The organism is Caenispirillum bisanense (assembly GCF_039523075.1).
Classification (GTDB): Bacteria; Pseudomonadota; Alphaproteobacteria; order Rhodospirillales; family Rhodospirillaceae; genus Caenispirillum; species Caenispirillum bisanense.
The window spans coordinates 1-54,156 of record NZ_BAAAEP010000011.1 but is presented as its reverse complement, the minus strand read 5'-3'; the positions used below and the strand labels follow the sequence as shown (position 1 = coordinate 54,156).

The 54,156-nt window shown below is 67.0% G+C and carries 63 protein-coding genes, 3 tRNA genes, 1 pseudogene and 1 riboswitch; of the genes and pseudogenes, 58 read left to right on the top strand and 9 right to left on the bottom strand.

Going from position 1 to position 54,156, the window contains the following annotated elements; translation table 11 throughout:
* The first annotated feature begins 100 nt into the window (after positions 1 to 100).
* Both ABD056_RS07320 and ade read left to right on the top strand, forming a co-directional pair.
* The gene (locus ABD056_RS07320) at positions 101 to 358 is read left to right on the top strand and encodes a hypothetical protein (RefSeq protein WP_343865851.1); all 258 of its coding nucleotides are present in this window, start codon (positions 101 to 103) and stop codon (positions 356 to 358) included.
* 78 nt (positions 359 to 436) lie between these two features.
* Positions 437 to 2,194 (top strand): adenine deaminase, encoded by a 1,758-nt coding sequence (gene ade / locus ABD056_RS07315; RefSeq protein ID WP_343865849.1) that lies wholly within the window; start codon positions 437 to 439, stop codon positions 2,192 to 2,194.
* A gap of 18 nt (positions 2,195 to 2,212) precedes the next feature.
* Here the strand turns inward: ade and rlmB are convergent, their stop codons facing one another.
* Positions 2,213 to 3,049, bottom strand: a complete 837-nt coding sequence (gene rlmB, locus ABD056_RS07310) for a 23S rRNA (guanosine(2251)-2'-O)-methyltransferase RlmB (RefSeq protein WP_343865847.1) — start codon at positions 3,047 to 3,049, stop codon at positions 2,213 to 2,215.
* Positions 3,050 to 3,201: 152 nt separating this feature from the next.
* Here rlmB and ABD056_RS07305 point away from each other — a divergent pair.
* The 47 genes from ABD056_RS07305 (at position 3,202) to ABD056_RS07075 (ending at position 40,923) form a co-directional block, all read left to right on the top strand.
* Positions 3,202 to 3,287 (top strand) — tRNA-Tyr (locus ABD056_RS07305).
* A gap of 40 nt (positions 3,288 to 3,327) precedes the next feature.
* Positions 3,328 to 3,401 (top strand) — tRNA-Gly (locus tag ABD056_RS07300).
* Positions 3,402 to 3,467: 66 nt separating this feature from the next.
* Positions 3,468 to 4,658 carry an elongation factor Tu gene (gene tuf, locus ABD056_RS07295; protein ID WP_343865824.1) on the top strand — a complete coding sequence of 397 codons (1,191 nt, stop codon included), beginning with the start codon at positions 3,468 to 3,470 and terminating at the stop codon, positions 4,656 to 4,658.
* Between the two features lie 143 nt (positions 4,659 to 4,801).
* A tRNA-Trp gene (locus ABD056_RS07290) sits at positions 4,802 to 4,877 on the top strand.
* Between the two features lie 121 nt (positions 4,878 to 4,998).
* On the top strand, positions 4,999 to 5,196 hold the full coding sequence (secE, locus tag ABD056_RS07285) for a preprotein translocase subunit SecE (protein ID WP_343865846.1): 198 nt from the start codon (positions 4,999 to 5,001) through the stop codon (positions 5,194 to 5,196).
* A gap of 6 nt (positions 5,197 to 5,202) precedes the next feature.
* Positions 5,203 to 5,733, top strand: coding sequence for a transcription termination/antitermination protein NusG (gene nusG, locus ABD056_RS07280; RefSeq protein WP_343865845.1), 531 nt, complete (start codon positions 5,203 to 5,205; stop codon positions 5,731 to 5,733).
* Positions 5,734 to 5,881: 148 nt separating this feature from the next.
* Positions 5,882 to 6,310 carry a 50S ribosomal protein L11 gene (gene rplK, locus ABD056_RS07275; RefSeq protein ID WP_343865843.1) on the top strand — a complete coding sequence of 143 codons (429 nt, stop codon included), beginning with the start codon at positions 5,882 to 5,884 and terminating at the stop codon, positions 6,308 to 6,310.
* Between the two features lie 5 nt (positions 6,311 to 6,315).
* Entirely contained in the window at positions 6,316 to 7,014 is a 699-nt protein-coding gene (gene rplA, locus ABD056_RS07270) for a 50S ribosomal protein L1 (protein WP_343865841.1), read from the top strand.
* 292 nt (positions 7,015 to 7,306) lie between these two features.
* Positions 7,307 to 7,828 (top strand): 50S ribosomal protein L10, encoded by a 522-nt coding sequence (gene rplJ / locus ABD056_RS07265; protein ID WP_343865839.1) that lies wholly within the window; start codon positions 7,307 to 7,309, stop codon positions 7,826 to 7,828.
* An 85-nt stretch (positions 7,829 to 7,913) separates the two neighbouring features.
* Entirely contained in the window at positions 7,914 to 8,291 is a 378-nt protein-coding gene (gene rplL / locus ABD056_RS07260; protein WP_343865837.1) for a 50S ribosomal protein L7/L12, read from the top strand.
* Positions 8,292 to 8,693: 402 nt separating this feature from the next.
* The gene (gene rpoB, locus ABD056_RS07255; RefSeq protein WP_343865835.1) at positions 8,694 to 12,866 is read left to right on the top strand and encodes a DNA-directed RNA polymerase subunit beta; all 4,173 of its coding nucleotides are present in this window, start codon (positions 8,694 to 8,696) and stop codon (positions 12,864 to 12,866) included.
* A gap of 157 nt (positions 12,867 to 13,023) precedes the next feature.
* On the top strand, positions 13,024 to 17,514 hold the full coding sequence (gene rpoC, locus ABD056_RS07250) for a DNA-directed RNA polymerase subunit beta' (RefSeq protein WP_343865833.1): 4,491 nt from the start codon (positions 13,024 to 13,026) through the stop codon (positions 17,512 to 17,514).
* Between the two features lie 396 nt (positions 17,515 to 17,910).
* The gene (gene rpsL / locus ABD056_RS07245; RefSeq protein ID WP_097281809.1) at positions 17,911 to 18,282 is read left to right on the top strand and encodes a 30S ribosomal protein S12; all 372 of its coding nucleotides are present in this window, start codon (positions 17,911 to 17,913) and stop codon (positions 18,280 to 18,282) included.
* Positions 18,283 to 18,297: 15 nt separating this feature from the next.
* Positions 18,298 to 18,765, top strand: coding sequence for a 30S ribosomal protein S7 (gene rpsG, locus ABD056_RS07240; RefSeq protein ID WP_343865828.1), 468 nt, complete (start codon positions 18,298 to 18,300; stop codon positions 18,763 to 18,765).
* Positions 18,766 to 18,807: 42 nt separating this feature from the next.
* A complete protein-coding gene (gene fusA / locus ABD056_RS07235) occupies positions 18,808 to 20,889 on the top strand; it encodes an elongation factor G (protein WP_343865826.1) in 2,082 nt (693 codons plus the stop codon).
* A 40-nt stretch (positions 20,890 to 20,929) separates the two neighbouring features.
* On the top strand, positions 20,930 to 22,120 hold the full coding sequence (gene tuf, locus ABD056_RS07230; protein WP_343865824.1) for an elongation factor Tu: 1,191 nt from the start codon (positions 20,930 to 20,932) through the stop codon (positions 22,118 to 22,120).
* A gap of 81 nt (positions 22,121 to 22,201) precedes the next feature.
* On the top strand, positions 22,202 to 22,510 hold the full coding sequence (rpsJ, locus tag ABD056_RS07225) for a 30S ribosomal protein S10 (protein ID WP_043645655.1): 309 nt from the start codon (positions 22,202 to 22,204) through the stop codon (positions 22,508 to 22,510).
* A gap of 12 nt (positions 22,511 to 22,522) precedes the next feature.
* The gene (gene rplC / locus ABD056_RS07220) at positions 22,523 to 23,269 is read left to right on the top strand and encodes a 50S ribosomal protein L3 (RefSeq protein ID WP_343865820.1); all 747 of its coding nucleotides are present in this window, start codon (positions 22,523 to 22,525) and stop codon (positions 23,267 to 23,269) included.
* Positions 23,270 to 23,275: 6 nt separating this feature from the next.
* Positions 23,276 to 23,893, top strand: coding sequence for a 50S ribosomal protein L4 (gene rplD / locus ABD056_RS07215; RefSeq protein ID WP_343865818.1), 618 nt, complete (start codon positions 23,276 to 23,278; stop codon positions 23,891 to 23,893).
* Entirely contained in the window at positions 23,890 to 24,201 is a 312-nt protein-coding gene (locus ABD056_RS07210) for a 50S ribosomal protein L23 (RefSeq protein ID WP_343865816.1), read from the top strand. Before rplD ends, ABD056_RS07210 begins: the two co-directional genes overlap by 4 nt.
* 4 nt (positions 24,202 to 24,205) lie before the next feature.
* Entirely contained in the window at positions 24,206 to 25,042 is an 837-nt protein-coding gene (rplB, locus tag ABD056_RS07205) for a 50S ribosomal protein L2 (protein WP_343865814.1), read from the top strand.
* A 12-nt stretch (positions 25,043 to 25,054) separates the two neighbouring features.
* Entirely contained in the window at positions 25,055 to 25,333 is a 279-nt protein-coding gene (gene rpsS / locus ABD056_RS07200; protein ID WP_097276935.1) for a 30S ribosomal protein S19, read from the top strand.
* A 3-nt stretch (positions 25,334 to 25,336) separates the two neighbouring features.
* A complete protein-coding gene (gene rplV / locus ABD056_RS07195; protein WP_343865811.1) occupies positions 25,337 to 25,717 on the top strand; it encodes a 50S ribosomal protein L22 in 381 nt (126 codons plus the stop codon).
* Complete coding sequence (gene rpsC, locus ABD056_RS07190) at positions 25,717 to 26,388, top strand: 30S ribosomal protein S3 (RefSeq protein WP_343865809.1); 672 nt, start codon at positions 25,717 to 25,719, stop codon at positions 26,386 to 26,388. Before rplV ends, rpsC begins: the two co-directional genes overlap by 1 nt.
* Positions 26,389 to 26,426: 38 nt before the next feature.
* Positions 26,427 to 26,846, top strand: coding sequence for a 50S ribosomal protein L16 (rplP, locus tag ABD056_RS07185; RefSeq protein WP_343865807.1), 420 nt, complete (start codon positions 26,427 to 26,429; stop codon positions 26,844 to 26,846).
* A gap of 3 nt (positions 26,847 to 26,849) precedes the next feature.
* Complete coding sequence (gene rpmC, locus ABD056_RS07180; protein WP_343865805.1) at positions 26,850 to 27,053, top strand: 50S ribosomal protein L29; 204 nt, start codon at positions 26,850 to 26,852, stop codon at positions 27,051 to 27,053.
* 22 nt (positions 27,054 to 27,075) lie between these two features.
* Positions 27,076 to 27,315 carry a 30S ribosomal protein S17 gene (rpsQ, locus tag ABD056_RS07175; RefSeq protein WP_343865803.1) on the top strand — a complete coding sequence of 80 codons (240 nt, stop codon included), beginning with the start codon at positions 27,076 to 27,078 and terminating at the stop codon, positions 27,313 to 27,315.
* A gap of 36 nt (positions 27,316 to 27,351) precedes the next feature.
* Positions 27,352 to 27,720, top strand: a complete 369-nt coding sequence (gene rplN, locus ABD056_RS07170) for a 50S ribosomal protein L14 (RefSeq protein WP_097276941.1) — start codon at positions 27,352 to 27,354, stop codon at positions 27,718 to 27,720.
* Positions 27,720 to 28,037: a 50S ribosomal protein L24 gene (rplX, locus tag ABD056_RS07165; RefSeq protein ID WP_343865800.1), complete on the top strand. Its 318-nt coding sequence runs from the start codon at positions 27,720 to 27,722 to the stop codon at positions 28,035 to 28,037. Before rplN ends, rplX begins: the two co-directional genes overlap by 1 nt.
* An 11-nt stretch (positions 28,038 to 28,048) precedes the next feature.
* On the top strand, positions 28,049 to 28,591 hold the full coding sequence (gene rplE, locus ABD056_RS07160) for a 50S ribosomal protein L5 (RefSeq protein ID WP_343865798.1): 543 nt from the start codon (positions 28,049 to 28,051) through the stop codon (positions 28,589 to 28,591).
* 19 nt (positions 28,592 to 28,610) lie between these two features.
* Entirely contained in the window at positions 28,611 to 28,916 is a 306-nt protein-coding gene (rpsN, locus tag ABD056_RS07155) for a 30S ribosomal protein S14 (protein ID WP_343865797.1), read from the top strand.
* 15 nt (positions 28,917 to 28,931) lie between these two features.
* A complete protein-coding gene (rpsH, locus tag ABD056_RS07150) occupies positions 28,932 to 29,330 on the top strand; it encodes a 30S ribosomal protein S8 (RefSeq protein WP_343865795.1) in 399 nt (132 codons plus the stop codon).
* Between the two features lie 11 nt (positions 29,331 to 29,341).
* Complete coding sequence (gene rplF, locus ABD056_RS07145; RefSeq protein WP_343865793.1) at positions 29,342 to 29,878, top strand: 50S ribosomal protein L6; 537 nt, start codon at positions 29,342 to 29,344, stop codon at positions 29,876 to 29,878.
* Positions 29,879 to 29,889: 11 nt separating this feature from the next.
* Positions 29,890 to 30,249, top strand: coding sequence for a 50S ribosomal protein L18 (gene rplR, locus ABD056_RS07140; protein WP_343865791.1), 360 nt, complete (start codon positions 29,890 to 29,892; stop codon positions 30,247 to 30,249).
* A 12-nt stretch (positions 30,250 to 30,261) separates the two neighbouring features.
* Positions 30,262 to 30,876 (top strand): 30S ribosomal protein S5, encoded by a 615-nt coding sequence (gene rpsE / locus ABD056_RS07135; protein WP_343865789.1) that lies wholly within the window; start codon positions 30,262 to 30,264, stop codon positions 30,874 to 30,876.
* A 5-nt stretch (positions 30,877 to 30,881) separates the two neighbouring features.
* Positions 30,882 to 31,070, top strand: coding sequence for a 50S ribosomal protein L30 (rpmD, locus tag ABD056_RS07130; protein WP_343865787.1), 189 nt, complete (start codon positions 30,882 to 30,884; stop codon positions 31,068 to 31,070).
* A gap of 45 nt (positions 31,071 to 31,115) precedes the next feature.
* The gene (gene rplO / locus ABD056_RS07125; protein ID WP_343865785.1) at positions 31,116 to 31,601 is read left to right on the top strand and encodes a 50S ribosomal protein L15; all 486 of its coding nucleotides are present in this window, start codon (positions 31,116 to 31,118) and stop codon (positions 31,599 to 31,601) included.
* Positions 31,602 to 31,660: 59 nt separating this feature from the next.
* A complete protein-coding gene (secY, locus tag ABD056_RS07120; RefSeq protein WP_343865783.1) occupies positions 31,661 to 33,004 on the top strand; it encodes a preprotein translocase subunit SecY in 1,344 nt (447 codons plus the stop codon).
* Complete coding sequence (locus ABD056_RS07115; RefSeq protein WP_343865781.1) at positions 33,004 to 33,675, top strand: adenylate kinase; 672 nt, start codon at positions 33,004 to 33,006, stop codon at positions 33,673 to 33,675. The genes secY and ABD056_RS07115 overlap by 1 nt, the downstream gene beginning before the upstream one ends.
* Before the next feature lie 97 nt (positions 33,676 to 33,772).
* Positions 33,773 to 34,141: a 30S ribosomal protein S13 gene (gene rpsM / locus ABD056_RS07110; RefSeq protein ID WP_343865779.1), complete on the top strand. Its 369-nt coding sequence runs from the start codon at positions 33,773 to 33,775 to the stop codon at positions 34,139 to 34,141.
* A 22-nt stretch (positions 34,142 to 34,163) separates the two neighbouring features.
* On the top strand, positions 34,164 to 34,559 hold the full coding sequence (gene rpsK / locus ABD056_RS07105) for a 30S ribosomal protein S11 (protein WP_343865777.1): 396 nt from the start codon (positions 34,164 to 34,166) through the stop codon (positions 34,557 to 34,559).
* A 192-nt stretch (positions 34,560 to 34,751) separates the two neighbouring features.
* Positions 34,752 to 35,768, top strand: a complete 1,017-nt coding sequence (locus tag ABD056_RS07100; RefSeq protein WP_343865775.1) for a DNA-directed RNA polymerase subunit alpha — start codon at positions 34,752 to 34,754, stop codon at positions 35,766 to 35,768.
* 402 nt (positions 35,769 to 36,170) lie between these two features.
* Positions 36,171 to 36,602: a 50S ribosomal protein L17 gene (gene rplQ, locus ABD056_RS07095; protein ID WP_343865773.1), complete on the top strand. Its 432-nt coding sequence runs from the start codon at positions 36,171 to 36,173 to the stop codon at positions 36,600 to 36,602.
* Positions 36,603 to 36,746: 144 nt separating this feature from the next.
* Entirely contained in the window at positions 36,747 to 38,216 is a 1,470-nt protein-coding gene (locus ABD056_RS07090) for a DegQ family serine endoprotease (RefSeq protein WP_343865771.1), read from the top strand.
* Between the two features lie 30 nt (positions 38,217 to 38,246).
* On the top strand, positions 38,247 to 39,581 hold the full coding sequence (locus ABD056_RS07085) for a replication-associated recombination protein A (protein ID WP_343865769.1): 1,335 nt from the start codon (positions 38,247 to 38,249) through the stop codon (positions 39,579 to 39,581).
* Positions 39,578 to 39,964: a fluoride efflux transporter CrcB gene (crcB, locus tag ABD056_RS07080; RefSeq protein ID WP_343865767.1), complete on the top strand. Its 387-nt coding sequence runs from the start codon at positions 39,578 to 39,580 to the stop codon at positions 39,962 to 39,964. Before ABD056_RS07085 ends, crcB begins: the two co-directional genes overlap by 4 nt.
* Positions 39,961 to 40,923: an RluA family pseudouridine synthase gene (locus ABD056_RS07075; RefSeq protein WP_343865766.1), complete on the top strand. Its 963-nt coding sequence runs from the start codon at positions 39,961 to 39,963 to the stop codon at positions 40,921 to 40,923. Before crcB ends, ABD056_RS07075 begins: the two co-directional genes overlap by 4 nt.
* A gap of 958 nt (positions 40,924 to 41,881) precedes the next feature.
* Here ABD056_RS07075 and ABD056_RS22910 read toward each other — a convergent pair.
* Positions 41,882 to 42,286, bottom strand: a complete 405-nt coding sequence (locus tag ABD056_RS22910; protein ID WP_425545016.1) for an SDR family oxidoreductase — start codon at positions 42,284 to 42,286, stop codon at positions 41,882 to 41,884.
* A 103-nt stretch (positions 42,287 to 42,389) separates the two neighbouring features.
* Positions 42,390 to 42,599: pseudogene (locus tag ABD056_RS22905) on the bottom strand (SDR family oxidoreductase); the annotation flags it as partial.
* Between the two features lie 110 nt (positions 42,600 to 42,709).
* Here ABD056_RS22905 and ABD056_RS07065 point away from each other — a divergent pair.
* Both ABD056_RS07065 and ABD056_RS07060 read left to right on the top strand, forming a co-directional pair.
* Entirely contained in the window at positions 42,710 to 43,606 is an 897-nt protein-coding gene (locus ABD056_RS07065) for a LysR family transcriptional regulator (RefSeq protein WP_343865764.1), read from the top strand.
* Between the two features lie 79 nt (positions 43,607 to 43,685).
* Entirely contained in the window at positions 43,686 to 44,108 is a 423-nt protein-coding gene (locus ABD056_RS07060; protein WP_343865762.1) for a VOC family protein, read from the top strand.
* Positions 44,109 to 44,171: 63 nt separating this feature from the next.
* Here the strand turns inward: ABD056_RS07060 and thiC are convergent, their stop codons facing one another.
* The 6 genes from thiC to ABD056_RS07030 form a co-directional block, all read right to left on the bottom strand.
* Entirely contained in the window at positions 44,172 to 46,007 is a 1,836-nt protein-coding gene (thiC, locus tag ABD056_RS07055; protein WP_343865760.1) for a phosphomethylpyrimidine synthase ThiC, read from the bottom strand.
* Between the two features lie 126 nt (positions 46,008 to 46,133).
* Positions 46,134 to 46,251, bottom strand: a riboswitch (TPP riboswitch).
* 28 nt (positions 46,252 to 46,279) lie between these two features.
* Entirely contained in the window at positions 46,280 to 46,621 is a 342-nt protein-coding gene (locus ABD056_RS07050; protein ID WP_343865758.1) for a hypothetical protein, read from the bottom strand.
* 4 nt (positions 46,622 to 46,625) lie between these two features.
* Positions 46,626 to 47,387, bottom strand: a complete 762-nt coding sequence (fliP, locus tag ABD056_RS07045; RefSeq protein WP_343865756.1) for a flagellar type III secretion system pore protein FliP — start codon at positions 47,385 to 47,387, stop codon at positions 46,626 to 46,628.
* A complete protein-coding gene (locus ABD056_RS07040) occupies positions 47,384 to 47,764 on the bottom strand; it encodes a flagellar biosynthetic protein FliO (protein WP_343865754.1) in 381 nt (126 codons plus the stop codon). Before ABD056_RS07040 ends, fliP begins: the two co-directional genes overlap by 4 nt.
* A 19-nt stretch (positions 47,765 to 47,783) precedes the next feature.
* A complete protein-coding gene (locus tag ABD056_RS07035) occupies positions 47,784 to 48,113 on the bottom strand; it encodes a hypothetical protein (RefSeq protein WP_343865752.1) in 330 nt (109 codons plus the stop codon).
* A complete protein-coding gene (locus ABD056_RS07030; RefSeq protein ID WP_343865750.1) occupies positions 48,110 to 48,442 on the bottom strand; it encodes an EscU/YscU/HrcU family type III secretion system export apparatus switch protein in 333 nt (110 codons plus the stop codon). The genes ABD056_RS07035 and ABD056_RS07030 overlap by 4 nt, the downstream gene beginning before the upstream one ends.
* A 212-nt stretch (positions 48,443 to 48,654) precedes the next feature.
* On the opposite strand from ABD056_RS07030, the gene flgB reads away from it, so the two are divergent.
* From flgB to ABD056_RS06995, 7 genes are all read left to right on the top strand, one after another.
* Positions 48,655 to 49,068, top strand: coding sequence for a flagellar basal body rod protein FlgB (gene flgB / locus ABD056_RS07025; protein ID WP_343865749.1), 414 nt, complete (start codon positions 48,655 to 48,657; stop codon positions 49,066 to 49,068).
* A 19-nt stretch (positions 49,069 to 49,087) separates the two neighbouring features.
* Positions 49,088 to 49,498: a flagellar basal body rod protein FlgC gene (gene flgC, locus ABD056_RS07020; RefSeq protein ID WP_343865747.1), complete on the top strand. Its 411-nt coding sequence runs from the start codon at positions 49,088 to 49,090 to the stop codon at positions 49,496 to 49,498.
* Between the two features lie 46 nt (positions 49,499 to 49,544).
* A complete protein-coding gene (gene fliE / locus ABD056_RS07015; RefSeq protein ID WP_343865745.1) occupies positions 49,545 to 49,859 on the top strand; it encodes a flagellar hook-basal body complex protein FliE in 315 nt (104 codons plus the stop codon).
* A gap of 60 nt (positions 49,860 to 49,919) precedes the next feature.
* A complete protein-coding gene (gene fliQ / locus ABD056_RS07010) occupies positions 49,920 to 50,186 on the top strand; it encodes a flagellar biosynthesis protein FliQ (protein WP_343865742.1) in 267 nt (88 codons plus the stop codon).
* 72 nt (positions 50,187 to 50,258) lie between these two features.
* Positions 50,259 to 51,035: a flagellar biosynthetic protein FliR gene (fliR, locus tag ABD056_RS07005; RefSeq protein WP_343865740.1), complete on the top strand. Its 777-nt coding sequence runs from the start codon at positions 50,259 to 50,261 to the stop codon at positions 51,033 to 51,035.
* Positions 51,036 to 51,038: 3 nt separating this feature from the next.
* The gene (gene flhB, locus ABD056_RS07000) at positions 51,039 to 52,121 is read left to right on the top strand and encodes a flagellar biosynthesis protein FlhB (RefSeq protein ID WP_343865738.1); all 1,083 of its coding nucleotides are present in this window, start codon (positions 51,039 to 51,041) and stop codon (positions 52,119 to 52,121) included.
* Between the two features lie 28 nt (positions 52,122 to 52,149).
* The coding region (locus ABD056_RS06995; protein ID WP_425545017.1) for an ATP-binding protein at positions 52,150 to 54,156 on the top strand (2,007 nt) is incomplete at its 3' end.

Below are 54,156 nucleotides of genomic sequence, written 5' to 3'. Positions count from 1 at the left end.
GGGTGGTTGTCCGTTCGGCGGCGGCACCGGGGCACCTCCTCCGGTCGCGGTGCGTTGGAACGGGCAGAGACCCTGTTCAACCGCATCGGGAGAAGCCGCCATGGCCGACCGCCCCCACGACCCCGCCGCCGGCGATCCGCAGGCGCTGCGCGACGCCCCTATCGCCGCCAAGGAAACCAAGCCGCACCCCGACATGGGCCGGCCCTCCACCACCACCGGCAACACCACCCGCGCCACCGATGCCGCCACCGGCCTCGGCGCCCCTGGCGGCGGGCAGAAGAGCGGCCCGCTGCGCATGGTCATGATGGCCGTGCTGGCGGTGGTGGCGGTGCTGGTGATCGTCGGCCTGTTCGCCTGAGCCGCCGCGCGGGGTTTCGCGGCGCCCGCAGGCACCTCATGTTAGGCGGATCCGATCACCGCCCGGAGACCGCACCGCATGGCGCCGCGCCCCGATCCCGCCCCTGCCGCCGCGACCGCGACCGCCGCCGCTGACGCCGCCGCCGTCCTCGGCCGCTGCATCGACCAGGCCCTGGGCCGGCAGGACGCCGACCTGGTCATCCGCGACACCCGCTTCCTCAACGTGGTGACGGGGGAGGTGGCGCGCGGCGACATCGCCGTCTGCGGTGACCGCATCGTCGGCACCTACGACTCCTATCGTGGCCGGCAGGAGATCGACGGCCGCGATCTGGTCTGCGTGCCGGGCTTCATCGACACCCACGTCCATTGCGAATCGACGCTGGTGTCGCCGCTGGAGTTCGACCGCTGCGTCCTGCCGCGCGGCACCACCACCGCCATCTGCGACCCGCACGAGATGTGCAACGTGCTCGGCCGCACCGGGCTCGATTATTTCACCGCGGCGGCGGAGGCGACGGCCCTGGACCTGCGGGTGCAGTTGTCGTCCTGCGTGCCGGCCACCGACCTGGAAACGGCGGCGGCCCGGCTGACGGCGGCCGACCTGCTGCCTTACCGTCCTCACCCCAAGGTCATCGGGCTGGCCGAGTTCATGAATGTGCCCGGCGTGCTGCACAAGGACCCGGAGGTGCTGGAGAAGCTGGCCGCCTTCCAGGGCGGCCACATCGACGGTCACGCGCCGCTGCTGTCGGGGCATGATCTCAATGCGTACCTTGCCTGCGGCGTGAAGAACTGCCACGAGACCACTAGCTACGACGAGGCCATGGAGAAGCTGCGCAAGGGCATGCAGCTGCTCATCCGCGAGGGCACCGTCAGCAAGGACGTGGAGGCGCTGCTGCCGGCCCTGACGGCGGAAACCTCCAGCTTCTGCGGCTTCTGCACCGACGACCGCAACCCGCTCGACATCGCCGAGGAAGGCCACCTCGATCACGTCATCCGCAAGGCCATCGCCGGCGGGGCGCCGCTGGCCCATGTCTACCGCGCCGCCACATGGTCGGCGGCCATGGGCTTCGGCCTCTCCGATCGCGGCCTGATCGCGCCCGGCAAGCGGGCCGACATCGTGCTGCTGGGCGACCTGGAGTCGTGCGACGTGCAGGGGGTGATCTCGGCCGGGCGGGTGGTGACGCCGGACCTGTTCGCCGGCCGCCGGGCGCCAGACCCGGTCGGGCTGGACAGCGTGAAGCTGGCGCCGGTGACGGCGACGGCCTTCGCCGCCCCGGCCAGCGGCCCCACCGGCCCGGTCATCGGCATCACCGCCGGCCGCATCGTCACCGAGCACCTGCGCGAATCGCTGCCCTACCGCGACGGCCTGCGCCATGCCGACCCGGCCCGCGACCTGCTGAAGGTCTGCGTGCTGGCCCGCCACGGGGTCAACACCAACATCGGCCGCGGCTTCGTGAAGGGCTTCGGCTTCCGCTCCGGGGCGCTGGCGTCGTCGGTGGGGCACGACAGCCACAACGTCTGCGTCGTCGGCGCCTGCGATGCCGACATGGCGGTGGCGGTCAACCGGCTGATCGAGCTGGGCGGCGGCTTCGTCGCCGTGCAGGACGGCCGGGTGCTGGCCGACCTGCCGCTGCCCATGGCCGGTCTGATGAGCCTCGACCCCTTCGAGCGGGTGCGCGAGCGGCTGGAACACCTGCGCGCCGCCGTCCGCGCCATGGGCTGTCCGCTGCCGGAGCCGTTCCTGCAACTGGCCTTCCTGCCGCTGCCGGTGATCCCCCACCTGAAGATCACCGACAAGGGGCTGGTGGATGTGGACCGGTTCGAGCTGATCGCCGCCTGACGGCAGGCGACCGCCGCCTCAGCCCTCCAGCGCCGCGCGCCGCAGTTCGTAGAGCGCCACGGCGGCGGCGTTGCTGACGTTCAGGCTTTCCATGGCGCCGGTCATGGGCAGGCGGGCGAGGTGGTCGCAGGCTTCCCGCGTCAGCCGACGCATGCCGGTGCCTTCGCTGCCCAGCACCAGCACGATGCGCCCCGCCAGCCTGGCCGCCGCCAGCGTCTGCGGCGCGTCGGCGGCGAGGCCGGCGGTCCACCAGCCGGCTTCCTTCAGGCGGTCGAGCGCCTGCTTGAGGTTGCCGACCCGCACCAGCGGCACCCGCTCCAGGGCGCCGGAGGCGGCCTTGGCGAGGGTGGCGGTTTCCTCCGGCGCGTGGCGGTCCTGGGTCAGCACCGCGACCGCCCCGAAGGCCGCCGCCGAGCGCAGGATGGCGCCGACGTTGTGGGGATCGGTGACCTGATCGAGCGCCAGCACGACGCAATCGCCCTGCGCCTCGCCCAGCCGCACCACGTCGTCGAGGGTGGCGGCGGGCAGCGGGTCGGCCTTCAGGGCGAGGCCCTGGTGGACGGCGCCGGCGGGCAGCAGGTCGTCCAGGCGGGCGCGGTCCACCGGCGTCACCACCGGCACCTCGTCGCGCTCGTCGAGCAAGGGGCGGATCTCGGCCAGCGCCTCGGCGGTGCCCATCACCTCGCGGATGACGCGGGCCGGGTTGGTGAGCGCCGCCTCCACCGGATGACGGCCGTAGAGCCAGCCTTCGCCGCCGCCGCCTTCCCGGCGGGCGCGGGCAGCGGCGGCCTTGTGGGCCGGCTTGCCCTCCTTGCGGGGGCCTTTGTGCGGCGGCTTGCCGGGGCGCTGGGGCATGGGGTGTCCTTTTCTCGCAGGCGGGATGACGGGCCGTGAAAGAGGCGGCCAACGGTTTGTTGGCTAAACGCTTTTTTTCTCGTTGACAAGGCAGGCCCGATCCAATAGTTCAAGGCCTCCGTTGTCACGGCGCCCGGCGCACGGCGGACGATGGAGGGGTGGCCGAGTGGTTAAAGGCACCAGACTGTAAATCTGGCGGCAGCAGCCTACGTAGGTTCGAATCCTACCCCCTCCACCATTTCCCCGCCGCGGTGGCGGCGTCGGAGACAGCGGGGCTTGCGGGTGTAGCTCAATGGTAGAGCCCCAGCCTTCCAAGCTGGTTGTGCGGGTTCGATTCCCGTCACCCGCTCCAGCTTAAAATTCCCAGCATACCAGCATATCGACCTTTCGGACGCACCACCACGACACGGGTTGGAAGATGGCGAAGGAAAAGTTCACGCGGTCCAAGCCGCACTGCAACGTCGGCACGATCGGCCACGTCGACCACGGCAAGACGACGCTGACCGCGGCGATCACGAAGGTGATGGCCGAGCAGGGCGGCGGCCAGTTCCTGGCGTATGACATGATCGACAAGGCGCCGGAAGAGCGTGCTCGCGGCATCACGATTTCGACCGCGCACGTCGAGTACGAGACGGCGAACCGTCACTATGCGCACGTCGACTGCCCGGGCCACGCCGACTACGTGAAGAACATGATCACCGGCGCGGCGCAGATGGACGGCGCGATCCTGGTGGTTTCGGCCGCTGACGGCCCGATGCCGCAGACCCGCGAGCACATCCTGCTCGCCCGTCAGGTCGGTGTGCCGGCGATCGTCGTGTTCATGAACAAGGTGGACCAGGTCGACGACCCCGAGCTGCTGGAGCTGGTGGAGCTTGAGATCCGCGAGCTGCTGTCGAGCTACGACTTCCCGGGCGACGACATTCCCATCGTGAAGGGTTCGGCTCTGGCCGCTCTCGAAGGCAACAACCCGGAGATCGGCGCCAACGCCATCGCCGAGCTGATGAAGGCCGTCGACGAGTACATCCCGCAGCCGGAGCGTCCGAAGGACCGTCCGTTCCTGATGCCGATCGAAGACGTGTTCTCGATCTCTGGCCGCGGCACCGTGGTGACCGGCCGTGTCGAGCGCGGCATCGTGAAGGTTGGCGAAGAAGTTGAAATCGTCGGCCTGAAGGACACCGTGAAGACGACCGTGACCGGCGTCGAGATGTTCCGCAAGCTGCTCGACCAGGGCGAAGCCGGCGACAACATCGGTGCGCTGCTGCGCGGCACCAAGCGCGAAGACGTGGAGCGCGGTCAGGTCCTGGCGAAGCCGGGCTCGATCACCCCGCACACCGACTTCGTGGCCGAGTGCTACATCCTGACGAAGGAAGAAGGTGGCCGTCACACGCCGTTCTTCTCCAACTACCGTCCGCAGTTCTACTTCCGCACCACCGACGTCACCGGCACCATCGCGCTGCCGGAAGGCACCGAGATGGTGATGCCGGGCGACAACATCTCGATCACCGTGTCGCTGATCGCTCCGATCGCCATGGACGAAGGCCTGCGCTTCGCCATCCGTGAAGGCGGCCGCACCGTCGGTGCCGGCGTCGTCGCCAAGATCGTGAAGTAATCTGCTCCGGTCGCGCGGGGCCTGCCGGCTCCGCGCGATTGGGACTTGTCAAGCCGGGGCGATCCGTATATATCGTCCGGCTCCGGTGAGCTTCGGCCCACCGATCCGCTGGTCAGTGCCTCGGCGCTGACCGAAGGGGCCCTAGGGGTGTAGCTCAATTGGTAGAGCACCGGTCTCCAAAACCGGGGGTTGCGGGTTCGATCCCTGCCACCCCTGCCAGCCCTCCCCGGGTTGGCGAGCGCGGCTTCCTTACCGGACATAGCGCGCGTCGGGTCCCCTGACCGCAGGGTTTCGCCGGGTCGGCCTCCGATCCGGCTTTAGAATTTGGACGTGGAACAGCATGGCTAAGACCACCCCGGGCCAGTTCGTCCGACAGGTCCGTACCGAGTTGAGCAAGGTCACCTGGCCGTCGCGCAAGGAGACCACCCTCTCCACGGTCATGGTCTTCATCATGGTGACGCTGGCTGCGCTGTTCTTCCTGATCGTGGATCAGCTGCTCGCCTGGGGCGTGCAGGCGATCTTCGGGCTTGGAGGATAATCTCGCATGGCCGCGCGCTGGTACGTGCTGCACGTCTACTCGGGCTTTGAGAACAAGGTCGCCCAGTCGATCCGCGAACAGGCGGAGCAGAAGGGCATGGCCGACAAGTTCGAGCAGGTCCTCGTGCCGACCGAAGAGGTCGTCGAGGTGCGCCGCGGCGCCAAGGTTCAGGCGGAGCGCAAGTTCTTCCCGGGCTACGTCCTGCTGAAGATGGACATGAACGACGAGACCTACCACCTCGTCACCGGCACCGCCAAGGTCACCGGCTTCCTGGGCGCCAAGGGTCGGCCGTCGCCGATCACCGAGCGCGAGGCCGAGCGGATCATGAAGCAGGTGCAGGAAGGCATCGACCGGCCGAAGCCGTCGGTCACCTTCGAGGTGGGCGAGCAGGTGCGCGTCTCCGACGGCCCCTTCGCCAGCTTCAACGGCCTGGTCGAGGAAGTGGACGAGGAACGGGCCCGCCTCAAGGTTTCGGTCTCGATCTTCGGGCGCTCGACGCCCGTCGAACTGGAATACGCGCAGGTCGAGAAGATCTGACGCGGTGCAGTGTTCCCCGCACCGCCGTCCGCGTGACGGCGGCGCGGGTGTTTTCGTGGGAGGTGGCCCCGAAGTCCTGGGGAGCCAGACCACGACCCTCTAGAAAGTCCTGCCGACGCTATGCGGCAGGCGTGACACAGAGGACATCATGGCGAAGAAGATTATCGGTTTCATCAAGTTGCAGATTCCGGCCGGCAAGGCCAACCCGTCGCCGCCGGTGGGCCCCGCCCTCGGTCAGCGCGGCCTGAACATCATGGAATTCTGCAAGGCGTTCAACGCCGCCACGCAGAACCTTGAGCCGGGCATGCCGATTCCGGTCGTCATCACGGCCTACTCGGACCGCACCTTCTCGTTCGTCACCAAGACCCCGCCGGTCAGCTACTTCCTGAAGAAGGCCGCCGGCCTCCCGAAGGGCTCGCAGACCCCCGGCAAGGGCACGGTCGGCAAGGTGACCATGGCGCAGATCGCTGAGATCGCGAACGCGAAGATGAAGGACCTGAACTGCGTGACCGTCGAATCGGCCTCGGCCATGATTCGCGGCTCGGCGCTGTCCATGGGCCTGGAAGTGGTGGAGTAAGACACATGGCGAAGATCGGCAAGCGTCTGAAGAACGCCTACCAGGGCGTCAACGCCACCACCCTCTATGATCTCGACAAGGCGATCGAGCTGGCCAAGGCCGGCGCCACCGCCAAGTTCGACGAGACCATCGAGATCTCCCTGAACCTGGGCGTCGACCCGCGTCACGCCGACCAGATGGTCCGCGGCGTGGTGGAACTGCCGCACGGCACCGGCAAGACCGTGCGTGTGGCCGTGTTCGCCAAGGCCGACAAGGCCGCCGAGGCGCAGGCCGCGGGTGCCGACATCGTCGGCGCCGACGACCTGGCCGACAAGATCCAGGCCGGTCAGATCGATTTCGACCGCTGCATCGCCACCCCGGACATGATGGGTCTGGTGGGCCGTCTCGGTAAGGTGCTCGGCCCGCGTGGCCTGATGCCGAACCCGAAGCTCGGCACCGTCACCCCGAACGTGGCCGAAGCCGTCCGCGCCGCCAAGGCCGGTCAGGTGCAGTTCCGCGTCGAGAAGGCCGGTATCGTCCATGCCGGCATCGGCAAGGCCAGCTTCTCGGCCGCCCAGCTGCTGGACAACGCCCGCGCGTTCGTCGACGCCATCGCCAAGGCGAAGCCGGCCGGCGCCAAGGGCACCTACATTCAGAAGATCGCGCTCAGCTCCACCATGGGGCCGGGCCTGAAGGTTAATCCGGGCACCGTCCAGGGCGCCTAATCGACCGCACCCGTTTCGCCGGCGGTCTTCTGGCAAGGGGGCCGTCCGGCGGGGCAGGGGCATCGCAAGATGCTCCGACACCTGTCCGAGACCGCAGGAGCCTTCGGGCTTAAAGGGCAACCTTCCTGCATAGACGGGAGCAGCAAGCGAATTCCTTCCTCCTGAGAGGGCAAGGATCTCGGCTTGGGCTTCTGGGGCAGGTTAGCCCGCCGGGCTTCGGCCCGCGCGGGTAACACGCAACCTCCTGCCAAGGGCTTCGGCCTGCGGCGGGAACAGAGAAGCGGAGACGGAAGTGAACCGTACCGAAAAGCAGGAGCTGGTTGCCGAGCTGCACGCCCTGTTCACGGAAAAGTCCTCCGTGGTCGTCACCCAGTACAAGGGTCTGACGGTCAAGGAAGTGGAGGCTCTCCGTAGCAAGGTCCGTGAGGCTGGCGCCGGCTTCAAGGTTACGAAGAACCGCCTCACGCGCCTCGCCCTTGCCGACACGAAGTTCGCGGGTCTTGCCGACCTGTTCACCGGCCCGACGGCGATTTGCTTCGCCGACGATCCGGTGGCGGCTGCCAAGGCCACCGCGGAATTCGCGAAGACCAACGACAAGCTGATCATCCTCGGCGGTTCCATGGGTGATGGCAAGGTTCTGGGCGTCGAAGGCGTCAAGGCCCTGGCCACCCTGCCGTCGCTGGACGAACTGCGTGCCTCGCTGATCGCCATGATCCAGACCCCGGCGACCCGTATCGCCGGCGTCACTCAGGCGCCTGCCGGCCAGCTTGCCCGCGTCTTCAAGGCCTATGCCGACAAGAGCGAAGCCGCGTAAGGCTCGCCCCTTTCACATACCACACCAAGCGGCCCGCCCCGACACACTGCCGCGGGCCGTCTGATACCTCAGGAGAAAGAGTAAAATGGCCGATCTCGCCAAGCTCGTCGACGACCTGTCCGCCCTGACCGTTCTGGAAGCCGCCGAGCTGTCCAAGCTGCTGGAAGAGAAGTGGGGCGTTTCCGCCGCCGCTCCGGTCGCCGTCGCCGCCGTTGCCGGTGGTGCCGCTCCGGCCGCCGCCGCTGAAGAGAAGACCGAGTTCGACGTGATCCTCGCCGACGCCGGCGACAAGAAGATCAACGTCATTAAGGAAGTCCGCGCCATCACCGGCCTGGGCCTGAAGGAAGCCAAGGACCTCGTCGAAGGCGCTCCGAAGCCCGTGAAGGAAGGCGCGACCAAGGACGAAGCCGAGAAGATCAAGAAGCAGCTTGAAGAAGCTGGCGCCAAGGTCGAGCTGAAGTAATTCAGCTTAGCCATCTTCGGCTGACTGGGCCGGAAGGGCGATGCCCTCCCTGGAAGGGGAGGGCGTCACCCTCCGGCCCGCCGATGTTTCTGCTTCGGATCGGGTCGCTGCGGCGTTCCGGTCTGCGGTGAATGCAATCGGCCCGCAGCCGAAATCCGCATGGGGTGGTGCGAAACGCTCGCATCGCACTAGATACCTGCGGATTTCGCTTGCGGGCCGCCCGCTCCTCCGCCCCCCGCCGCCGCGGCGCGGGATCGTGTGGAGGAAACGGGTGTGCCGGGTGGACGGGGCCTTGGTTGGTCGGCCTCCTCCGCCGGTTCGCGCGGCCGCTGTCCCGTCATCGCGCGCACGACGGGGAACGGGTCGCGCCTGACCAACGCGTCAGAGAGACGAGGAGCGGCAATGGCTAAGTCCTTTACTGGTCGGAAGCGGGTGCGGAAAGACTTCGGGCGGATCCCGTCCGTCGCCCCCATGCCCAACCTGATCGAGGTGCAGAAGAGCTCCTACGACAGCTTCCTGGAATCCGGCGTCAACGGCCGGACGGTGAGCGGTCTTGAGGAAGTCTTCCGGTCCGTCTTCCCGATCAAGGATTTTGCCGGCAAGGGTGAGCTGGAGTTCGTTCGCTACGAACTCGAAGAGCCCAAGTACGACGTGGAAGAGTGCCAGCAGCGGGGCATGACCTTTGCCGCGCCGCTGAAGGTCACCCTGCGCCTGGTGGTGTGGGATGTGGACGAGGACACCGGCGCCCGCTCCATCCGCGACATCAAGGAGCAGGACGTCTACATGGGCGACATGCCGCTCATGACGGACAAGGGCACCTTCATCATCAACGGCACCGAGCGCGTCATCGTTTCGCAGATGCACCGCAGCCCGGGCGTGTTCTTCGACCACGACAAGGGCAAGACGCACTCGTCGGGCAAGTACCTGTTCGCCGCCCGCGTCATCCCCTACCGCGGCTCGTGGCTCGACTTCGAATTCGACGCCAAGGACCTCGTCTACGTCCGCATCGACCGGCGCCGCAAGCTGCCGGTGACCACCCTGCTCTACGCCCTCGACAGCGTGGCGACCGAGCTGCTGCGCAAGAAGCGCAAGGAAGAGGGCAAGTCCGTCGACCCGATCGAGGTCAAGGGCATGACCCCCGAGGACGTGCTGTCGTACTTCTACGGCACCATCGTGTTCTCGCGCGATGCCCAGGGCTGGAAGACCGAGTTCGTCGCCGACCGCATGCGCGGCGTCAAGCTGGTGTCCGACCTGATCGACGCCACCACCGGCGAAGTGAAGATGGAAGCCGGGCAGAAGATCACCGCCCGCGCCGCCCGCAAGCTGGCCGACGAAGGCCTGAGCGAGATCCGCGTCGCCATCGAGGACCTGGTCGGCCGTTACGCCGCCGAGGACGTCATCGACCCGACCACCGGCGAGATCTTCGTCGAGGCCGGTGACGAGATCACCGAAGGCATCCTGGAGAACCTGGCGCGCGGCGGCATCGACGAGCTGCCGACCCTGCACATCGACCACATCAACGTCGGTCCCTACATCCGCAACACCCTCATGGTGGACAAGAACACCTGCCGTGAGGAAGCGCTGATCGACATCTACCGCGTCATGCGCCCGGGCGAGCCGCCCACCCTGGAAACCGCCGAGGCCCTGTTCCGCGGCCTGTTCTTCGACAGCGAGCGCTACGACCTTTCGGCCGTCGGCCGCGTGAAGATGAACTCCCGCCTGGGCTTCACCCTGGACGAGGCGCCGGACACCCAGCGCACCCTGCGCAAGGACGACATCCTGCGCATCGTCAAGCAGCTGGTGGAGCTGAAGGACGGCCGCGGCGAAATCGACGACATCGACCACCTGGGCAACCGTCGCGTCCGCTCCGTCGGCGAGCTGATGGAAAACCAGTACCGCGTCGGCCTGCTGCGCATGGAGCGCGCCATCCGTGAGCGCATGTCCTCGGTGGACATCGACACGGTGATGCCGCACGACCTCATCAACGCCAAGCCGGCGGCGGCGGCGGTGCGTGAATTCTTCGGCAGCTCGCAGCTGTCGCAGTTCATGGACCAGACCAACCCGCTGTCGGAAATCACCCACAAGCGCCGCCTGTCGGCGCTTGGCCCGGGCGGTCTGACCCGCGAGCGCGCCGGCTTCGAAGTGCGCGACGTGCACCCGACCCACTACGGCCGCATCTGCCCGATTGAAACGCCGGAAGGCCCGAACATCGGCCTGATCAACTCGCTCGCCACCTTCGCCCGCGTCAACCAGTACGGCTTCATCGAAAGCCCGTACCGCAAGGTTGTCGGCGGTCAGGTGACCGACGAAGTGATCTACATGTCGGCCATGGAAGAGGGCCGCTACACCATCGCCCAGGCCAACGCGGAACTGGACGCCGACAACCGCTTCGTCGGCGACCTGATCTCCTGCCGCAAGGCCGGCGACTTCGTGATGGTGGCGCCGGACCAGATCGACTTCGTCGACGTGTCGCCGAAGCAGCTGGTGTCGGTCGCCGCGGCGCTGATCCCGTTCCTTGAGAACGACGACGCCAACCGCGCCCTCATGGGCTCCAACATGCAGCGTCAGGCGGTGCCCCTCCTGAAGGCCGAGGCGCCGTTCGTCGGCACCGGCATGGAGAAGGCGGTGGCCCGTGACTCGGGCGCCACCATCGTCGCCCGCCGCGCCGGCCTGGTGCAGCAGGTGGACGCCACCCGCGTCGTCATCCGCGCCACCGAGGACGTGCTGAGCACGGAATCGGGCGTCGACATCTACCGTCTGGCCAAGTTCCAGCGCTCCAACCAGTCCACCTGCATGACCCAGCGTCCGCTGGTGAAGGTGGGCGACGTGGTGGCGAAGGGCGACATCATCGCCGACGGTCCGTCGACCGACCTGGGCGAGCTGGCCCTCGGCCGCAACGTGCTGGTCGCGTTCATGCCGTGGAACGGCTACAACTTCGAGGACTCCATCCTCATTTCCGAGCGCATCGTGCGCGATGACGTCTTCACCTCGATCCACATCGAGGAGTTCGAGGTCATGGCCCGCGACACCAAGCTCGGCCAGGAAGAAATCACCCGCGACATCCCGAACGTCGGTGAAGACGCCCTCAAGAACCTCGACGAGGCGGGCATCGTCTACATCGGCGCCGAGGTGAAGGCCGGCGACATCCTGGTCGGCAAGGTCACCCCGAAGGGCGAAAGCCCGGTGACGCCGGAAGAGAAGCTGCTGCGCGCCATCTTCGGCGAAAAGGCCAGCGACGTGCGCGACACCTCGCTGCGTCTGCCGCCGGGCGTGCAGGGCACCATCGTCGACGTGCGCGTCTTCAACCGCCGCGGCGTCGAGAAGGACGAGCGTACCCTCGCCATCGACCGGTCGGAGATCGAGCGTCTGGCCAAGGACCGCGACGACGAACGCAAGATCCTTGAGGGCAGCTTCTCCAGCCGCCTGAAGGAAATGCTGCTCGGTCAGGTGGCGGTCTCGGGCCCCAAGGGCTCGCGCACCGGCAAGATCGACGAGGCCCTGCTGGCCGAGTTCACCCCCGGCCAGTGGCGTCAGTTCGCCGTCGAAGACGATGCCGTGATGAGCGAGATCGAAGACCTGAAGAAGGCCTTCGAGGAGAGCATCACCGCCCTGCAGAAGCGCTTCGAGAGCAAGGTCGAGAAGCTGGAGCGCGGCGACGAGCTGCCCCCGGGCGTGCTGAAGATGGTCAAGGTCTTCGTGGCGGTGAAGCGCAAGCTGCAGCCGGGCGACAAGATGGCCGGCCGTCACGGCAACAAGGGCGTCATCTCGCGCATCGTGCCGATCGAGGACATGCCGTACCTGGAAGACGGCACCCAGGTCGACATTGTGCTCAACCCGCTCGGCGTGCCGTCGCGCATGAACGTCGGTCAGATCCTGGAAACCCACCTCGGCTGGGCCTGCCGTGGCCTCGGCCACCAGGTGCGCGAGGTGCTCGACCAGGTGACCTACAGCGGCGCCTCGGTGGATGACCTGCGGGCCAAGCTGCGCGACATCTATGGCGAGAAGTCCTACAGCGAGGACATCGCCGACCTGGGCGACGAGGAAATCCGGGAGTTGGCCTACAACCTGCGCACCGGCATTCCCATCGCCACCCCCGTGTTCGACGGTGCCCGCGAAAGCGACATCGCCGAGATGCTGGAAAAGGCGGGTCTGCAGCGCTCCGGTCAGGTCACCCTGCACGACGGGCGCACCGGCGAGCCGTTCGACCGTCAGGTCACCGTGGGCTACATCTACATGCTGAAGCTCCACCACCTGGTCGACGACAAGATCCACGCCCGCTCCATCGGCCCCTACTCGCTGGTCACCCAGCAGCCGCTGGGCGGCAAGGCCCAGTTCGGCGGCCAGCGCTTCGGCGAAATGGAGGTGTGGGCGCTGGAAGCTTACGGCGCGGCCTATACGCTGCAGGAGATGCTGACGGTGAAGTCGGACGACGTGTCCGGCCGCACCAAGGTCTACGAAGCCATCGTCCGCGGCGACGACACCTTCGAGGCCGGCATCCCCGAGTCCTTCAACGTGCTGGTGAAGGAAATGCGGTCGCTGGGTCTCGACGTCGAGCTGAGCCAGAGCACCGGCTGATAGCAAGCGCAACGGGTTGCGGGACGCTGTCCCGCTCCCCACACTCTAGGCCCCGGCGGCCGGCCCTCATCGGTCGCCATACTTTGTGGAACGCGGACGGCGCGATCGCCACGGGCAGGGCAGGTCCCCGTCCGCCGACCGCAGCGGGAGAGTAGGCATGAACGAGCTTATGAAGATCTTCGGTCAGGTCAGCGGCACCCAGTCGTTCGATCAGATCAAGATTTCCATCGCGAGCCCCGACAAGATCCGGTCCTGGTCCTACGGCGAGATCAAGAAGCCGGAAACCATCAACTACCGCACCTTCAAGCCCGAGCGCGACGGCCTGTTCTGCGCCCGCATCTTCGGCCCGGTGAAGGACTACGAGTGCTTGTGCGGCAAGTACAAGCGCATGAAGTACCGCGGCATCATCTGCGAAAAGTGCGGCGTGGAAGTGACCCTGTCGAAGGTCCGCCGCGAGCGCATGGGCCACATCGAACTGGCCGCCCCGGTCGCCCACATCTGGTTCCTGAAGAGCCTGCCGAGCCGCATCGGCCTGCTCATGGACATGACGCTGAAGGATCTTGAGCGCGTCCTGTACTTCGAGAACTACGTGGTGGTCGAGCCCGGCCTGACCCCGCTGAAGCAGCACGAGCTGCTGACCGAGGAACAGTACCAGCGCGCCGTCGACGAATACGGCGAGGACAGCTTCACCGCCGGCATCGGCGCCGAGGCCATCCGCGCCATGCTGTCGGAGATCGACCTCACCCAGCTGCGCGAGGAAATGCGCGCCGACCTGCGGGAGACCACCTCCGAAGCCAAGCGCAAGAAGCTGGTCAAGCGCCTGAAGCTGGTCGAGGCGTTCATGGAATCCGGCTCGCGGCCGGAATGGATGATCCTTGAGGTCATTCCGGTCATCCCGCCCGAGCTGCGCCCGCTGGTGCCGCTGGACGGCGGCCGCTTCGCGACCTCCGACCTGAACGACCTCTACCGCCGCGTCATCAACCGCAACAACCGCCTGAAGCGGCTGATCGAACTGCGCGCGCCGGAAATCATCATCCGCAACGAAAAGCGCATGCTGCAGGAGGCCGTCGACGCCCTGTTCGACAACGGCCGCCGCGGCCGCGCCATCACCGGCGCCAACAAGCGTCCGCTGAAGTCGCTGTCGGACATGCTGAAGGGCAAGCAGGGCCGCTTCCGTCAGAACCTGCTCGGTAAGCGCGTCGACTACTCCGGCCGTTCGGTCATCGTGGTCGGCCCGGAACTGAAGCTGCACCAGTGCGGTCTGCCGAAGAAGATGGCGCTGGAGCTGTTCAAGCCGTTCATCTACTCCAAGCTCGAACTCTACGGCATGGCGACCACCATCAAGGCCGCCAAGCGCATGGTGGAGAAGGAGCGTCCCGAGGTGTGGGACATCCTGGAAGAGGTGATCCGCGAGCACCCGGTCATGCTCAACCGCGCGCCGACGCTGCACCGCCTGGGCATCCAGGCGTTCGAGCCGGTGCTGGTCGAGGGCAAGGCCATCCAGCTGCACCCGCTGGTCTGCACCGCCTTCAACGCCGACTTCGACGGCGACCAGATGGCCGTGCACGTCCCGCTGTCGCTGGAAGCGCAGCTGGAAGCCCGCGTGCTGATGATGTCGACGAACAACATCCTCAGCCCGGCCTCCGGCAAGCCGATCATCGTGCCCACCCAGGACATGATTCTCGGCATCTACTACCTGACCATGGAAGGCGACGAACAGCCCGGCCTGCGCCTGAAGTTCAAGGACATGGACGAGCTGGACGCCGCCCTGAAGGCCGGCGACGTCTACCTGTGGAACCCGCGCAAGCCGGACGTGGCGGTGGATACCGCCGATCTGGCGCAGCTGTCGGCGGACATCGCCAACGGCCGCGTTTGGGCGCACCGCGTGCTGCGCGTGCATGATGCCGCGGTGGTCGAGCAGGGTCTCGCCGCCGGCAAGATCGGCGTCTTCAACAAGCAGCAGCCGGGCACTCCGTTCGAGTGGACCTCGGTGGACGCGCTGATGACCGCGGTCGAAGCCGGCCGTGCCTTCCTCTATGCGGTGCCGATGTTCTCCGACGCCGCCGAGATCGAGGAAGCGCTGACCGAGAAGGTGGTCGGCCTGCACACCAAGGTGCTGGCCCGCATGCGCACCGTCGACAACGAGGGTGTGGACGCCATCCGCCTGGTCGCCACCACGCCGGGCCGCAGCATGCTGGGCGAGGTGCTGCCGAAGCACCCGAACGTGCCCTTCACGCTGATCAACCGCCTGCTCCGCAAGAAGGAGATCGGCGAGGTCATCGACGTGGTCTACCGCCACTGCGGCCAGAAAGAGACGGTCATCTTCTGCGACCGCATCATGGCCATGGGCTTCAAGCAGGCCGCCCGCGCCGGCATCTCGTTCGGCAAGGACGACATGGTCATCCCCGCCAGCAAGGAAGGGATGATCAGCGAGACCGAAGCCCAGGTGAAGGAGTTCGAGCAGCAGTACCAGGACGGTCTCATCACCCAGGGCGAAAAGTACAACAAGGTCGTCGACGCCTGGGCGCAGTGCACCGAAAAGGTCGCCGACGCCATGATGAAGGAGATCTCCAAGGTCGATCCGGCCAAGGGCGTCAACTCCGTCTACATGATGGCCCACTCCGGCGCCCGTGGTTCGGCGGCGCAGATGAAGCAGCTGGCCGGCATGCGCGGCCTGATGGCCAAGCCGTCGGGCGAGATCATCGAGACGCCGATCATCTCGAACTTCAAGGAAGGCCTGTCGGTGCTGGAGTACTTCAACTCCACCCACGGCGCCCGTAAGGGTCTGGCCGACACCGCGCTGAAGACCGCCAACTCGGGTTACCTCACCCGTCGTCTGGTGGACGTGGCCCAGGACGCCATCATCGTCGAATACGACTGCGGCACCGAACGCAGCCTGACGGCGGTGCCGGTGGTCGACGGCGGCGAAGTGGTGGTGTCGCTCGGCGACCGCATCCTCGGCCGTACCGCGGCGGAAGACGTCTACGACCCGAACACCGACACGGTGATCGTGCCGAAGGGCGACCTCATCGAGGAACGCCACATCGAGCTGATCGACGCCGCCGGCATCGAGTCCGTGCGCATCCGGTCGGTGCTGACCTGCGACACGCAGAACGGCATCTGCTCCAAGTGCTACGGCCGCGACCTGGCCCGCGGCACCGAGGTGAACATCGGCGAGGCGGTGGGCGTCATTGCGGCGCAGTCCATCGGTGAGCCGGGCACCCAGCTGACCATGCGTACCTTCCACATCGGCGGCGCCGCCCAGCGCGGTGCCGAGCAGTCGAGCATCGAGGCCGCCTTCGACAGCAAAGTCAAGGTGCTCAACCGCAACGTGGTGCTGAACTCGGAGGGTGTCGCCATCGTCATGGCGCGCAACTGCGAGATCCTGCTGCTCGACGTGAACGGTCGCGAGAAGGCGCGTCACCGCGTGCCCTACGGTGCCCGCATCCACGTCAGCGACGACGATACCGTCGCCAAGGGCCAGAAGATGGCCGAGTGGGACCCGTACACCCTGCCGATCATCACCGAGCGCGAGGGTATCGTCAGCTTCGTCGACCTGGTCGAGGGCATCTCCATGCGCGAGGTCACCGACGAGGCGACGGGCGTCAGCTCCCGCGTCGTGGTGGACTGGAAGCAGCAGCCGCGCGGCAACGACCTGAAGCCCCGCGTCACCCTGCGCGACGACAAGGGCGACGTCATCACCCTGCCGAACGGCATGGAGGCGCGCTACTTCATGTCGGTGGACGCCATTCTGTCGGTCGAGAACGGCCAGCGGGTGCATGCCGGCGACGTGCTGGCGCGTATTCCGCGTGAAGGCTCCAAGACCCGCGACATCACCGGCGGTCTGCCGCGCGTGGCGGAACTGTTCGAAGCCCGTCGTCCGAAGGACCACGCCATCATCGCGGAAGTCGATGGTCGCGTCGAATTCGGCAAGGACTACAAGAACAAGCGCCGCATCCTGGTGGTCACCGAGGAAGGCGACCAGCTGGAATACCTGGTGCCGAAGGGCAAGCACCTGTCGGTCCAGGAAGGCGACTACGTCCGCAAGGGCGACCCGCTGATGGACGGCAACCCGGTGCCGCATGACATCCTGCGTGTCATGGGCGTCGAGGCGCTGGCCAACTACCTGATCAAGGAAATCCAGGACGTCTATCGTCTGCAGGGCGTGAAGATCAACGACAAGCACATCGAGGTGATCTGCCGCCAGATGCTGCAGAAGGTCGAGATCGACGAGCCCGGCGACACCACCTTCCTGGTCGGCGAGCAGGTGGACCGCATCGAGTTCGCCATCGAGAACGAGAAGACCATCAAGGAGAACGGCCGCCCCGCTCAGGCGCAGCCGGTCCTGCAGGGCATCACCAAGGCCAGCCTGCAGACGCACTCCTTCGTGTCGGCCGCCTCGTTCCAGGAGACCACCCGCGTCCTCACCGAGGCGTCGGTCTCCGGCAAGGTGGACCGCCTGGTGGGCCTCAAGGAGAACGTCATCGTCGGCCGCCTCATCCCGGCGGGTACCGGCGCCATGATGAACACCCTGCGGCAGATCGCGGCGCGCCGCGACGAAGAGCTGCAGGCCGCCTCCACCGAGGCCGCCACGGCGGCGCTGCCGGCCGACGGCGGCACGCCGAGCGCTCCGCCGGCGGGCGAGTAAGGGACGGGCAGGGTGCCGCATCCCGCTCCGCCCGACCTTCGGAACGGCGGCGGGACTCGGCACAAAGCCTGATGCGACTCCGGGACGCTCCCCAGCGGGGCGTCCCGGTTCGCTTTGCAAGGGGCTGAACGCGGCGGAAACGCTGATTCTTTCCCTTGACGGGGTGGGGTACCGTCACTAGTATTCCGCCCTCATCGGGCCGCCGGTGGTGAAGCGCAGATGGCGCTTCAGACGCGGTGATCCGGCACGATATTTCCATAGGGTCCGCCGGGACGAGGCCGGACCACGGGGAAATGCCCACCGGACCTCCTGAGCTAGGGGATGGTCCTATGGGTTTTTTGTCTTGGTCGCGCCTGCGAATCGGTTGCGCAAGAGCGTGAGAAAAAGGGAAGGTTAATGCCTACGATCAACCAGTTGATCCGCATGGGCCGCGAAGCGCCGGTTAAGCGCAACAAGGTTCCGGCCATGCAGGCGTGCCCGCAGAAGCGCGGTGTTTGCACCCGCGTCTACACCACCACCCCGAAGAAGCCGAACTCGGCCCTTCGTAAGGTGGCGCGCGTGCGCCTGACCAACGGCTACGAGGTCACCTCGTACATCCCCGGCGAAGGTCACAACCTGCAGGAACACTCCGTGGTGATGATCCGCGGCGGCCGCGTCAAGGACTTGCCTGGCGTTCGCTACCACATCATCCGCGGTACCCTGGACACCCAGGGCGTCAAGGACCGCCGCCAGCGTCGTTCCAAGTACGGCGCGAAGCGTCCGAAGTAAGAGGGAAGCAGAACCATGTCTCGTCGCCGCGCAGCGGTTAAGCGCGAGGTCCTGCCGGACGCGAAGTTCGGCGATGTGGTCATCGCGAAGTTCATCAACAACATCATGCTCGACGGCAAGAAGGGCGTGGCCGAGAAGATCGTCTACGGCGCTCTCGACCGTCTGGCTGCCAAGGGCGGTGACCCGGTGCAGATGTTCCACGATGCCGTGGACAACGTGAAGCCGGCCGTCGAAGTCCGCTCCCGCCGCGTCGGTGGTGCGACCTACCAGGTGCCCGTGGAAGTGCGTACCGAGCGTCGTCAGGCGCTGGCCTTCCGCTGGATCACCGATTTCGCTCGCAAGCGTTCGGAGACCACCATGGTCGACCGTCTGTTCGGCGAGCTGATGGATGCCGTCAACAATCGTGGCGGCGCCGTCAAGAAGCGTGAAGACACCCATCGTATGGCTGAAGCCAACAAGGCCTTCTCGCACTACCGCTGGTAACGCCGGCGCTCCGACGCAGACACGCAGCGAAGAGTGAGCGAAATGAAACGCGAAACCCCGCTTGAGCGGTACCGCAACATCGGCATCATGGCCCACATCGATGCCGGCAAGACGACCACCACTGAGCGAATCCTGTATTACACGGGCAAGTCGCACAAGATCGGTGAAGTCCATGAAGGCACCGCCACCATGGACTGGATGGAGCAGGAGCAGGAGCGTGGCATTACGATCACCTCCGCTGCGACGACTGCATTCTGGAAAGAGCACCGCATCAACATCATCGACACCCCGGGCCACGTCGACTTCACCATTGAAGTCGAACGTTCCCTGCGTGTGCTCGATGGCGCCGTGACGGTCTTCGACTCGGTGGCCGGCGTCGAGCCGCAGTCCGAGACGGTGTGGCGTCAGGCCGACAAGTACAACGTGCCGCGCATGTGCTTCGTCAACAAGATGGACCGCATGGGCGCCAACTTCTACCGCTGCGTCGACATGATCAAGGATCGCCTGGGTGCGCATCCGCTGGTCATCAACCTGCCGATCGGCACCGAAGCCGACTTCACCGGCATCGTCGACCTGGTGAAGATGCAGGCCGTCATCTGGAAGGGTGACGACCTGGGCGCGGCCTACGAATACACCGACATCCCGGCTGACCTCGCCGACAAGGCGCAGGAATACCGCGAGGCGCTGATCGAAGCTGCCGTCGAGCAGGACGATGCCGCCCTGGATGCCTACCTGACCGATGGCACCGCGCCGTCCGAGGAAGAGCTGAACAAGCTCATCCGCAAGGGCACCATCGGCATGGCCTTCACGCCGGTCCTGTGCGGCTCGTCCTTCAAGAACAAGGGCGTGCAGACCATGCTGGACGCCGTCATCAACTACCTGCCGTCGCCGCTCGACGTGCCGGCGGTGAAGGGCGTGCTGCTGGACGGCGAGACCGAAGACAGCCGTGAGACCGACGATGCGGCGCCGTTCTCGGCGCTGGCGTTCAAGATCATGAACGACCCGTTCGTCGGTTCGCTGACCTTCGCCCGCATCTACTCGGGCACGGTGGAAAGCGGTTCCTACGTGCAGAACACGGTGAAGGAAAAGCGCGAGCGCATCGGCCGCATGCTGCTCATGCACGCCAACAACCGTGAAGAAATCAAGTGGGCCGCCGCCGGCGACATCGTCGCCATCGTCGGTCTGAAGGACACCACCACCGGCGATACGCTCTGCGATCCGGCCAAGCCGATCATCCTTGAGCGCATGGAATTCCCGGACCCGGTGATCGAGGTTGCCGTCGAGCCGAAGACCAAGGCCGACATGGAAAAGATGGGTATGGCCCTGGCTCGCCTGGCCGCCGAAGACCCGTCCTTCCGCGTCAGCACCGACCAGGAGTCGGGCCAGACGGTCATCAAGGGCATGGGCGAACTGCACCTCGAAATCATCGTCGACCGCATGCGTCGCGAGTTCAAGGTGGACTGCAACGTGGGCGCCCCGCAGGTGGCCTACCGCGAGACCATCTCCAAGGCGCAGACCATCGAATACACCCACAAGAAGCAGACGGGTGGTTCGGGTCAGTTCGCGAAGGTCGTCATCAAGTTCGAACCGAACCCCGATGGTGATGAATTCGTGTTCACGAACGCCGTGGTCGGCGGCTCGGTGCCGAAGGAATACGTCCCGGGCGTGGAAAAGGGCCTGAAGTCGTCCACCGATTCGGGCGTGCTGGCCGGCTTCCCGGTCACCAAGGTGAAGGCCACCCTGGTGGAAGGCGCCTACCACGACGTCGACTCGAGCGTCATGGCGTTCGAAATCGCCGCCCGCGCCGCGTTCCGCGAAGGTATTCCGAAGTGCGGTCCGAAGCTGCTTGAGCCGATCATGAAGGTCGAAGTGGTGACGCCGGAAGAGTACATGGGCGACATCATCGGCGACCTGAACAGCCGCCGCGGCCAGGTGTCCGGCATGGACCAGCGCGGCATCGCCCGCGTGGTTTCCGCCATGGTGCCGCTGGCCAACATGTTCGGCTATGTGAACAACCTGCGTTCCATGTCGCAGGGCCGCGCGCAGTACACCATGCTGTTCGACCACTACGCGGAAGTCCCGAGCAACGTCTCGGATGAAATCCGCGCCAAGATGGCCGGCTAAGGCCGCCGTCGCAGATTGCGAAGCTGGAGAGATCGAGAAAATGGCGAAGGAAAAGTTCACGCGGTCCAAGCCGCACTGCAACGTCGGCACGATCGGCCACGTCGACCACGGCAAGACGACGCTGACCGCGGCGATCACGAAGGTGATGGCCGAGCAGGGCGGCGGCCAGTTCCTGGCGTATGACATGATCGACAAGGCGCCGGAAGAGCGTGCTCGCGGCATCACGATTTCGACCGCGCACGTCGAGTACGAGACGGCGAACCGTCACTATGCGCACGTCGACTGCCCGGGCCACGCCGACTACGTGAAGAACATGATCACCGGCGCGGCGCAGATGGACGGCGCGATCCTGGTGGTTTCGGCGGCTGACGGCCCGATGCCGCAGACCCGCGAGCACATCCTGCTCGCCCGTCAGGTCGGTGTGCCGGCGATCGTGGTGTTCATGAACAAGGTGGACCAGGTCGACGACCCCGAGCTGCTGGAGCTGGTGGAGCTTGAGATCCGCGAGCTGCTGTCGAGCTACGACTTCCCGGGCGACGACATTCCCATCGTGAAGGGTTCGGCTCTGGCCGCTCTCGAAGGCAACAACCCGGAGATCGGCGCCAACGCCATCGCCGAGCTGATGAAGGCCGTCGACGAGTACATCCCGCAGCCGGAGCGTCCGAAGGACCGTCCGTTCCTGATGCCGATCGAAGACGTGTTCTCGATCTCTGGCCGCGGCACCGTGGTGACCGGCCGTGTCGAGCGCGGCATCGTGAAGGTTGGCGAAGAAGTTGAAATCGTCGGCCTGAAGGACACCGTGAAGACGACCGTGACCGGCGTCGAGATGTTCCGCAAGCTGCTCGACCAGGGCGAAGCCGGCGACAACATCGGTGCGCTGCTGCGCGGCACCAAGCGCGAAGACGTGGAGCGCGGTCAGGTCCTGGCGAAGCCGGGCTCGATCACCCCGCACACCGACTTCGTGGCCGAGTGCTACATCCTGACGAAGGAAGAAGGTGGCCGTCACACGCCGTTCTTCTCCAACTACCGTCCGCAGTTCTACTTCCGCACCACCGACGTCACCGGCACCATCGCGCTGCCGGAAGGCACCGAGATGGTGATGCCGGGCGACAACATCTCGATCACCGTGTCGCTGATCGCTCCGATCGCCATGGACGAAGGCCTGCGCTTCGCCATCCGTGAAGGCGGCCGCACCGTCGGTGCCGGCGTCGTCGCCAAGATCGTGAAGTAAGACCGCGACTCACTTCTTTCAGGCGGGCGCCCTGGTCCCGCGACCGGGACCAGGGCGCCGCTTCCATTACGGATTGCCAAGATGGATAGTCAGAACATTCGCATCCGCTTGAAGGCGTTCGATCACCGCGTCCTCGATCAGTCGACGCTGGAGATCGTGAACACCGCCAAGCGCACGGGTGCGCAGGTGCGCGGCCCGATCCCGCTTCCGACGCGGATCGAGAAGTTCACCGTCAACCGTTCGCCGCACATCGACAAGAAGTCGCGCGAGCAGTTCGAGATCCGCACGCACAAGCGCGTGCTGGACATCGTCGACCCGACGCCGCAGACCGTGGACGCGCTGATGAAGCTCGATCTGGCGGCCGGCGTCGACGTCGAGATCAAGCTCTAAGGGACAGGTACGATGCGCACCGGTCTTATCGCTCAGAAGGTCGGCATGACCCGCATGTACAACGATGCGGGTGAACACGTGCCGGTCACCGTGCTGAAGGTTGATGGCCTCCAGGTCGTCGCCCAGCGCTCCATTGAAAAGGACGGCTACGTCGCGCTCCAGCTCGGCGCGGGCAAGGTCAAGGTCAAGAACGTCTCCAAGGCCATGCGCGGCCACTTCGCCGCTGCCAAGGTCGAGCCGAAGCGCAAGCTGGCGGAGTTCCGTGTGACCGAAGACGCCCTCGTCGAGGTCGGCGCCGAGCTGTCCGCTGCCCACTTCGTCGCCGGCCAGTTCGTCGACGTCACGGGCATCAGCATCGGCAAGGGCTTCGCCGGCGGCATGAAGCGCCACAACTTCCGTGGCCTTGAAGCGACGCACGGCGTGTCCGTTTCTCACCGTTCGCACGGCTCTACCGGTCAGCGCCAGGACCCCGGCAAGGTGTTCAAGGGCAAGAAGATGGCCGGTCACCTGGGTGTCGAGCGCGTGACCACTCAGAACCTGACCGTGTACTCCACCGATGAGGACCGCGGTCTGATCCTGGTGCGCGGCTCCGTGCCGGGCCACGCTGGTGGCTGGGTTCTGGTCCGTGACGCCGTGAAGAAGCCGGCCAAGGTTGAGCTTCCGATGCCTGCCGGCATCAAGGCTGCCGCCTCCGCGGCTGCCACGCCTGCCGAAGAGGCTCCCGCCTCGGACGCCGGCGAAGGTGAAAGCAAGGAATAATCGGCCATGAAGGTTGACGTTATCACTCTGGACAACAAGAGCGCCGGCTCTGTCGAACTGGCCGAAGACATCTTCGGCCTCGACGTCCGCGGCGACCTTTTGCATCGCGTGGTCCGCTGGCAGCTGGCCAAGCGACAGGCCGGTACCCACAAGACGAAGGGGATCTCCGAGATCTCCGGCACCACCAAGAAGCCCTACAAGCAGAAGGGTACGGGCCACGCCCGTCAGGGCTCGCTGCGCAGCCCGCAGTACCGTGGTGGTGCGACGATCTTTGGGCCGGTCGTGCGTTCTCACGCCCATGATCTGCCGAAGAAGGTCCGCAAGCTGGGCCTGAAGACGGCGCTCTCGGCGAAGGCGAAGGACGGCAAGCTGGTGGTGCTCGACACCGCCGCCGACGTCGCCAAGACCAAGGAGCTTGCCGCCAAGTTCAAGGCTCTCGGCTGGACTTCGGTGCTCATCATCGATGGCGAGCAGGTGAACGAGCAGTTCTCCCGCGCCGCCCGCAACATCGTCGGCATCGACGTCCTGCCGCAGCAGGGCGCCAACGTCTACGACATCCTGCGCCGCGACACCCTGGTCCTGACCAAGGCCGCGGTCGAGAAGCTCGAGGAGCGCCTGAAATGAGCAAGCAGGTCACTGTGAGCAAGGAACGCATGTACGACCTGATCAAGGCCCCGGTCATCACCGAAAAGGCGACCATGGGCTCTGAGCACAACCAGGTTACGTTCCGCGTCCCGCTGAATGCCTCCAAGCCGGAGATCAAGGCGGCCGTCGAAGGCGTGTTCAATGTGAAGGTGACCGCGGTCAACACCCTGATCCAGAAGGGCAAGACCAAGCGGTTCAAGGGCACCCTCGGTCGTCGCAGCGACGTCAAGAAGGCGGTCGTGACCCTCGCCGAGGGCCACACCATCGACGTGACCACGGGAGTGTGACGCCATGGCGTTGAAGAATTACAAGCCGGTCACCCCCGGCACCCGCCAGCTGGTGCTGGTGGACCGTTCGGATCTGTGGAAGGGCAAGCCGGTCAAGGCGCTCACCCACGGTCTGACCAAGAGCGGCGGCCGCAACAACACCGGCCGCACCACGGCCTTCAACCGTGGCGGCGGCGCCAAGCGGCGCTACCGCCTGATCGACTTCAAGCGCACCAAGTTCGACGTGCCCGCCACTGTCGAGCGCCTGGAGTACGACCCCAACCGCACCGCGTTCATCGCGCTGATCACGTACGAGGACGGCGAACAGGCCTACATCCTCGCGCCGCAGCGCCTGAAGGCCGGTGACCAGGTGGTCGCCTCCGAGCGCGCCGACATCAAGCCGGGCAACGCGATGCCGCTGAAGAACATGCCGGTCGGCACCATCGTCCACAATGTGGAGATGAAGGCCGGCAAGGGCGGCCAGATGGCGCGTTCCGCCGGCTGCTATGCGCAGCTGATCGGCAAGGACCAGGGCTACGCCCAGCTCCGCCTGTCCTCGGGCGAGCTGCGCATGGTCCGCGGCGAGTGCATGGCCACCGTGGGTGCGGTGTCCAACCCGGACAACCAGAACGAAAACCTGGGCAAGGCGGGTCGTAACCGCTGGCTCGGTCGTCGTCCGAGTGTCCGTGGCGTGGCGATGAACCCGGTCGACCACCCGCATGGTGGTGGTGAAGGTCGCACTTCGGGCGGCCGTCACCCGGTCACCCCGTGGGGCAAGCCGACCAAGGGCAAGCGCACCCGCAATAACAAGGCGACGGACAAGCTCATCATGCGCACCCGTCACCAGGCGAAGAAGAAGTAACGGAGGCCGCCAGTGGCTCGCTCTGTTTGGAAAGGCCCGTTCATTGACGGGTACCTGCTCAAGAAGGCCGAGGCGGCCCGTTCGTCCGGTCGTAACGAGGTCATCAAGACCTGGTCGCGCCGGTCGACGATCCTGCCGCAGTTCGTCGGTCTTACCTTCGGTGTCTACAACGGCCAGAAGTTCGTTCCCGTGCTGGTGACCGAGAACATGATCGGTCACAAGTTCGGCGAGTTCTCGCCGACCCGCACGTTCTACGGCCATGCCGCGGACAAGAAGGCGAAGAGGAAGTAAGCGATGGGTAAGCAGACCGCTCCCCGCACTCTGCCGGACAACGCCGCGAAGGCCTTCTCGGCGTCCATCCGCATCAGCCCGCGCAAGCTGAACCTGGTCGCTGCCATGATCCGTGGCAAGTCGGCCGAGGCTGCGCTGTCGGCGCTCACGTTCTCCACCCGTCGCATCTCCAACGATGTGAAGAAGGTTCTGGAAAGCGCCATCGCCAACGCCGAGAACAACCACCAGCTCGACGTCGACCGTCTGGTCGTCGCCGAGGCCTACGTGGGCAAGGCTCTCGTCATGAAGCGTTGGCGCGCCCGCGCCCGTGGTCGCGTCGGCAAGATCCAGAAGCCGTTCTCGAACCTGACCATCGTGGTGCGCGAGCGCGAGGAGACTGAGTAATGGGTCACAAAGTCAATCCGATCGGCCTGCGCGTCGGCATCAACCGCACGTGGGACAGCCGCTGGTTCGCGGACCAGACCTACCCGGCTCTGCTGCACCAGGACCTGGCCCTGCGCGACTACCTGAAGAAGCGTCTGGTTCAGGCCGGCGTGTCGCGCATCGTCATCGAGCGCCCGGCGAAGAAGGCCCGCATCACCATTCACACCGCCCGTCCGGGCGTGGTGATCGGCAAGAAGGGCGCCGACATCGAGGTGCTGCGCAAGGAACTGTCCAAGCGCACCGGCAGCGAGGTGATGCTGAACATCGTCGAGATCCGCAAGCCGGAACTCGACGCCCAGCTGGTGGCCGAGAACATCGCCCAGCAGCTGGAGCGCCGCGTCGCCTTCCGCCGCGCCATGAAGCGCGCGGTGCAGAATGCCATGCGCCTCGGCGCCCAGGGCATCCGGATCAACTGCGCCGGCCGTCTGGGCGGCGCCGAGATCGCCCGCACCGAGTGGTACCGCGAGGGTCGCGTGCCGCTGCACACCCTGCGCGCCGACATCGACTATGGCGTCGGCACCGCGAAGACCACCTATGGCACCTGCGGTGTGAAGGTCTGGATCTTCAAGGGTGAGGTCCTCGAGCACGACCCGATGGCGCAGGACAAGCGCGCCGCCGAGGCGGGCCGCTAAGGCGGCCCCTCTTCGGTCAGCGATAGGGATGTAGAGCAATGCTTTCTCCGAAACGGACGAAGTTCCGCAAGCAGCACAAGGGCCGCATCCACGGCGAAGCGAAGGGCGGCTACTCGCTCAACTTCGGCGCCTTCGGCCTGAAGGCGGTGGAGCCCGAGCGGATCACCGCCCGCCAGATCGAAGCCGCCCGCCGCGCCATGACCCGCTTCATGAAGCGTCAGGGCCGCGTGTGGATCCGCGTTTTCCCGGATGTGCCGGTGTCCCGCAAGCCCGCCGAAGTCCGCATGGGCTCCGGTAAGGGTTCGCCGGAATACTGGGTGGCCCGCATCCACCCGGGCCGCATCATGTTCGAAATCGACGGAGTCGGTGAGGACGTGGCGCGCGAGGCGTTCCGTCTTGCGGCGGCGAAACTGCCGATCAAGACGAAATTTGTTGCCCGCATCGGCGAGGGGGTCTAAATCATGGCGTCCATCACGGATCTCCGTGCGAAGAGCGTCGACGAGCTGAAGGACCGTCTCGTCGAACTCAAGAAAGAGCAGTTCAATCTGCGCTTCCAGAAGGCCTCCGGCCAGCTGGAGAACACCGCCCGCGTGACCTCCGTTCGTAAGGAGATCGCGCAGGTCAAGACGGTCCTGAACGAGCAGCGCCGGGCTCCCGGCGCCTGAGTTCCTGAAGGAGTGACGTAGTATGCCTCGGCGCATTCTTCAGGGTGTGGTGGTGAGCGACAAGACCGACAAGACCGTTACGGTCGTGGTCGAGCGCCGGTTCATGCATCCGGTGTACAAGAAGTTCATCCGTCGCACCAAGAAGTACGCCGCCCACGACGAAGCCAATCAGTTCAAGATTGGCGACGTGGTGCGGATTCGCGAATGCCGCCCCATTTCCAAGACGAAGACTTGGGAAGTGGTCGCGGACACCGCGGAATAAGAAGTACCAACCTCTAGCGTTTAAGGAATTGGTGCAATGATCCAGATGCAGACGAACCTCGACGTCGCCGACAACAGCGGCGCTCGTCGGGTTATGTGCATCAAGGTGCTGGGCGGTTCCAAGCGGAAGACCGCCAGTGTCGGCGACATCATCGTGGTGTCGGTCAAGGACGCGATCCCCCGGGGCCGCGTGAAGAAGGGCGACGTGGCGCGTGCCGTCATCGTTCGTACCGCGAAGGAAATCCGTCGTCCCGACGGGTCGATCATTCGCTTTGACCGGAACGCCGCGGTGCTGATCAACAAGCAGGGCGAGCCCATCGGTACCCGCATCTTCGGCCCGGTGACCCGCGAGCTGCGTGCGAAGAAGTTCATGAAGATCATCTCGCTGGCTCCGGAGGTGCTGTAATGGCTGCGAAGGTGAAGAAGGGCGATCGCGTTATCGTGATCGCCGGCAAGGACAAGGGTAAGACGGGCGACGTCGTCCGTTCCATCCCGTCCGAGAACCGGGTGGTCGTCCAGGGTGTGAACGTCGTCAAGCGTCACCAGCGTCCGACTCCGATGTCGGCCGGCGGCATCATCGAAAAGGAGGCGCCGATTCACGTCTCCAACGTCGCCCACATCGACCCGAAGGACCTCAAGCCGACCCGCGTCGGCTTCAAGACGCTCGAGGACGGCCGCAAGGTGCGCGTTTCCAAGCGCTCCGGCGAAGTCCTGGACAAGTAAGGAGTTGGGCGATGACCCCGCGTCTGCGTGAACACTACGACACCGTCGTCCGCAAGCAGCTCCAGGAAAAGTTCGGTTACGCGAACCACATGGAGATCCCGCGCCTGGCCAAGATCGTGATCAACATGGGCGTCGGCGAAGCCGCCCAGGATCGCAAGAAGATCGAGGGCGCCGTTGCGGACATGACCGCCATCTCCGGTCAGAAGCCGATCGTGACCCGTGCCAAGAAGTCGATCGCGGCCTTCAAGCTGCGCGACGGCATGGTGGTCGGCTGCAAGGTCACCCTGCGCCGCGAGCGCATGTACGAGTTTCTGGACCGCTTCGTGAACATCGCCCTGCCGCGTGTTCGCGACTTCCGTGGCATCCCCGCCAAGGGCTTCGACGGCGCCGGCAACTACAACATGGGCCTGAAGGAACAGATCATTTTCCCGGAAATCAACTACGACCAGGTTGATGCCGTCCGGGGAATGGACATCGCGTTCTGCACGACTGCGAAGAGCGATGAGGAGTGCCGCGCGCTTCTCGAAGCCTTCGACATGCCGTTCCAGAAGTAAGGCCGGGAGCTGCTTAGAGATGGCGAAGGTTTCCAAGATTCAGCGTAACAAGCAGCGCGAAGAGCTGGTGGCCCTGAAGGCCGCCCGTCGCGCCGCCCTGAAAGCGATCATCAAGGACCAGAGCGTGTCCCCCGAGGAGCGGTTCCAGGCGGTCTTCAAGCTCGCCGAAATGCCGCGCAACTCCTCGAAGGTGCGTATCCGCAACCGGTGCGAGCTGACCGGCCGCCCGCGCGCCACGTACCGCAAGTTCAAGCTCGCCCGCGTCATGCTGCGCGACCTGGCCTCCCGTGGCCAGATCCCCGGCATGGTGAAGTCGAGCTGGTAAGGGAGACAGGCACCCATGTCCATGACCGATCCGTTGGGTGATCTGCTCACCCGCATCCGCAACGGCCAGCGCGCCCGCAAGTCGAGCGTCGTTACGCCGGCGTCGAACCTGCGCGCCAACGTGCTCGACGTGCTGCAGCGTGAAGGCTACATCCGTGGCTTTGAACGCTACAACATCCGCCAGGGCATCGACGAAATCCGCGTCGACCTGAAGTACCTGGACGGCGAGCCGGTGATCAAGGAGATCAGCCGCGTCTCGAAGCCGGGCCGCCGCGTGTACTCCAAGATCAAGGACCTGCCCAAGGTCTACAACGGCCTTGGCATTTCCATCCTGTCGACGCCGCGTGGCGTGATGTCCGATCACGAAGCGCGCCAGGCGAACGTCGGCGGCGAGGTCCTCTGCAAGGTGTTCTAAGGGGCTGAACGATGTCGCGAGTTGGTAAATATCCGGTCGAAGTTCCGGCTGGCGTGACTGTCACGCTGGCGGGTGACGCCGTGACCGTGAAGGGCAAGCTGGGCGAACTCAGCCTGCCGATCCTGGCCGACTTCGTGGAAGCTTCCATGGAAGGCCAGCAGGTTTGGATCAAGCCGAAGTCCGAGAGCAAGCGGGCTCGCATGATGTGGGGCACGACGCGCGCCAATATCGCCAATATGGTGAAGGGCGTGTCGGAAGGCTTCACGAAGCGGCTCGACATTGTCGGCGTCGGCTACCGTGCGTCCGTGCAGGGCAATGTGCTCAAGCTGGCGCTCGGGTTCTCCCATGACGTCGATTATCCGATCCCGTCGGATCTGAAGATCGTCACGCCGCAGCCCACGCAGATCGAGATCTCCGGCGCCGACAAGCAGCGCGTCGGCCAGATCGCTTCCGAAATCCGCAGCTACCGTCCGCCCGAGCCCTACAAGGGCAAGGGTGTGAAGTACGCGGACGAGCAGATCCTGCGTAAGGAAGGCAAGAAGAAGTAAGGGCGATAGAGATGAAGCAGACCAAGCTGTTCCAGCGTCGCGCTCAGCGCAACCGCTTCGCCCTGAAGCAGAAGGCCGGCGGTCGTCCGCGCCTCTCCGTCTTCCGTTCGGGCAAGCACATGTACGCCCAGGTGATCGACGATGTGGCGGGCAAGACCCTCGCCTCTGCCTCGACGCTCGACAAGGAGCTGAAGGGCAAGGTGGGGAAGACCGCCAACGCCGATGCCGCCGTCGAAGTCGGCAAGCTGGTGGCCGCCCGTGCCATCGCCGCCGGCGTCAGCCAGGTCGTGTTCGACCGCGGCGGCTACATCTATCACGGTCGCGTGAAGGCGTTGGCCGACGCCGCGCGCGAGGGCGGTCTCCAGTTCTAAGGGATAATCGGTATGGCTCGTACACCCAACGCTGAGCGCTCCGAGCGCACCCCGCGGGACCGCGATCGTCGCCCGAGCGACCAGCGTGACCGCACCGAGCGTGACGACGAGTTCGTCGACAAGCTCGTACACATCAACCGCGTCGCCAAGGTGGTGAAGGGCGGCCGTCGCTTCGCCTTCGCCGCCCTGGTCGTGGTCGGCGACAGCAAGGGTCGCGTCGGTTTCGGTACCGGCAAGGCCCGCGAAGTGCCGGAAGCCATCCGCAAGGCCACTGAACAGGCCAAGCGGGAAATGGTCCGCGTGCCGCTGCGCGAAGGCCGCACCCTGCATCACGACGTGCACGGCCACTTCGGTGCCGGCCGCGTGATCCTGCGGTCCGCTCCGGCCGGTACCGGCATCATCGCCGGCGGCCCGATGCGCGCCATTTTCGAGACCATGGGCGTGCAGGACGTCGTCGCCAAGTGCACCGGCACGACGAACCCGTACAACATGATCAAGGCGACCTTCGACGCGCTGAACAACCTGATGTCGCCCCGCCAGGTGGCGGCCAAGCGCGGCAAGAAGGTCGGCGACATCGTCGCGCGCCGTGACGGCGCCGCCGCCGTCGCCGCGGGCGCGAAGGAGTAAGGTCGATGGCGAACGCGAAGGTGAAGGTCACCCAGATCGGCAGCCCGATCGGCCGTAGGCAGGACCAGCGCGCCACCCTGGTGGGCCTGGGCCTCAACAAGATGCACCGCACGAGCGTCCTTGAGGACACCCCGTCGGTCCGCGGCATGATCGCCAAGGTTGCGCATCTGATCAAGGTGGAGTCGGCGGAGTAATCCGCCGCCTTCCCTCCTGAACCTCCTGTAAGTCAGGGTACGGATATGAAACTCAACGAGCTCCGCGACAATCCGGGTGCGACCAAGAAGCGCATCCGCGTCGGCCGCGGTATCGGCTCCGGCAAGGGCAAGACCGGCGGCCGTGGCGTGAAGGGTCAGACGTCGCGAACCGGCGTCGCCATCAACGGCTTCGAAGGCGGTCAGATGCCCATCTACCGCCGCCTGCCGAAGCGCGGCTTCAACAACGTCTTCCGCAAGGATTACGTGTCGCTCAACCTGGACCGCATTCAGGCCGCGTTCGACGCCGGCAAGCTGGATGCCGCCCAGCCGGTGACCGCCGAGGCCCTGGTGGCCGCCGGCGTCATCGGCCGCGCCAAGGACGGTGTTCGCGTCCTCGGCATGGGTGAGCTGAAGACCAAGGCGACCTTCCAGGTTGCCGGGGCCTCCGCCAAGGCGCGAGAGGCGATCGAGAAGGCCGGAGGCACCCTGGAGGTGCTCGCTCCGGCGGCTTCCGAGGAGGGCGGCGAGTAATCGCCGCCTCTTCCCTTTTTCCGTTTTCCAGTCTTCCTACCGAGCGAGAGTAATCGGGCATGGCTTCTGCCGCCGAACAGCTGGCCGCCAACATGAACTTCAGTACCTTCTCGAAGGCGACTGAACTCAAGAAGCGGATCTGGTTCACCCTGGGCGCCCTGATCGTCTACCGCATCGGGACGTATGTTCCGCTGCCGGGGATCAACCCGCAGGCGCTCGCCAGCATCTTCGCGCAGCAGGGCGGCGGCATCCTCGGGATGTTCGACATGTTCGCGGGTGGTGCGCTGTCGCGCATGACCATCTTTGCGCTGAACATCATGCCCTACATCTCCGCCTCGATCATCATGCAGCTGATGACCGCCGTCAGCCCCTCCATGGAGGCGCTGAAGAAGGAAGGCGAGTCGGGCCGCAAGAAGATCAACCAGTACACCCGCTACCTGACGGTGCTGATCGCCGCCATGCAGGCCTACGGCATCGCCGTCGGGCTCGAGTCCATGGGCGGCAGCGGCGGCGCTCCGGCGGTCTATGACCCGGGCTACTTCTTCCGCTTCACCACCGTCGTCACCCTGGTGGGCGGCACCCTGTTCCTGATGTGGCTGGGCGAGCAGATCACCGCCCGCGGCGTCGGCAACGGCATTTCGCTGATCATCTTCACCGGCATCGTCGCCAACCTGCCCGGCGCGCTGGCCGGCATGCTGGAACTGGGCCGCACCGGCGCGCTGCACCCCGTCGCCATCATCGGCATCATGGTGCTGGCCGTCGCCGTCATCGCCTTCATCGTGTTCGTCGAGCGCGCCCAGCGCCGCATCCTGGTGCAGTATCCCAAGCGCCAGATGGGCAACCGCATGTACGGCGGCGAATCGACCCACCTGCCGCTGAAGATCAACACCCCGGGCGTCATCCCGCCGATCTTCGCCAGCTCGATCCTGCTGGTGCCGACCACCGCCGCCAGCTTCACCGCCGGCTCCGGCCCCGAGTGGCTGCGCGACGTGGTGGCGCTGCTCGGCCTCGGCCAGCCGCTGCACATCGTGCTGTACGCCGCCCTGATCGCGTTCTTCGCCTTCTTCTATACGGCCGTCGTGTTCAACCCGCAGGACACCGCCGACAACCTGAAGAAGTACGGCGGCTTCATCCCGGGCATCCGCCCCGGCAAGAACACGGCCGAATACCTGGATTACGTGCTGACCCGGCTCACCGCCGTCGGTGCCGTCTACCTGGTGTTCATTTCGGTCCTGCCCGAGATTCTGATTGCGGAGCTGGGCGTGCCCTTCTACTTCGGCGGCACCTCGCTTCTCATCGTCGTCACCGTCACGATGGACACGGTGGCTCAGATCCAGTCCCACCTGCTGGCCCATCAGTACGAGGGACTCATCAAGAAATCGAAACTCAGGGGTAAGCGGTGATGAAGGGGAAGCGTATCATCTTCATGGGCCCGCCCGGCGGCGGCAAGGGCACGCAGGCTCAGCGCCTGGAAGACACCTTCGGGATCAAGCAGCTGTCCACGGGTGACATGCTGCGCGCGGCGGTCGCGTCCGGCTCCGAGCTGGGCAAGCAGGCCAAGGCGGTGATGGATGCCGGTCAGCTGGTCTCCGACGACCTGATGATCGGCCTGATCTCGGAGCGAATCGACCAGCCGGACTGCGCCAACGGGTTCATTCTGGATGGCTTCCCCCGCACCATTCCCCAGGCCGACGCGCTCGAGTCGCTGATGGCCGGCAAGGACATGCCGCTGGATGCGGTGATCGAGCTGCGCGTCCCCGACGCCCTGCTGGTCGAGCGCATCACCGGCCGTTATGCCTGCGCCAAGTGCGGCCGCGGCTACCACGACACCTACCAGCAGCCGAAGGTCGAGGGCGTCTGCGATGCCTGCGGCTCGACGGAGTTCAAGCGCCGCGCCGATGACAACGCCGAGACGGTGGTGTCGCGGCTGGAGGCTTATCACCGTCAGACGGCGCCGGTGCTGGAGTACTACGACAGGAAGGGCAAGGTGCACGTCGTCGACGGCACCCGCGAGATTGACCAGGTCACCAAGGATCTGGTCGAGATTCTGGAAAAATCCACGGCGGCCGGTTGACTCTCGGGGCGCGAACCCTATAATCGCGCACCTTCGGGTCACCCGCCCTAGACACGCAATTCGACATACAGTCGCAGAAGAGTAAGGAGTACGGGCTTTGGCGCGTATCGCTGGCGTTAACATTCCCACCAACAAGCGGGTGGAGATTGCGCTGACCTACATCTATGGCATCGGCCCGAAGAAGGCGAAGGAGATCTGCAACAAGATCGGTATCGCCGACGCGGTCCGTGTGAACCAGCTGTCGGATGACGAGGTGCTGCGCATCCGTGAAATGATCGACGCGGACTACAAGGTCGAAGGCGACCTGCGTCGTGAAGTCGCGATGAACATCAAGCGTCTCATGGACCTGGGCTGCTACCGCGGCCTGCGTCACCGCAAGGGCCTGCCGGTCCGTGGCCAGCGCACGCACACCAATGCGCGCACCCGCAAGGGTCCGGCCAAGCCGATCGCCGGCAAGAAGAAGTAAGCGAGAAGGATAGGTTTCGGCAATGGCCAAGGCTGCTCAGACCGCCCGTCCCCGTCGCCGCGAGCGGAAGAACATTTCTTCCGGCATCGCGCACGTGAACGCGTCGTTCAACAACACCATGATCACCATCACCGACGTGCAGGGGAACGCCATCTCCTGGTCGTCGGCTGGCTCGCAGGGCTTCAAGGGCTCCCGCAAGTCGACCCCCTACGCTGCGCAGGTCGCGGCCGAGGATGCCGGTCGCAAGGCGGCCGAGCACGGCATGAAGACCCTCGAGGTGGAAGTCTCCGGTCCGGGTTCGGGTCGCGAGTCGGCGCTGCGGGCTCTGCAGGCGGTGGGTTTTGCCATCACCTCCATCCGCGACGTCACGCCGATCCCGCACAACGGCTGCCGGCCGCGTAAGCGCCGGCGCGTCTGATGCGCCGGGCTGCCGTGCAGGAACCTGCACGGCGCGCCAATCGGTCCGCAAGGTTTCGCCGGCCCGAGCCGTAAGGCTCTGGCCGGCGCTGTGCCGTCCCAAAGCCGCGTTCGGTGCGGCCTGCGGGACTTCGGCGTTACCGGGTTCCGGCGTCCGAACCCGGAGACAACCGGATAAACAAGGGGCACGCCCGTGATTCAGAAGAACTGGCAGGAACTGATCAAACCGTCGAAGCTCTCCGTGGAGCCCGGCGACGATCCGTCGCGCGTTGCGACGGTGGTGGCCGAGCCGCTTGAGCGCGGCTTCGGCATGACGCTCGGCAACGCGCTGCGCCGCGTGCTGCTGTCGTCGCTGCAGGGTGCGGCGGTGACCGCCATTCAGATCAAAGGCGTCCTGCACGAGTTCAGCAGCGTCGAAGGCGTCCGCGAGGACGTCACCGACATGATCCTGAACATCAAGACGCTCGGCCTGCGCATGCACGGCGAGGGCCCGAAGCGCATGACGCTGAAGGCCACCGGCCCCGGTCCGGTGACCGCCGGCCAGATCGAGTCGAGCGCCGACATCGAGATCATGAACCCGAACCTGGTGATCTGTCACCTGGACCAGGGCGCGACGCTCGACATGGAGTTCACGGTCAATACCGGCAAGGGTTACGTTCCGGCGGCCAACAACCGCAGCGAAGACAGCCCGATCGGCATGATCCCGGTCGACAGCATCTTCAGCCCGGTGAAGCGTGTCTCCTACAAGGTCGAGAACAGCCGCGTCGGTCAGGTCACCGACTACGACAAGCTGTCCATGACCGTCGAGACCAACGGCGCCGTCACCCCGGAGGATGCCGTGGCGCTCGCCGCCCGCATCCTGCAGGACCAGCTGCAGCTGTTCATCAACTTCGATGAGCCGCAGGCCGCCTTCGAGGAGAAGAAGGAGGAGGAACTCCCCTTCAACAAGAACCTCCTGCGCAAGGTCGACGAGCTGGAACTGTCGGTCCGTTCGGCGAACTGCCTGAAGAACGACAACATCATCTACATCGGCGACCTGGTGCAGAAGACCGAGGCGGAAATGCTCCGCACTCCGAACTTCGGCCGCAAGTCGCTGAACGAGATCAAGGAGGTGCTCGCCTCCATGGGTCTCCACCTGGGTATGGAAATTCCGAACTGGCCGCCCGAGAACATCGAGGAACTGGCCAAGAAGCTGGAAGAGCCGTACTGATTTTTGTTTGCCCTCAGGCGCCGGGCGCGCGCTGGCGCGCGCTTGGCTCCCGCGGCATAAGCCGCGCGGCGCGGTCGCGCCGGCCGGGCCTGGAAGGCCCGGTTCGGCGGCAGGCCGCGGACGCCTGAGAGATTGGGGCGCGGTGACTTCGCCCTCAGGCGCCGGGCGCGCGCGTGCGCGCGCTTGGCTTCCGCGGCACAGACCGCCGCAGCCTGAGAGATCGGAGCGCCTGTCGCTCCGCACTTGCCTTTCGGGGCCGCCTCGTCTATACGGGCGGCCCCAATCGGTTCCACGCCGGAACCACCCCGCCGTACATGCCGCATCAGTCCTTTCATCCAGGGCGCGGCGGCGGGCATCGCAATCGGTTTCGCGCCGCGAGACCAGGAGTAGGAGGACGATCGCATGCGTCACGGTATGTCGGGCCGCAAGCTTAACCGCACCAAGGCCCACCGTAAGGCCCTGTTCGCCAACATGGCGACCGCGCTGCTGAAGCACGAGCAGATCAAGACCACCCTTCCGAAGGCGAAGGACCTGCGTCCGGTTGCCGAGAAGCTCATCTCCCTCGGCAAGCGCGGTGACCTGCACGCCCGCCGTCAGGCCCTGGCGGTGATCCGCGAGGAAGACGTGGTCCGCAAGCTGTTCTCCACCCTGGCCGAGCGCTACAAGGACCGCAGCGGCGGTTACACCCGCGTGCTGAAGGCCGGCTTCCGCTATGGCGACGCCGCCCCGATGGCCGTCATCGAGCTGGTGGACCGTGACCCGGCCGCCAAGGGCGCCGAGGACAAGGCCCGCGTGGCCGCCGAGGCCGAGGCCGCCGGCGACGAGCAGGAGTAATCCCGTCAGGCCGCCCCGCGCGGCCGGCAGGACGCTACGGAAGGGGCAGCCGGTTGCGGCTGCCCCTTGCCGTTTTTGCGCCGCGCACCGGGCGCGCTATAGTTCCGGCGGTGCGGCAACGGCAGCAGAGGGAGCCCGAGGGCCATGAAGCGGCAGGGGTGGAGACAGGCGGCGGCGATGCTGGCGGCGGCGGTGATCGCCCTGACGGCAGGCGCGGGGCCGCGGCCGGCGGCGGCGCAGGCGCCCGACGCGACGGAAACGGCGGCGCCCGAACGCCTGGTGCCGCAGTCCAAGGCGGAGATCACCCTGTCCTTCGCCCCGGTGGTGAAGGCGGTGACGCCGGCCGTCGTCAACATCTACACCAAGACGGTGGTGCAGCAGCGCCAGCCCATGTCGCCGCTGTTCAACGATCCCTTCTTCCGCCGCTTCTTCGGCGACCAGATGCTCGGCCAGCCGCAGGAGCGGGTGCAGAACTCGCTGGGCTCCGGCGTCATCATCCGCGCCGACGGCATCGTCGTCACCAACGACCACGTGGTGAAGAACGCCAGCCAGATCACCGTCGTGCTGTCCGACCGCCGCGAGTTCGAGGCCGAGGTCATCGGCACCGACGAGCGCACCGACCTTGCCGTGCTGCGCCTGAAGGCGGAAGGCGCCGATCTGCCGGTGCTGCACCTGGGCGATAGCGACGGACTGGAGGTGGGCGACCTGGTGCTGGCGGTCGGCAACCCCTTCGGCGTCGGCCAGACGGTCACCATGGGCATCGTCTCGGCGCTCGCCCGCACCACCGGCGGCGGTCAGGCCGACTACCGCAGCTTCATCCAGACCGATGCCGCCATCAACCCCGGCAACTCCGGCGGCGCGCTGGTGGATGCCGAGGGCACCCTGATCGGCATCAACACGGCGATCTACTCCCGCGACGGCGGCAACGTCGGCATCGGCTTCGCCATTCCGTCGGACCTGGTGCGGGTGGTGGTCGACAGCCTGCTCACCGGCGGCAAGGCGGTGCGGCCGTGGTTCGGCGCCGCCGGCCAGGGCGTCACCAACGAGATCGCCCAGAGCCTCGGCCTGCCGCGCCCGGCCGGGGTGCTCATCAACGGCCTCTACCCCGGCAGCCCGGCGGAGAAGGCGGGGCTGAAGATCGGCGACGTCATCACCGCAATCGACGGCCGCCCGGTGGCCGATCCGTCGGAACTGCGTTACCGCATCGTCACCGCCCCCATCGGCGGCACCGCCCGCATGAGCGTGCTGCGCCAGGGGCGGCCGCTGGACCTGACCGTCGCCCTGGTGGCGCCGCCGGAAGACCCGCCACGCTCCGTCACCCGCCTGGATGACCGCTTCGGGCCGCTGTCGGGGGCGGAGGTGGCGAACGTCAACCCGGCGCTGGCGGAGGAGATGGGCCTGTCCGGCCTGCAGCGCGGCGTCGTCATCCAGCGCCTGCTGCGCAACGGTGTGGCGGCGCGGGTCGGCTTCCGGCCGGGAGATGTGGTGACGCGCATCAACGACAGCGATACCCTGACCATTGATGCCCTGCAGGCGGCGCTGCGCCGCGGCGACACCTGGCGCATCACCTTCATCCGCGGCGGCCGCCCGACGACGGTTCTCCTGGGCCGCTGACCGCCAGCCAGAGAAGGACGCGGCTGCCCCGTGGCCACCCTGTTCGACGCCCACGCCCCCCGCCCGCTGGCCGACCGCCTGCGGCCGCACACCCTGGAAGAGGTGGTGGGGCAGGATCACCTGATCGGCCCCGACGGGCCGCTCGGGCGGATGGTGCGCGCCGGCAAGCTGACGTCCATCATCCTGTGGGGCCCGCCGGGCTGCGGCAAGACCACCATCGCCCGCCTGCTGGCCGACCGCACCGACCTGCATTTCGAGCCGCTGTCGGCGGTGTTCTCGGGCGTCGCCGACCTGCGCAAGGTGTTCGAGGCGGCGCGGGCGCGGCGGCAGACGGGGCGCGGCACGCTGCTGTTCGTCGACGAGATCCACCGCTTCAACCGCAGCCAGCAGGACGGCTTCCTGCCCTATGTGGAGGACGGCACGGTGGTGCTGGTGGGCGCCACCACCGAAAACCCCAGCTTCGAGCTGAACGCGGCGCTGCTGTCGCGCTGCCGCGTGCTGGTGCTGAACCGCCTGGACGAGCCGGCGCTGGAAACCCTGCTGGCGCGGGTGGAGGCCGACCTCGGCAAGCCCCTGCCGCTGACGCCCGACGCCCGCGCGGCGCTCAAGGCCATCGCCGACGGCGACGGCCGCTACCTGCTGGGCATGGCGGAGGACGTGGTCAACTTCGGCCCGGCGGAGGCGCTGGACGCGGCCGGTCTGGCTTCGGTGGTGCAGCGGCGGGCGCCGGTCTACGACAAGGACCGCGAGGGCCACTACAACCTCATCTCCGCCCTGCACAAGTCCCTGCGCGGGTCGGATACCGACGCGGCGCTGTACTGGATGGCGCGCATGCTCGACGGCGGCGAGGACCCGGCCTTCCTGCTGCGGCGGCTGACCCGGTTTGCGGTGGAGGATGTGGGGCTGGCCGATCCCGGCGCCGTCACCCAGGCCATCGCGGCGTGGGAAACCTACGACCGCCTCGGCAGCCCGGAGGGGGAGCTGGCCATCGCGCAGCTGGTGATCTATCTCGGCACCGCGCCCAAGTCCAACGCCGGCTATGTCGCCTACAAGGCGGCGCGCAAGGCGGCCAAGGGCACGGGCAGCCTGATGCCGCCCAAGCACATCCTCAACGCCCCGACGCGGATGATGAAGGATCTGGGCTACGGCAAGGGCTACGCCTACGATCACGACGCGCCGGAGGCCTTCTCCGGCCAGAACTACTTCCCCGAGGAGATGGCCCGCCAGCGCTTCTACGATCCGCCGGAGCGCGGGTTCGAGCGCGAACTGCGCAAGCGCATCGACTGGTGGGACCGCCTGCGCGCCCGCCGTCAGGCGGCGGACGACAGGGACGACGAGGGCGGCGGGGCAGGGGGCGCGTCATGACTCCGCAGATGCTGCTGGCCGTGGCGGCCGGCGGGGCGCTCGGCAGCATGGGGCGCTATGTGGTCGGTGTGCTGATGGCGCGGCTGCTGGGGGCCGGCTTTCCCTGGGGGACGCTGACGGTCAACATCGTCGGCAGTTTCGTCATGGGCCTGCTGATCGAGGCGGCGGCGCTGCGCGGCGTGCTGTCGGTGGAGGCGCGGGCTTTCGTGTTCGTGGGCGTGCTCGGCGGCTTCACCACCTTCTCCAGCTTCTCGCTGGACGTGGTGACGCTGGTGCAGCGCGACGAGGTTTGGGCGGCGGGCGCCTATCTGGCGGCCACGCTGGTCGTCGGGGTGTTCGCCCTGGTATTCGGATTATTCGTGGCAAGGCAGATGCTGACATGAGCGGCGTACAGACCATCACCGTCGAACAGGCGGAAGACGACACCCGGCTCGACCGCTGGTTCAAGCGGCGGTTCCCGGACCTGAAGCACGGCCGCCTGGAAAAGCTGCTGCGCACCGGCCAGATCCGCGTCGACGGCAAGCGCGCCAAGGCGGCGCAGCGGCTGGAGAAGGGCCAGGTGGTGCGGGTACCGCCGCTGGGCGAGCAGCCGGAGCTGCCGCCCGACGTCGACCGCCGGCAGACCATCTCGCCGGCCGATGCGGCCATGATCCGCGCCTGCGTCATCCACCAGGACGACGACGTCATCATCCTCAACAAGCCGCCGGGTCTGGCAGTGCAAGGCGGTACCGGCACCACCAAGCACGTTGACGGCCTGCTGCCGGCGCTGATGGACGACCCCGACGGCGACGAGCGGCCGAAGCTGGTCCATCGCCTCGACCGCGATACCTCCGGCGTGCTGGTCATCGCCCGCAACACCTTCGCGGCGACAGCCCTGACGGCCGCCTTCCGCAGCCGCGACACCCGCAAGATCTACTGGGCGGTGGTGGTCGGCGCGCCGGTGCCGGCGGAGGGCAAGATCTCGGCGCCCATCGCCAAGGCCCCCGGCAAGGCCGGCGAGCGCATGGAGGTGGACGAGGACTGGGGCAAGCCGTCGGTGACCCTCTACCGCACCCTCGACTCGGCCTTCGACAAGGCGGCGTGGCTGGAGATGGAACCGCTGACCGGCCGCACCCACCAGCTGCGCGTCCACGCCGCCCACATCGGCACGCCGATCCTCGGCGACGGCAAGTACGGCGGGGCGGAGGCGCACATGATGGGCCACGGCATCAGCCGCAAGCTGCACCTGCACGCCCGCAGCCTCGCCATTCCCCACCCCCGCGGCGGCACCCTGGAGGTAACCGCCGACCTGCCCGAGCATATGCGCGAGACGTTCTCGTTCTTCGGGTGGGAGGGGGCGTAACTAGACTGCTTATTGACGCTCCGCCCTTCCCGAGGTACTAAGCTTTGATTTGTGAGTGGAGGGGGATATGGAGCTACCTAGGGTTATCCAGGCAAATCGGGGGAATGGGGTTTTTGACGATCTTAAACAACAGTGGTCGACTCAACTGCAGGAGTATGGCGTTCCCCCGACGGAGCACGCCGCTCCGTATCTTGATCATGCAGAGGATATCGTACTCGGCCCGGTTGAGCCGAACTACAGCATAGCTTGCCTCCACACGGAACGGGATGGGTTCCTGGCCCTCTTCCATGCGAATCGAGCTATGCTGCCGCGGACGACGGGGTATACCCTCCGTGTGCTATGGGTGCTCCCTTCACCTCGATTCGATTATGAAGACCTTCGACCGGAGGCATTTGCGGAACTGGCTGCGGGTGTCGTGTGGGGTAGTATTGAACTCGCGCGCGGCCCCATGCGTTCGGATCAAGTTAAGGTCCACCTACAAAATGTTGGGGACCGCCGAATGGTCACAGCAATGGCTTTCAGCTTTCGCTTTACACATCCGGACATAACGGTTGAAGTGGTTGGCAACTGGCTTCATATAGGCGGCGTGAATGCGCCGAACTGCGGGATACCCCATCAGTAGGCACAGCGAGGGAGCTATGGTCGAAAAAGCCACGTTGTACGAGGCCCTGTACAGGGCATGGTTGGAGGCCGCGGTAAAATCTGGTGACGCCTTTAGGGAGATGTCCTGGTTCGGCCAGTGGCGGGCTCGTGAGGCAGTGGACCGAAAGCAAGCGGCCTGATTTATTGATGCAAGCTTTGCTCCTGTAGGTAGTCGCGCGCGACAAGCGCGTGGCTCGACATAGGTAAGCGATCGGGGAGAGATCAAATGGGTCTCTCCCCTTTTCCGTATAATCCTACCCCCCAGGTAGTCTCACCGCCGCCGGCCCGGACAATCTCCGTCGCGAAGGCAGCGGCATTACAGGCTGGCGGTGGGGCGGACGACGATCTCGCTGACGTCGACGTCGGCGGGCTGTTCGATGGCGAAGCGGACGGCCCGGCCAATGGCATCGGGCGTCAGGGCGATCTTGCGGTAGCTCTTCATCGCCTCGGCAGCCTCTGGGTCGGTGATGGTGTCGGCCAGTTCGCTTTCGACCACGCCGGGGTGGATGCAGGTGACGCGGATGCGGTCGTTCTCCTGCCGCAACCCGTCCGAGATCGCCCGCACGGCGTACTTGGTGGCGCAGTAGACCGCCGCCGTCGGCACCACCTGCAGGGCGCCGATGGAGGCGATGTTGATCACATGGCCGGAGCCGCGTGCCTGCATCTCCGGCAGCACGGCGGCGATGCCGTGGAGCACGCCTCGGATATTCACGTCGATCATGCGGTCCCACTCGTCCACCTTGAGGGCGGTCAGGGGGGGGCAGCGGCATGATGCCGGCATTGTTGACGATCACGTCGACGCGCCCGAACCGCTCCCGCGCCGCCTCGGCGAAGGCGGCCACATCGGCGCGGTCGGTGACGTCCAGGCGCCGGGTCAGCACCGGGCCGCCGAGGTCCCGGGCCAGGGCCTCCAGGCGCTCCGTGCGGCGGGCGCCGAGGGCGAGCCTGGCGCCGGTGCCGGCCAGGGCGCGGGCGATGCCGGCACCGATACCGCTGGAGGCGCCGGTGATGAGGACGACCTTGTCGATGGACATGGCTGATTTCCTTTCCTGATGTCGTCGATTGGCTTGCCCGAAACATAGGTCGGCGCCATTGTCACCATAAGACGACAATGATTTGCCACGTTGGCGAGGCAGGCTAACCAATGCAGCCCGATCTCAATGCCCTTGCCGTCTTCGTCCTGGTGGCGGAGGAGCGGAACTTCAGGGCGGCGGCCGACAGGCTGGGGGTGACCCGGTCCGCCGTCAGCCAGACCATCCGGCGGCTTGAGGAAAGCCTCGGCATCGCGCTGGTCCGGCGCACCACGCGCAGCGTCAGCCTGACCGAGGCCGGCGAGGCGCTGCATGCCGAGGTCGCGCCGGCGGTCGCCGACGTGCGGGCGGCGCTGGAGCGGACGGCGGTCTTGACCGGCCACCCGCGCGGGCGCCTGCGGCTCGCCGTCTCGTCCATCGCCGAACGCTTCCTGTCCGGGCCGTTCCTGGCGGAATTCGTTGAGGCCTACCCCGAGGTGGGCCTCGACATCACCGTGACCGACGAGGAATTCGACATCGTGGCCGAAGGCTTCGATGCCGGGGTCCGTCTGGGCGAGGTGATCGAGCAGGACATGATCGCCGCCCCGGTCGGCGGGAACGAGCGCCAGCTGGCCGTTTGCGCGCCGTCCTATCGGGATCGCTTCGGGGTGCCGTCACATCCGGCCGAACTGGCGTCCCATGCCTGCATCGGCTGGCGTCGGACGCCCAAGGCGGCGCCCTATCGCTGGGAGTTCGCGGAGGGAGGGGCCGAGTTCAGCGTCGCCGTCGCCCCGAGAGTGACCACCAACGACCTGGCGCTGATGATCAAGCTGGCCACCGCCGGGGCGGGCATCACCTTCGGCATGGAGGAGAACTTCCGCCCGTATATCGGGCGGGGCGAGCTGCTGCCGATCCTGGAGGACTATTGCCCCTTCTTCGCCGGGTTCTATCTCTACTACCCCAGCCGCCGCTACGTCGCCCCGAAGCTTCGCGTTCTTGTCGACCACCTTCGGCGCCAGAGGTGGCCGTGACGGCCGGACAGGGCCGAACCGGCGCCCGGCGATCCCCGCCGGTCGGGATAGGGGATGCCGGTACACAGGAGACGCCACGATGCAGCAGCAGATTTCCGTCATTACCCTGGGCGTGCAGGATCTTGCGGTGTCGAAGCGCTTCTATGGCGAGGGCTTCGGCTGGCAGCCGGTGTTCGAGAACGCCGAGATCGTGTTCTACCAGATGAACGGCCTCGTGCTCGGCACCTGGCTGAAACCGCAGCTGGAGGCCGACATGCAGCGCACGGCGGCGGAGGGCTCCGGCGCCGTGGCGCTGGCCCACAACGTCGGCAGCGCAGAGGAGGTCGCCCGCGTGATGGATCGGCTGACGGCGGCCGGCGGGACGGTCCTCCGCCCCGCCGATGCGCCGCCGCACGGCGGTTTTCGCGGCTATGTCGCCGACCCCGACGGCCACGCCTGGGAAATCGCCTGGAACGCCAGCTGGACCATCGACGACCATGGCCATGTGACGTTCGGGCTGTAACCGCGCGCCCCGCCCGGCGGCCCTGACGCAGGGGCCGCCGGGCGGGAGTGATGCGGCCCGCCCTTACTCCCGCACGTAAATCTCTCCGCCGCCGGCGCGGAACCGTTCCGCCATGTCGGCCATGCCGTCCGATGCCGCGGCGGCGTCGCGGATGTCCTGGCTGATCTTCATCGAGCAGAACTTCGGCCCGCACATGGAGCAGAAGTGCGCCGACTTGGCGCCCTCCGCCGGCAGGGTCTGGTCGTGGAAGCGTTCCGCCGTCTCCGGGTCGAGGGCGAGGCGGAACTGGTCGCGCCAGCGGAACTCGAAGCGGGCGCGGGAGAGGGCGTCGTCGCGTTCCTGGGCCGCCGGGTGACCCTTGGCGAGGTCGGCGGCGTGGGCGGCGATCTTGTAGGTCACCACCCCCACCTTCACGTCGTCGCGGTCGGGAAGGCCCAGGTGTTCCTTGGGCGTCACGTAGCACAGCATGGCGGTGCCGAACCAGCCGATCATCGCCGCGCCGATGCCCGAGGTGATGTGGTCGTAGCCCGGCGCGATGTCGGTGACCAGCGGGCCGAGAGTGTAGAACGGCGCCTCGCCGCACAGCGCCAGCTGCTTGTCCATGTTCTCCTTGATCTTGTGCATGGGCACGTGGCCCGGCCCCTCGATCATCACCTGCACGTCGTGGTCCCAGGCGACCTTGGTCAGCTCGCCCAGGGTTTCCAGCTCGGCGAACTGGGCGGCGTCGTTGGCGTCGGCGATGGAGCCCGGCCGCAGCCCGTCGCCCAGCGACAGGGCGATGTCGTAGGTGCGGCAGAGGGCGCAGATGTCGGCGAAGCGCTCATACAGGAAGCTCTCGCGGTGATGGGCGAGGCACCACTTGGCCATGATGGAGCCGCCGCGCGACACGATGCCGGTCACCCGCCGCGCCGTCAGCGGAATGTGGGCGAGGCGCAGGCCGGCGTGGATGGTGAAGTAGTCGACGCCCTGCTCGGCCTGCTCGATCAGGGTGTCGCGGAACACCTCCCACGTCAGATCCTCGGCGACGCCGTTCACCTTCTCCAGCGCCTGATAGAGCGGCACGGTGCCGATGGGGACCGGGGCGTTGCGGATGATCCATTCGCGGGTGTCGTGGATGTTGCGGCCGGTGGACAGGTCCATGACCGTGTCGGCGCCCCAGCGGATGGACCACACCATCTTCTCCACCTCCTCGGCGACCGAGGAGGCGACGGCGGAATTGCCGATGTTGGCATTGATCTTCACCAGGAAATTGCGGCCGATGATCATCGGTTCGCTTTCCGGGTGGTTGATGTTGGCCGGCAGGATGGCGCGGCCGCGGGCGATTTCGTCGCGCACGAACTCCGGCGTCACCACCGGCGGCAAGGCGGCGCCGAAGCTCTCGCCGTCCGCCGCCCGCGCCGCCGCCTGCCGGCGGCCGAGGGTTTCGCGCACGGCAACGTATTCCATCTCCGGGGTGACGATGCCGGCGCGGGCATAGGCCAATTGGGTCGGCGCCGCCCCGGCCTTGCCGCGCAGCACCGGGCGGTCGGCACGGTCGAAGGGCGGCAGGTCGGCGCCGCGGTCGGTGCTGCGGCGGCCGTTGTCCTCCGGCTTCACGGCGCGGCCGGGGTAGGCCTCGACATCGCCGCGGGCGGCGATCCAGGCGGCGCGCAGGGGCGGCAGGCCGCGGCGGATGTCGATGGCGGCGGCGGGGTCGGTATAGGGACCGGAACTGTCGTAGACGCGCACCGGCGGCTCGCCGGACGACGGCTCCAGGTCGATCTCGCGCATGGCGACGCGCACGTCAGGGTGCAGGGTGCCGGGCAGGTGGACCTTGCGGCTGGAGGGCAGCGGCCCGGTGGAGACGCTGAAGCCGTCGGGGCCGGCGGCGGGGCCGGGCTGGGGGCGGGTATCGGGCATGACACGGGATCTCCTCGATCGGATGACGTCGGGAGATCCGGCTGTCGCCTGCGCTGTGGCGGAATGGGTGCGGTCTGCGGGCGGGCGGGCGGCGGGTGCCCTGGATGGCGGGCGCGCCGGCGCGGTGGCCGAGACCTGTTTCCTCCCTACGCCGGTACGAGCCGGATCAGGTTCAAAGGGTCTCCGCGTCGGCCAAGGCCCGGCGGTTTCTCAGCCCCCTAACGGGGCTCCCCTGGAACAGGCAGGATGGTGGGCGGAAAGGGCTGCCGGTGTCAACCGTTTGTCGGCGGCAGGGCCTTCAGCAGCCGGTCGCAGTCCCGCCGCAGGTCGTCGGGACGGGCGGCGAGGTAGCGCCCGCGCGCCGTCGCCACCGCCGCGTCGCGCTCCGCCGCCGTCAGGCCCAGGGCGTCGATGTGGCGGGACAGGCGACGCGCCGCCTCGGCCGGCAGCCGGCGGCCGGCATCGCTGCGTGCGGCGGACTGCGCCTCGCCGTAGGCCATGAAGCAGGTGAAGGCGGCCGCCGCCGCCTCGTCGTCCGCCGCGCCGGCCGGGGGCGGGCCGAGGGCGGCGGCGATCAGCAGGGCGAGGGCGGCGACGGCGGCGGCCGGTGGCATGGCGCTATCCGCCGAAGCTCTGGACCAGGCTGCCGACCAGCACGTACCAGCCATCCACCAGCACGAAGAAGATCAGCTTGAACGGCAGCGCCAGCATCATCGGCGGCAGCATCATCATGCCCATGGACATCAGCACCGAGGCGACGACCATGTCGATGATGATGAAGGGCACGTAGATCAGGAAGCCGATCTCGAAGGCGCGCCGCAGCTCGCTGATCATGAAGGCCGGCACCAGGGCGCGCAGGGGTACCGCCTCGGGCGACTCGGGTTCCTCGACGCCGGCGATGTCCATGAACAGGGCGAGGTCGCGCTCGCGCACGTGGCGCATCATGAACTCGTGGAAGGGCGCGACGGCGCGGTCGAAGGCCTCGAACTCGTCGATCTGCTCGTTGACCATGGGCACCACCGCCGCATCCCAGGCGGTTTCGAACACCGGCTGCATGATGAAGAAGGTGAGGAACATGGCCAGGCTGACCAGCACCATGTTGGGCGGCGTGGTGTTGGTGCCCATGGCGACGCGCAGGATGGAGAACACCACCACGATGCGCACGAAGCTGGTGACCATCAGCAGGATGGACGGCGCCAGGGTGATGACCGTGATCAGCATCACCAGCTGCACGATGCGCCGGGTGGTGGACCCGGTGTCGTCGCCCAGCTCGACGCTGATGGACTGAGCCAGCGCATCGTGCGGCACGGCCAGGGCCAGCATGCCGGCAACCAGGGCGGCCAGGGCGCCGAGGCCGAGCAGGCGGCGGGGCAGGGTCATCGGGCGTCCTCCTGGGGCGCGGGCATGGGCGCCGGATCGTCCGGCCGGTGCGGCAGGGCGGGCGGCGCGGGGTCGGGCCCGTCGCCGGGGGGCAGGTCTTCGGGCGGGGCCGGGATGCCGGCCTCGATCAGCAGGTCGCGCTGGGGGCCGAGCAGCAGCAGGTGCTCGCGGTCGTCACGGCGGACCAGCACCAGCCGGCGGCGCGAATCCAGCGCCGTCACCTCGACGATGCCGAGGCGCCGGCCGCGCCGCCCCCGCCGCCCGGCCGGGGCGTTGGGCGCCAGGCCGAAGCGGCGCGCGGCCCAGCCGGCCAGCAGCACGAGGCCGACGACCAGCACCAGGGCGAGGATGAGGCGGAGGTAGACGGTGGCGTCCATGGGCGCGCGGCGGCGGGGCTCAGTCGGTCTCGGTCTGGGTGCGGCGGTAGGTGGCGGCGGCGGCCGTCGGGTCGGCCGGGGCGCCGCGCCCGAGATGTGCTGCGTACTGGCTTTTCAGATCCTGTTCAAGGTCGTCGAGCCCTTCCAGCAGCGCCTCCAGGGCCGGCAGCAGGGCGCGGGCCTCGTCGCGGGGCAGGTCGGCGATGGCGGTGCAGGCCGCCGCGATCTTGCCTTCCAGCGCCGACAGGTCGAGCGTGCGGCCCTGCGCCAGCAGGCGGCGCCCGGTGGCGATGACCGAGGCGACCTTGTCCAGATCAAGCCGGAGTGTTTCGAAGCGCTCGCTGCTCATGGGGCAAATGCGCCCGCCGTGGCTGGCGGCGGGATCTCCTGTCCGTTGGCGCGATAGACGTACAGCATGATCTCGGCCACCGCGGCATAGGCTTCGACGGGGATTTCCATGTCGAGGTCGATGGCGGCCAGGATCTGCGCCAGATCGGCGTCTTCGCGCACACGCACGCCGTTGGCCCAGGCCAGCTGCAGGATCTGTTCGGCGACCGCGCCGCGGCCCGAGGCGGTGACCCGCGGGGCCGTGTCGTGTTCGGGGTTCCAGGCCAGGGCGACGGCAACGGCCCGCTGCGGCGGCGTCTGCTGCGCGCGAGAGTCGTGGTCGTCGGTCATGGCGAGGCACCTCCGGCACGGGGTTCCGGTGAGGGAGAATGGGTTGAGTGCGCTTAAGAAATAATGAAGACATGGGGGCTATAAGGGAGGGGCGGCAGGCCCGTCGGGGGCACCGGGCAGGCGCCGCGGTTTACCGTTCCTTAAACGGAAACGGGTGATTATGCTCCCAGGCCAGCCGGGAGTCGTCCGGCGCCGGCGCATGGAGAGGATGAATGGACCTTCAGAACCTGGGACTGTTCCGCATGGCGAAGACCAAGCTGGACTGGCTTGCCCAGCGCCAGAAGGTGCTCGCCCAGAACATCGCCAACGCCAATACCCCCGACTACCGCGCCAAGGACCTGCGCGAGCTTGATTTCGCCAAGGAAATCAAGAACGTGATGGAGCCGCAGGTGCAGGTGGCGCAGACCGATCCGCGGCACCTGCCGGGCACCCTGCCGACCCGCGGCCCGTTCTATGAAGACTCCTACGGCAAGCCTTACGAAGAAAGCATCGACGGCAACCGCGTCGTGCTGGAAGAGCAGATGGAGAAGGTGGGCAGCGTGAAGGGGCAGTACACCCTTGCGCTCAACCTGTTCCAGAAGAACGTGAAGATGCTGAAGACCGCTCTTGGCAAGAGCCAGGGCTGAGGAAGGACGGTAAGCCGCCATGGACGATCTGTCGAAAAGCTCTGCCATCGCCTCCGCCGGCATGAAGGCGCAGTCCAAGCGCATTCGCGTCACGTCGGAAAACCTGGCCAACGCCAACTCGCTGTCCAACATGCCGGGCGGCGAGCCGTACCGCCGCAAGCTGGTCACCTTCCGCAACCTGGTCGACCAGGAACTGGACGCGGTGAAGCCGGTGGTCCGCCGCATGACCGAGGACATGAGCCCGTTCGGCCGCAAGTACGATCCCGGCCACCCGGCCGCCGACGAGAACGGCTACATCATGACCCCCAACGTCAACCCGCTGGTCGAGCTGATGGACCTGCGCGAGGCGGAACGGTCCTACGAAGCCAACATGAACGTCATCCAGGTTTCCAAGCAGCTGACATCGAAGACCGTGGACCTGCTGCGCTGACGGGCGACCAACGCCCGCGCGCCCCTGCTGAGAGAGAGTGAGAGACATGGCCGTCAGCTTCACCAACGCCATCAACGCCTACAACAGCGCCGCCCGCTCGGTCGCCGAGGGCCGGCCGGAGCCGGCCGTCGAGTCCGGCCAGGGTTCGGCCTTCGCCAGCCTGGTGAAGGACAGCCTGCGCGAGGCTCGCGACCTCGGCCTCAAGTCGGAAGAGGTGCAGATGAAGGCCATCAACGGCCAGGCCGACATGCGCGACGTGGTGATGGCGGTGGCCAACGCGGAAATGGCGCTGGATACGGTGGTCACCATCCGCGACCGGGTGGTTTCGGCCTACCAGGAAATCCTCAAGATGCCGATCTGACGGGCGGCCGCCGCCGCAGCCGCTGCGTCCTTTCCCGCTCCCGCGCCGTGACATGGGGCCATGAACGAAAGCGTCATCGTCGACATTGCCCGTGACGGCATCTGGACCCTGCTCAAGATTGCTGGCCCGACGCTGCTGGTGGCGCTGGCCGTCGGCGTGCTGGTGTCGCTGATTCAGACGCTGACCCACATCCAGGAAATGACCCTGACCTTCGTGCCGAAGATCCTGGTGATGTTCGTCACGATCCTGTTCACGCTGCCGTTCATGATCCGCCAGATCGACGAATTCTGGCTGCGCATGATGGACAACGTGGTCAACCTGCAATAGACCGCCATCCTGCCGCGGCGGGACGGCGCCGGGCGGCGCCCCCCGCCCCACCGCCGGAGGGGCCCGCCGCCCATGCTCGCCGAATTCCTGACGTCGAACGTGTTCGCGTTCATGCTCGTGTTCGCGCGGCTGGGGGCGATGTTCATGTTCCTGCCGGGCTTTTCGGCCAGCTACGTCACCATGCGGGCGCGCATCGCCATGGCGCTGGTGATCACGCTGGTGATCACGCCGCTGCTCTCCCGCACCCTGCCGGACCTGCCGCCGACCACCGCCGCCTTGCTGATGCTGGTGGGCGGCGAGGTGCTGGTGGGCCTGTTCCTCGGCATCTTCGCCCAGTTCCTGATGTCGGCGCTGACGGTGGCCGGCACCTCCATCGGCCGCGACACCGGCCTGATGAGCGCCATGGTGTTCGACCCGGTGACCGAAAGCCAGGGCGCCATGATCATCGGCTTCCTGACCATCCTGGCGCTGGTGCTGATGTTCGCGCTGGACATGCACCACCTGATGATTCAGGCGCTGATTTCCAGCTATGTGACCTTTCCTCCGGCCGGGGACCGCTTCATCATCGGTGATGTGCTGGCGGTGCTGACCGAGACGCTGGACGATTCGTTCCTGATCGGCCTGCAGATCGCGTCGCCGTTCCTGGTGTTCAACCTGGTGTTCCAGATCGGCATGGGCCTGCTGTCGCGCCTGTCGCCGCAGATGAACGTTTTCTTCATCGGCCTGCCGCTGCAGATCATGTTCGGTCTGGCGGTGCTGGCGGTGGCGCTGCCGGGGATGATGTTCGTCTTCCTGCGGTATTTCGAAACCAGTCTGACCGGCTTCCTGCCGGTCGGCGGCGGAGGGTGAGCCTTGGCTGACGAGGACAAGGACTCCAAAACAGAAGAGCCGACCGCCCGAAGGCTTGAGAAAGCGCGGGACGACGGTCAGGTTGCCGTATCGCAGGAACTGCGCACGCTGTTCATGCTGGGCGGGGCGCTGATCATCATGTGGCTGCTGGCGCCGTGGGTGATGGCGGGCCTGCGCGACTACCTGGAAAGCTTCATCGACCGCATGGCGCGGGTGGAACTGACGCCGGAAGGCACGCGGCAGCTGTTCGCCTCGGTGCTGTGGGAGGTGTCGCTGTGGCTGGTGCTGCCCATCGGCCTGCTGACCATCCTGGCGATCGTCGGCACCACCACCCAGGTCGGCCTGCTGTTCACGCCGAAGAAGCTGGAGCCGAAGCTCAGCAACATCAGCATCATCAAGGGCTTCAAGAAGATCTTCTCGAAGAACTCGCTGGTCGAGTTCCTGAAGTCGGTGGCCAAGGTTTCCATCGTCACGGTGGTGGGCGTGCTGGTGGTGGTGCCGTTCTTCCGCAGCCCGGAGCAGATGGTCGACGAGCCGCTGATGGTCACGCTCGACCATGCCCATTTGATGATCGTTCTTCTGTTGGCAGCCGTTGTCGCGGCGGTGCTGGCGCTCGCCACCGCCGACTTCGTGTGGCAGCGCCACCAGCACCGCGACAGCCTGAAGATGAGCAAGCAGGAACTGAAGGACGAATTCAAGGACCAGGAAGGCGACCCGCAGATCAAGGGCAAGATCCGCCAGCTGCGCCAGCAGCGCGCCCGGCAGCGCATGATGTCGGCGGTGCCCGATGCCAGCGTGGTCATCACCAACCCGACCCACTTCGCCGTGGCGCTGAAGTACGAGATGGAAAAGATGGCCGCCCCGACGGTGGTCGCCAAGGGCCAGGACCTGATCGCCCTGAAGATCCGCGAGATCGCCAAGGAGAACGACGTGCCCATCGTCGAAAACCCGCCGCTCGCCCGCGCCCTGTTCAAGGCGGTGGACCTGGAGGAGGAAATCCCGCAGGAGCACTACAAGGCGGTGGCCGAGGTCATCGGCTTCGTCATGAAGCAGAAGAAGAAGGGCGGGCAGCGTGTCCGTCTCTGAGGTTCCGCTGATCACCGCGCTCGCCTGGATGGCCGTCGGCGCGGCGCTGCCCGGCATCGCGCTCGCCGCCCTGTGGCTGCGCCAGCAGCGCTGGCGGCCGGAGGAACGGCGGCGGGCAGGGGCGGAGGCGGCCCTGCGCGATGCCGACCCGCGGCCGCGCCAGATCGTCGAGCGCAGCGGCACCGTGCTCGCCGCCAATGCCGCCGCCCGGGTGCGCTGGGGCAGCGAGGGGGCGCTGGCGGAGCTGGAACGGCGGGTGACCCGCGGCGACGACGAGGGCCATGTCAGCGTCGGCCGCCTGCGCGTCGCCGCCTCCCTGCCCATGCGCGAGATCGTCGACGTGCCGCTGACCATGGACGCGGTGGGCGGGCCGGAGTGGCTGCGGGTGTCGGTCGGCCCCGCCCCGGCCCCGGCGCCCGCCGGCGCCGTGCTGTGGGAGGCGGAGGACGTCACCGCCCGCCGCGCCATCGACGAGGTGCTGCGGCGGGAACGCGACGACCTGTCCGACTTCCTCTACTTCCTGCCGGTGGGCGCCTATTCCGCCGACATCGACGGCCGCATCCGCTTCGCCAACCAGCGCTTCGCCGAATGGCTGGACTGGGAGCCGGGGGAACTGTCGGGCCTGCTGGTGGACGACCTGCTGCACGAGGGGCTGGGGCCGGAAGGCGACGGCACCTGGCGCGGCGTCGTGGTCTATCGCACCCGCGACGGCCAGCCGTTGCCCTGCTTCGTCGCCCAGGACGTGTTCGACGACGGCGGCGAGACCCGCACCCGCACCGCCGTGCTGCGGCTGGACGACGTCACCCCGCGGGCGCTGGCGACGCCCGGCGAACGGCGCCGGCCGTCGGCCGCCGATGCTCCCTTCCGCCGCCTGTTCGAGCGGGCGCCGACGGCGCTGGCGGTGCTCGACCAGTCGGGCACGCTGGAGGCGGTGAATGCGGCCTTCAGCCAGCTGGTGCGCCTCGGCCAGGGCGATCTGACCGACCGGCCGCTGGCCGACCTGCTCGACGGCGACGACCGCGACCTGCTGGAGGCGCTGCTGTCGCGCATGGCCCTGGCCGGCGAGGCGGGGGCGGTGGCCAAGGTGGACGTCCGGCTGGCCGAGGCGGCGGAGCGCGTGTGCTCGCTGGCGGTGGCGGCGCTGGGCGGCGACGGCGGCGAGGCGGAGGCCGGCGGCGGCGGCGACGGCGGCGTGCGCGGCTTCCTGGTGCACGTGGTCGACACCACCGAGCAGAAGAACCTGGAGATGCAGTTCGCCCAGGCCCAGAAGATGCAGGCCATGGGTCAGCTGGCCGGCGGCGTGGCGCACGACTTCAACAACCTGCTGACCGCCATGATCGGCTTCTGCGACCTGCTGCTGCAGCGCCACGGCGCCGGCGACCCCAGCTTCGCCGACATCATGCAGATCAAGCAGAACGCCAACCGCGCCGCTAATCTGGTGCGCCAGCTGCTGGCCTTCTCGCGTCGGCAGCCGCTGCTGCCCAAGCTGCTGAACGCCACTGACGCGCTGTCGGAACTCTCCCACCTGCTGCGCCGCCTGCTGGGCGAGCAGGTGACCCTGAGCATGATCCACGGCCGCGAGCTGGGGCTGGTGCGGGTCGACCCCGGCCAGTTCGACCAGGTCATCATCAACCTGGCGGTCAATGCCCGCGATGCCATGACCGGCGGCGGCACCCTGACCATCCGCACCGGCGTGGTGGACGTGCCGGTGGCCCGCCGCCGCGGGGTGGAGGAAGTGCCGCCCGGCCGCTACGTCGAGATCGCCGTCGCCGACACCGGCACCGGCATCCGGCCGGAGCACCTGGGCCGCATCTTCGAGCCGTTCTTCTCCACCAAGGTCGGCATCACCGGCGCCGGCACCGGGCTCGGCCTGTCCACCGTCTACGGCATCGTGCGGCAGACGGAAGGCTTCATCTTCGTCGAGAGCGAGCCGGGGGAGGGGGCGACCTTCACCATCTGGCTGCCGCGCCACGACCCGGAAACCGCCCGCAGCCAGGTGGTGGGGGCGGTGGATCGCGGCACGCCCGCCGACCTG

Coding starts and splice junctions, on each gene's coding strand:
- ABD056_RS07320 (WP_343865851.1), top strand. CDS start 101: ATGGCCGACCGCCCCCACGACCCCGCCGCCGGCGATCCGCAGGCGCTG.
- ade (WP_343865849.1), top strand. CDS start 437: ATGGCGCCGCGCCCCGATCCCGCCCCTGCCGCCGCGACCGCGACCGCC.
- rlmB (WP_343865847.1), bottom strand. CDS start 3,049: ATGCCCCAGCGCCCCGGCAAGCCGCCGCACAAAGGCCCCCGCAAGGAG.
- tuf (WP_343865824.1), top strand. CDS start 3,468: ATGGCGAAGGAAAAGTTCACGCGGTCCAAGCCGCACTGCAACGTCGGC.
- secE (WP_343865846.1), top strand. CDS start 4,999: ATGGCTAAGACCACCCCGGGCCAGTTCGTCCGACAGGTCCGTACCGAG.
- nusG (WP_343865845.1), top strand. CDS start 5,203: ATGGCCGCGCGCTGGTACGTGCTGCACGTCTACTCGGGCTTTGAGAAC.
- rplK (WP_343865843.1), top strand. CDS start 5,882: ATGGCGAAGAAGATTATCGGTTTCATCAAGTTGCAGATTCCGGCCGGC.
- rplA (WP_343865841.1), top strand. CDS start 6,316: ATGGCGAAGATCGGCAAGCGTCTGAAGAACGCCTACCAGGGCGTCAAC.
- rplL (WP_343865837.1), top strand. CDS start 7,914: ATGGCCGATCTCGCCAAGCTCGTCGACGACCTGTCCGCCCTGACCGTT.
- rpoB (WP_343865835.1), top strand. CDS start 8,694: ATGGCTAAGTCCTTTACTGGTCGGAAGCGGGTGCGGAAAGACTTCGGG.
- rpoC (WP_343865833.1), top strand. CDS start 13,024: ATGAACGAGCTTATGAAGATCTTCGGTCAGGTCAGCGGCACCCAGTCG.
- rpsL (WP_097281809.1), top strand. CDS start 17,911: ATGCCTACGATCAACCAGTTGATCCGCATGGGCCGCGAAGCGCCGGTT.
- rpsG (WP_343865828.1), top strand. CDS start 18,298: ATGTCTCGTCGCCGCGCAGCGGTTAAGCGCGAGGTCCTGCCGGACGCG.
- fusA (WP_343865826.1), top strand. CDS start 18,808: ATGAAACGCGAAACCCCGCTTGAGCGGTACCGCAACATCGGCATCATG.
- tuf (WP_343865824.1), top strand. CDS start 20,930: ATGGCGAAGGAAAAGTTCACGCGGTCCAAGCCGCACTGCAACGTCGGC.
- rpsJ (WP_043645655.1), top strand. CDS start 22,202: ATGGATAGTCAGAACATTCGCATCCGCTTGAAGGCGTTCGATCACCGC.
- rplC (WP_343865820.1), top strand. CDS start 22,523: ATGCGCACCGGTCTTATCGCTCAGAAGGTCGGCATGACCCGCATGTAC.
- rplD (WP_343865818.1), top strand. CDS start 23,276: ATGAAGGTTGACGTTATCACTCTGGACAACAAGAGCGCCGGCTCTGTC.
- ABD056_RS07210 (WP_343865816.1), top strand. CDS start 23,890: ATGAGCAAGCAGGTCACTGTGAGCAAGGAACGCATGTACGACCTGATC.
- rplB (WP_343865814.1), top strand. CDS start 24,206: ATGGCGTTGAAGAATTACAAGCCGGTCACCCCCGGCACCCGCCAGCTG.
- rplV (WP_343865811.1), top strand. CDS start 25,337: ATGGGTAAGCAGACCGCTCCCCGCACTCTGCCGGACAACGCCGCGAAG.
- rpsC (WP_343865809.1), top strand. CDS start 25,717: ATGGGTCACAAAGTCAATCCGATCGGCCTGCGCGTCGGCATCAACCGC.
- rplP (WP_343865807.1), top strand. CDS start 26,427: ATGCTTTCTCCGAAACGGACGAAGTTCCGCAAGCAGCACAAGGGCCGC.
- rpmC (WP_343865805.1), top strand. CDS start 26,850: ATGGCGTCCATCACGGATCTCCGTGCGAAGAGCGTCGACGAGCTGAAG.
- rpsQ (WP_343865803.1), top strand. CDS start 27,076: ATGCCTCGGCGCATTCTTCAGGGTGTGGTGGTGAGCGACAAGACCGAC.
- rplN (WP_097276941.1), top strand. CDS start 27,352: ATGATCCAGATGCAGACGAACCTCGACGTCGCCGACAACAGCGGCGCT.
- rplX (WP_343865800.1), top strand. CDS start 27,720: ATGGCTGCGAAGGTGAAGAAGGGCGATCGCGTTATCGTGATCGCCGGC.
- rplE (WP_343865798.1), top strand. CDS start 28,049: ATGACCCCGCGTCTGCGTGAACACTACGACACCGTCGTCCGCAAGCAG.
- rpsN (WP_343865797.1), top strand. CDS start 28,611: ATGGCGAAGGTTTCCAAGATTCAGCGTAACAAGCAGCGCGAAGAGCTG.
- rpsH (WP_343865795.1), top strand. CDS start 28,932: ATGTCCATGACCGATCCGTTGGGTGATCTGCTCACCCGCATCCGCAAC.
- rplF (WP_343865793.1), top strand. CDS start 29,342: ATGTCGCGAGTTGGTAAATATCCGGTCGAAGTTCCGGCTGGCGTGACT.
- rplR (WP_343865791.1), top strand. CDS start 29,890: ATGAAGCAGACCAAGCTGTTCCAGCGTCGCGCTCAGCGCAACCGCTTC.
- rpsE (WP_343865789.1), top strand. CDS start 30,262: ATGGCTCGTACACCCAACGCTGAGCGCTCCGAGCGCACCCCGCGGGAC.
- rpmD (WP_343865787.1), top strand. CDS start 30,882: ATGGCGAACGCGAAGGTGAAGGTCACCCAGATCGGCAGCCCGATCGGC.
- rplO (WP_343865785.1), top strand. CDS start 31,116: ATGAAACTCAACGAGCTCCGCGACAATCCGGGTGCGACCAAGAAGCGC.
- secY (WP_343865783.1), top strand. CDS start 31,661: ATGGCTTCTGCCGCCGAACAGCTGGCCGCCAACATGAACTTCAGTACC.
- ABD056_RS07115 (WP_343865781.1), top strand. CDS start 33,004: ATGAAGGGGAAGCGTATCATCTTCATGGGCCCGCCCGGCGGCGGCAAG.
- rpsK (WP_343865777.1), top strand. CDS start 34,164: ATGGCCAAGGCTGCTCAGACCGCCCGTCCCCGTCGCCGCGAGCGGAAG.
- rplQ (WP_343865773.1), top strand. CDS start 36,171: ATGCGTCACGGTATGTCGGGCCGCAAGCTTAACCGCACCAAGGCCCAC.
- ABD056_RS07090 (WP_343865771.1), top strand. CDS start 36,747: ATGAAGCGGCAGGGGTGGAGACAGGCGGCGGCGATGCTGGCGGCGGCG.
- crcB (WP_343865767.1), top strand. CDS start 39,578: ATGACTCCGCAGATGCTGCTGGCCGTGGCGGCCGGCGGGGCGCTCGGC.
- ABD056_RS07075 (WP_343865766.1), top strand. CDS start 39,961: ATGAGCGGCGTACAGACCATCACCGTCGAACAGGCGGAAGACGACACC.
- ABD056_RS22910 (WP_425545016.1), bottom strand. CDS start 42,286: ATGATCGACGTGAATATCCGAGGCGTGCTCCACGGCATCGCCGCCGTG.
- ABD056_RS07065 (WP_343865764.1), top strand. CDS start 42,710: ATGCAGCCCGATCTCAATGCCCTTGCCGTCTTCGTCCTGGTGGCGGAG.
- ABD056_RS07060 (WP_343865762.1), top strand. CDS start 43,686: ATGCAGCAGCAGATTTCCGTCATTACCCTGGGCGTGCAGGATCTTGCG.
- thiC (WP_343865760.1), bottom strand. CDS start 46,007: ATGCCCGATACCCGCCCCCAGCCCGGCCCCGCCGCCGGCCCCGACGGC.
- ABD056_RS07050 (WP_343865758.1), bottom strand. CDS start 46,621: ATGCCACCGGCCGCCGCCGTCGCCGCCCTCGCCCTGCTGATCGCCGCC.
- fliP (WP_343865756.1), bottom strand. CDS start 47,387: ATGACCCTGCCCCGCCGCCTGCTCGGCCTCGGCGCCCTGGCCGCCCTG.
- ABD056_RS07040 (WP_343865754.1), bottom strand. CDS start 47,764: ATGGACGCCACCGTCTACCTCCGCCTCATCCTCGCCCTGGTGCTGGTC.
- ABD056_RS07035 (WP_343865752.1), bottom strand. CDS start 48,113: ATGAGCAGCGAGCGCTTCGAAACACTCCGGCTTGATCTGGACAAGGTC.
- ABD056_RS07030 (WP_343865750.1), bottom strand. CDS start 48,442: ATGACCGACGACCACGACTCTCGCGCGCAGCAGACGCCGCCGCAGCGG.
- flgB (WP_343865749.1), top strand. CDS start 48,655: ATGGACCTTCAGAACCTGGGACTGTTCCGCATGGCGAAGACCAAGCTG.
- flgC (WP_343865747.1), top strand. CDS start 49,088: ATGGACGATCTGTCGAAAAGCTCTGCCATCGCCTCCGCCGGCATGAAG.
- fliE (WP_343865745.1), top strand. CDS start 49,545: ATGGCCGTCAGCTTCACCAACGCCATCAACGCCTACAACAGCGCCGCC.
- fliQ (WP_343865742.1), top strand. CDS start 49,920: ATGAACGAAAGCGTCATCGTCGACATTGCCCGTGACGGCATCTGGACC.
- fliR (WP_343865740.1), top strand. CDS start 50,259: ATGCTCGCCGAATTCCTGACGTCGAACGTGTTCGCGTTCATGCTCGTG.